62 protein-coding genes and 2 tRNA genes (2 of these 64 cut by a window edge) are annotated in these 57,671 nt (G+C 30.6%); 30 read left to right on the top strand and 34 right to left on the bottom strand.

All coding sequences use genetic code 11. The features are described 5' to 3' along the window. Together OLM55_RS06975 and OLM55_RS06970 are read left to right on the top strand one after the other, a co-directional pair. Positions 1-261, top strand: partial view of a DNA topoisomerase IV gene (locus OLM55_RS06975; protein ID WP_264558194.1) — the 3' portion only. It extends 129 nt beyond the left edge of the window; 261 of the gene's 390 nt are visible here — the last part of the coding sequence; its start codon lies beyond the left edge, outside the window; it ends in the stop codon at positions 259-261. 136 nt (positions 262-397) lie between these two features. Next, positions 398-1,171, top strand: coding sequence for a TerC family protein (locus OLM55_RS06970; RefSeq protein WP_264558193.1), 774 nt, complete (start codon positions 398-400; stop codon positions 1,169-1,171). Between the two features lie 50 nt (positions 1,172-1,221). Here OLM55_RS06970 and OLM55_RS06965 read toward each other — a convergent pair whose 3' ends face one another. After that, entirely contained in the window at positions 1,222-3,918 is a 2,697-nt protein-coding gene (locus tag OLM55_RS06965) for a DNA gyrase/topoisomerase IV subunit A (RefSeq protein ID WP_264558192.1), read from the bottom strand. Between the two features lie 72 nt (positions 3,919-3,990). Further along, positions 3,991-5,847: a DNA topoisomerase IV subunit B gene (locus OLM55_RS06960; protein WP_264558191.1), complete on the bottom strand. Its 1,857-nt coding sequence runs from the start codon at positions 5,845-5,847 to the stop codon at positions 3,991-3,993. Between the two features lie 231 nt (positions 5,848-6,078). Between OLM55_RS06960 and OLM55_RS06955 the strand changes: the two genes are divergently transcribed. After that, on the top strand, positions 6,079-6,846 hold the full coding sequence (locus OLM55_RS06955; RefSeq protein WP_264558190.1) for an HNH endonuclease: 768 nt from the start codon (positions 6,079-6,081) through the stop codon (positions 6,844-6,846). Positions 6,847-6,886: 40 nt separating this feature from the next. On the opposite strand, the gene OLM55_RS06950 is transcribed toward OLM55_RS06955, so the two are convergent. Both OLM55_RS06950 and OLM55_RS06945 read right to left on the bottom strand, forming a co-directional pair. After that, on the bottom strand, positions 6,887-7,570 hold the full coding sequence (locus tag OLM55_RS06950) for a TIGR02117 family protein (protein ID WP_264558189.1): 684 nt from the start codon (positions 7,568-7,570) through the stop codon (positions 6,887-6,889). Positions 7,571-7,618: 48 nt separating this feature from the next. Then, positions 7,619-8,545: a helix-turn-helix domain-containing protein gene (locus tag OLM55_RS06945; RefSeq protein ID WP_264558188.1), complete on the bottom strand. Its 927-nt coding sequence runs from the start codon at positions 8,543-8,545 to the stop codon at positions 7,619-7,621. Between the two features lie 97 nt (positions 8,546-8,642). Here OLM55_RS06945 and OLM55_RS06940 point away from each other — a divergent pair, with 97 nt between their 5' ends. Beyond that, on the top strand, positions 8,643-9,212 hold the full coding sequence (locus OLM55_RS06940) for a hypothetical protein (protein ID WP_264558187.1): 570 nt from the start codon (positions 8,643-8,645) through the stop codon (positions 9,210-9,212). A gap of 152 nt (positions 9,213-9,364) precedes the next feature. Here the strand turns inward: OLM55_RS06940 and ychF are convergent, their stop codons facing one another. Together ychF and OLM55_RS06930 are read right to left on the bottom strand one after the other, a co-directional pair. Beyond that, on the bottom strand, positions 9,365-10,459 hold the full coding sequence (ychF, locus tag OLM55_RS06935) for a redox-regulated ATPase YchF (protein WP_264558186.1): 1,095 nt from the start codon (positions 10,457-10,459) through the stop codon (positions 9,365-9,367). A 115-nt stretch (positions 10,460-10,574) separates the two neighbouring features. Then, complete coding sequence (locus OLM55_RS06930; protein ID WP_264558185.1) at positions 10,575-10,925, bottom strand: 4Fe-4S dicluster domain-containing protein; 351 nt, start codon at positions 10,923-10,925, stop codon at positions 10,575-10,577. A gap of 138 nt (positions 10,926-11,063) precedes the next feature. On the opposite strand from OLM55_RS06930, the gene OLM55_RS06925 reads away from it, so the two are divergent. The 6 genes from OLM55_RS06925 to OLM55_RS06900 all read left to right on the top strand — a co-directional run bounded on the left by OLM55_RS06925 (position 11,064) and on the right by OLM55_RS06900 (position 15,847). Then, on the top strand, positions 11,064-12,122 hold the full coding sequence (locus OLM55_RS06925; protein ID WP_264558184.1) for an acyl-CoA reductase: 1,059 nt from the start codon (positions 11,064-11,066) through the stop codon (positions 12,120-12,122). Between the two features lie 145 nt (positions 12,123-12,267). Next, positions 12,268-13,338, top strand: a complete 1,071-nt coding sequence (serC, locus tag OLM55_RS06920) for a 3-phosphoserine/phosphohydroxythreonine transaminase (protein ID WP_264558183.1) — start codon at positions 12,268-12,270, stop codon at positions 13,336-13,338. 42 nt (positions 13,339-13,380) lie between these two features. Beyond that, the gene (locus OLM55_RS06915) at positions 13,381-14,337 is read left to right on the top strand and encodes a D-2-hydroxyacid dehydrogenase (protein ID WP_264558182.1); all 957 of its coding nucleotides are present in this window, start codon (positions 13,381-13,383) and stop codon (positions 14,335-14,337) included. A gap of 47 nt (positions 14,338-14,384) precedes the next feature. Beyond that, on the top strand, positions 14,385-15,002 hold the full coding sequence (locus OLM55_RS06910; protein ID WP_264558181.1) for a DUF937 domain-containing protein: 618 nt from the start codon (positions 14,385-14,387) through the stop codon (positions 15,000-15,002). Between the two features lie 84 nt (positions 15,003-15,086). Then, positions 15,087-15,518 (top strand): DUF6146 family protein, encoded by a 432-nt coding sequence (locus OLM55_RS06905; protein ID WP_264558180.1) that lies wholly within the window; start codon positions 15,087-15,089, stop codon positions 15,516-15,518. Between the two features lie 2 nt (positions 15,519-15,520). Further along, positions 15,521-15,847, top strand: a complete 327-nt coding sequence (locus OLM55_RS06900; RefSeq protein WP_264558179.1) for a DUF6787 family protein — start codon at positions 15,521-15,523, stop codon at positions 15,845-15,847. A gap of 18 nt (positions 15,848-15,865) precedes the next feature. On the opposite strand, the gene OLM55_RS06895 is transcribed toward OLM55_RS06900, so the two are convergent. Genes OLM55_RS06895 through msrA form a run of 3 tightly spaced genes read right to left on the bottom strand, consistent with a single transcriptional unit; the run spans position 15,866 to position 17,536 of the window. Continuing rightward, a complete protein-coding gene (locus OLM55_RS06895; protein ID WP_264558178.1) occupies positions 15,866-16,162 on the bottom strand; it encodes a hypothetical protein in 297 nt (98 codons plus the stop codon). Between the two features lie 51 nt (positions 16,163-16,213). Continuing rightward, the gene (gene folE, locus OLM55_RS06890) at positions 16,214-16,882 is read right to left on the bottom strand and encodes a GTP cyclohydrolase I FolE (protein WP_264558177.1); all 669 of its coding nucleotides are present in this window, start codon (positions 16,880-16,882) and stop codon (positions 16,214-16,216) included. A gap of 12 nt (positions 16,883-16,894) precedes the next feature. Continuing rightward, entirely contained in the window at positions 16,895-17,536 is a 642-nt protein-coding gene (gene msrA, locus OLM55_RS06885) for a peptide-methionine (S)-S-oxide reductase MsrA (protein ID WP_413614306.1), read from the bottom strand. Between the two features lie 144 nt (positions 17,537-17,680). On the opposite strand from msrA, the gene OLM55_RS06880 reads away from it, so the two are divergent. The 10 genes from OLM55_RS06880 (at position 17,681) to OLM55_RS06835 (ending at position 27,489) form a co-directional block, all read left to right on the top strand. Next, the gene (locus OLM55_RS06880) at positions 17,681-18,340 is read left to right on the top strand and encodes an ABC transporter ATP-binding protein (RefSeq protein ID WP_264558176.1); all 660 of its coding nucleotides are present in this window, start codon (positions 17,681-17,683) and stop codon (positions 18,338-18,340) included. Positions 18,341-18,347: 7 nt separating this feature from the next. Next, the gene (locus tag OLM55_RS06875; RefSeq protein WP_264558175.1) at positions 18,348-19,112 is read left to right on the top strand and encodes a TIGR02757 family protein; all 765 of its coding nucleotides are present in this window, start codon (positions 18,348-18,350) and stop codon (positions 19,110-19,112) included. 73 nt (positions 19,113-19,185) lie between these two features. Further along, entirely contained in the window at positions 19,186-20,556 is a 1,371-nt protein-coding gene (locus OLM55_RS06870) for a hypothetical protein (protein WP_264558174.1), read from the top strand. A gap of 78 nt (positions 20,557-20,634) precedes the next feature. Further along, positions 20,635-21,534 (top strand): ABC transporter ATP-binding protein, encoded by a 900-nt coding sequence (locus OLM55_RS06865; RefSeq protein WP_264558173.1) that lies wholly within the window; start codon positions 20,635-20,637, stop codon positions 21,532-21,534. 10 nt (positions 21,535-21,544) lie between these two features. After that, on the top strand, positions 21,545-22,381 hold the full coding sequence (locus OLM55_RS06860; RefSeq protein WP_264558172.1) for an ABC transporter permease: 837 nt from the start codon (positions 21,545-21,547) through the stop codon (positions 22,379-22,381). Between the two features lie 15 nt (positions 22,382-22,396). Beyond that, the gene (locus OLM55_RS06855) at positions 22,397-24,442 is read left to right on the top strand and encodes a T9SS type B sorting domain-containing protein (protein ID WP_264558171.1); all 2,046 of its coding nucleotides are present in this window, start codon (positions 22,397-22,399) and stop codon (positions 24,440-24,442) included. Position 24,443: 1 nt separating this feature from the next. Next, positions 24,444-24,815, top strand: a complete 372-nt coding sequence (gene crcB, locus OLM55_RS06850) for a fluoride efflux transporter CrcB (RefSeq protein ID WP_264558170.1) — start codon at positions 24,444-24,446, stop codon at positions 24,813-24,815. A gap of 1 nt (position 24,816) precedes the next feature. After that, positions 24,817-25,827 (top strand): DHH family phosphoesterase, encoded by a 1,011-nt coding sequence (locus OLM55_RS06845; RefSeq protein ID WP_264558169.1) that lies wholly within the window; start codon positions 24,817-24,819, stop codon positions 25,825-25,827. Between the two features lie 2 nt (positions 25,828-25,829). Further along, positions 25,830-26,390 carry a gliding motility-associated peptidyl-prolyl isomerase GldI gene (gldI, locus tag OLM55_RS06840; protein WP_264558168.1) on the top strand — a complete coding sequence of 187 codons (561 nt, stop codon included), beginning with the start codon at positions 25,830-25,832 and terminating at the stop codon, positions 26,388-26,390. Between the two features lie 7 nt (positions 26,391-26,397). After that, positions 26,398-27,489: a peptidylprolyl isomerase gene (locus OLM55_RS06835; RefSeq protein WP_264558167.1), complete on the top strand. Its 1,092-nt coding sequence runs from the start codon at positions 26,398-26,400 to the stop codon at positions 27,487-27,489. A 46-nt stretch (positions 27,490-27,535) separates the two neighbouring features. On the opposite strand, the gene OLM55_RS06830 is transcribed toward OLM55_RS06835, so the two are convergent. The 6 genes from OLM55_RS06830 to proS form a co-directional block, all read right to left on the bottom strand. After that, entirely contained in the window at positions 27,536-27,976 is a 441-nt protein-coding gene (locus OLM55_RS06830) for a hypothetical protein (RefSeq protein WP_264558166.1), read from the bottom strand. A 78-nt stretch (positions 27,977-28,054) separates the two neighbouring features. Beyond that, positions 28,055-29,851, bottom strand: a complete 1,797-nt coding sequence (gene typA / locus OLM55_RS06825; RefSeq protein WP_264558165.1) for a translational GTPase TypA — start codon at positions 29,849-29,851, stop codon at positions 28,055-28,057. 136 nt (positions 29,852-29,987) lie between these two features. Next, complete coding sequence (gene rpsT, locus OLM55_RS06820) at positions 29,988-30,239, bottom strand: 30S ribosomal protein S20 (RefSeq protein WP_264558164.1); 252 nt, start codon at positions 30,237-30,239, stop codon at positions 29,988-29,990. Positions 30,240-30,391: 152 nt separating this feature from the next. Then, positions 30,392-30,463, bottom strand: a tRNA-Glu gene (locus OLM55_RS06815). A 12-nt stretch (positions 30,464-30,475) separates the two neighbouring features. Continuing rightward, a tRNA-Glu gene (locus OLM55_RS06810) sits at positions 30,476-30,547 on the bottom strand. Between the two features lie 80 nt (positions 30,548-30,627). Beyond that, positions 30,628-32,106, bottom strand: a complete 1,479-nt coding sequence (gene proS / locus OLM55_RS06805; protein ID WP_264558163.1) for a proline--tRNA ligase — start codon at positions 32,104-32,106, stop codon at positions 30,628-30,630. Positions 32,107-32,207: 101 nt separating this feature from the next. On the opposite strand from proS, the gene OLM55_RS06800 reads away from it, so the two are divergent. From OLM55_RS06800 to OLM55_RS06775, 6 genes are all read left to right on the top strand, one after another. Then, positions 32,208-33,218 carry a hypothetical protein gene (locus OLM55_RS06800; RefSeq protein WP_264558162.1) on the top strand — a complete coding sequence of 337 codons (1,011 nt, stop codon included), beginning with the start codon at positions 32,208-32,210 and terminating at the stop codon, positions 33,216-33,218. A 31-nt stretch (positions 33,219-33,249) separates the two neighbouring features. Further along, positions 33,250-34,788, top strand: coding sequence for an OmpP1/FadL family transporter (locus OLM55_RS06795; RefSeq protein ID WP_264558161.1), 1,539 nt, complete (start codon positions 33,250-33,252; stop codon positions 34,786-34,788). A 242-nt stretch (positions 34,789-35,030) separates the two neighbouring features. Further along, entirely contained in the window at positions 35,031-36,344 is a 1,314-nt protein-coding gene (gene rimO / locus OLM55_RS06790; protein ID WP_264558160.1) for a 30S ribosomal protein S12 methylthiotransferase RimO, read from the top strand. A 132-nt stretch (positions 36,345-36,476) separates the two neighbouring features. Beyond that, on the top strand, positions 36,477-36,713 hold the full coding sequence (locus tag OLM55_RS06785) for a YdcH family protein (RefSeq protein WP_264558159.1): 237 nt from the start codon (positions 36,477-36,479) through the stop codon (positions 36,711-36,713). 106 nt (positions 36,714-36,819) lie between these two features. After that, a complete protein-coding gene (locus tag OLM55_RS06780; RefSeq protein ID WP_264558158.1) occupies positions 36,820-37,314 on the top strand; it encodes a PaaI family thioesterase in 495 nt (164 codons plus the stop codon). Beyond that, positions 37,314-37,799: a GyrI-like domain-containing protein gene (locus tag OLM55_RS06775; RefSeq protein ID WP_264558157.1), complete on the top strand. Its 486-nt coding sequence runs from the start codon at positions 37,314-37,316 to the stop codon at positions 37,797-37,799. Before OLM55_RS06780 ends, OLM55_RS06775 begins: the two co-directional genes overlap by 1 nt. Here OLM55_RS06775 and OLM55_RS06770 read toward each other — a convergent pair. The 5 genes from OLM55_RS06770 to OLM55_RS06750 form a co-directional block, all read right to left on the bottom strand. Beyond that, positions 37,796-38,881, bottom strand: coding sequence for a C40 family peptidase (locus OLM55_RS06770; protein ID WP_264558156.1), 1,086 nt, complete (start codon positions 38,879-38,881; stop codon positions 37,796-37,798). The two genes, OLM55_RS06775 and OLM55_RS06770, sit on opposite strands and share 4 nt — an antisense overlap. A gap of 127 nt (positions 38,882-39,008) precedes the next feature. Next, positions 39,009-40,550 carry an acyl-CoA carboxylase subunit beta gene (locus tag OLM55_RS06765; protein ID WP_264558155.1) on the bottom strand — a complete coding sequence of 514 codons (1,542 nt, stop codon included), beginning with the start codon at positions 40,548-40,550 and terminating at the stop codon, positions 39,009-39,011. Between the two features lie 5 nt (positions 40,551-40,555). Next, positions 40,556-41,998, bottom strand: a complete 1,443-nt coding sequence (gene accC / locus OLM55_RS06760; protein ID WP_264558154.1) for an acetyl-CoA carboxylase biotin carboxylase subunit — start codon at positions 41,996-41,998, stop codon at positions 40,556-40,558. A 1-nt stretch (position 41,999) separates the two neighbouring features. After that, complete coding sequence (locus OLM55_RS06755; RefSeq protein ID WP_264558153.1) at positions 42,000-42,485, bottom strand: acetyl-CoA carboxylase biotin carboxyl carrier protein subunit; 486 nt, start codon at positions 42,483-42,485, stop codon at positions 42,000-42,002. Positions 42,486-42,570: 85 nt separating this feature from the next. Beyond that, on the bottom strand, positions 42,571-44,769 hold the full coding sequence (locus tag OLM55_RS06750) for a B12-binding domain-containing radical SAM protein (protein WP_264558152.1): 2,199 nt from the start codon (positions 44,767-44,769) through the stop codon (positions 42,571-42,573). A 117-nt stretch (positions 44,770-44,886) separates the two neighbouring features. Between OLM55_RS06750 and bshC the strand changes: the two genes are divergently transcribed. The 3 genes from bshC to OLM55_RS06735 all read left to right on the top strand — a co-directional run bounded on the left by bshC (position 44,887) and on the right by OLM55_RS06735 (position 47,945). Then, positions 44,887-46,482 carry a bacillithiol biosynthesis cysteine-adding enzyme BshC gene (bshC, locus tag OLM55_RS06745; protein WP_264558151.1) on the top strand — a complete coding sequence of 532 codons (1,596 nt, stop codon included), beginning with the start codon at positions 44,887-44,889 and terminating at the stop codon, positions 46,480-46,482. A gap of 148 nt (positions 46,483-46,630) precedes the next feature. Beyond that, complete coding sequence (locus OLM55_RS06740; RefSeq protein ID WP_264558150.1) at positions 46,631-47,461, top strand: formylglycine-generating enzyme family protein; 831 nt, start codon at positions 46,631-46,633, stop codon at positions 47,459-47,461. 64 nt (positions 47,462-47,525) lie between these two features. Beyond that, on the top strand, positions 47,526-47,945 hold the full coding sequence (locus tag OLM55_RS06735) for a nucleoside-diphosphate kinase (RefSeq protein ID WP_264558149.1): 420 nt from the start codon (positions 47,526-47,528) through the stop codon (positions 47,943-47,945). A 49-nt stretch (positions 47,946-47,994) separates the two neighbouring features. Here OLM55_RS06735 and OLM55_RS06730 read toward each other — a convergent pair whose 3' ends face one another. After that, positions 47,995-48,291 carry a DUF721 domain-containing protein gene (locus tag OLM55_RS06730; RefSeq protein ID WP_264558148.1) on the bottom strand — a complete coding sequence of 99 codons (297 nt, stop codon included), beginning with the start codon at positions 48,289-48,291 and terminating at the stop codon, positions 47,995-47,997. 1 nt (position 48,292) lies between these two features. Further along, entirely contained in the window at positions 48,293-48,715 is a 423-nt protein-coding gene (locus OLM55_RS06725) for a hypothetical protein (protein ID WP_264558147.1), read from the bottom strand. A gap of 89 nt (positions 48,716-48,804) precedes the next feature. Here OLM55_RS06725 and OLM55_RS06720 point away from each other — a divergent pair, with 89 nt between their 5' ends. Further along, positions 48,805-49,869 carry a serine hydrolase domain-containing protein gene (locus OLM55_RS06720; protein ID WP_264558146.1) on the top strand — a complete coding sequence of 355 codons (1,065 nt, stop codon included), beginning with the start codon at positions 48,805-48,807 and terminating at the stop codon, positions 49,867-49,869. Here the strand turns inward: OLM55_RS06720 and OLM55_RS06715 are convergent. The 12 genes from OLM55_RS06715 to OLM55_RS06660 form a co-directional block, all read right to left on the bottom strand. Continuing rightward, entirely contained in the window at positions 49,859-50,038 is a 180-nt protein-coding gene (locus OLM55_RS06715; RefSeq protein WP_264558145.1) for a hypothetical protein, read from the bottom strand. The two genes, OLM55_RS06720 and OLM55_RS06715, sit on opposite strands and share 11 nt — an antisense overlap. A 3-nt stretch (positions 50,039-50,041) precedes the next feature. Then, positions 50,042-51,022: a signal recognition particle-docking protein FtsY gene (gene ftsY / locus OLM55_RS06710; RefSeq protein WP_264558144.1), complete on the bottom strand. Its 981-nt coding sequence runs from the start codon at positions 51,020-51,022 to the stop codon at positions 50,042-50,044. A gap of 86 nt (positions 51,023-51,108) precedes the next feature. Next, the gene (locus OLM55_RS06705) at positions 51,109-51,261 is read right to left on the bottom strand and encodes a DUF4295 domain-containing protein (protein WP_264558143.1); all 153 of its coding nucleotides are present in this window, start codon (positions 51,259-51,261) and stop codon (positions 51,109-51,111) included. A gap of 7 nt (positions 51,262-51,268) precedes the next feature. Further along, positions 51,269-51,451 (bottom strand): 50S ribosomal protein L33, encoded by a 183-nt coding sequence (gene rpmG, locus OLM55_RS06700; RefSeq protein ID WP_011963553.1) that lies wholly within the window; start codon positions 51,449-51,451, stop codon positions 51,269-51,271. A 26-nt stretch (positions 51,452-51,477) separates the two neighbouring features. Further along, on the bottom strand, positions 51,478-51,714 hold the full coding sequence (gene rpmB, locus OLM55_RS06695) for a 50S ribosomal protein L28 (protein ID WP_264558142.1): 237 nt from the start codon (positions 51,712-51,714) through the stop codon (positions 51,478-51,480). Between the two features lie 80 nt (positions 51,715-51,794). After that, the gene (locus tag OLM55_RS06690) at positions 51,795-53,042 is read right to left on the bottom strand and encodes a CinA family nicotinamide mononucleotide deamidase-related protein (RefSeq protein ID WP_264558141.1); all 1,248 of its coding nucleotides are present in this window, start codon (positions 53,040-53,042) and stop codon (positions 51,795-51,797) included. A gap of 7 nt (positions 53,043-53,049) precedes the next feature. After that, positions 53,050-53,400 (bottom strand): Hpt domain-containing protein, encoded by a 351-nt coding sequence (locus tag OLM55_RS06685; RefSeq protein WP_264558140.1) that lies wholly within the window; start codon positions 53,398-53,400, stop codon positions 53,050-53,052. 1 nt (position 53,401) lies between these two features. Next, complete coding sequence (locus OLM55_RS06680; RefSeq protein WP_264558139.1) at positions 53,402-54,013, bottom strand: fumarylacetoacetate hydrolase family protein; 612 nt, start codon at positions 54,011-54,013, stop codon at positions 53,402-53,404. Between the two features lie 18 nt (positions 54,014-54,031). Continuing rightward, complete coding sequence (locus OLM55_RS06675; RefSeq protein WP_264558138.1) at positions 54,032-54,802, bottom strand: 3'-5' exonuclease; 771 nt, start codon at positions 54,800-54,802, stop codon at positions 54,032-54,034. After that, positions 54,783-55,427 (bottom strand): DUF2306 domain-containing protein, encoded by a 645-nt coding sequence (locus OLM55_RS06670; RefSeq protein ID WP_264558137.1) that lies wholly within the window; start codon positions 55,425-55,427, stop codon positions 54,783-54,785. Before OLM55_RS06670 ends, OLM55_RS06675 begins: the two co-directional genes overlap by 20 nt. Beyond that, positions 55,427-56,368, bottom strand: a complete 942-nt coding sequence (locus tag OLM55_RS06665) for a YARHG domain-containing protein (RefSeq protein ID WP_264558136.1) — start codon at positions 56,366-56,368, stop codon at positions 55,427-55,429. Before OLM55_RS06665 ends, OLM55_RS06670 begins: the two co-directional genes overlap by 1 nt. A 75-nt stretch (positions 56,369-56,443) precedes the next feature. Beyond that, positions 56,444-57,671: the 3' portion of a dihydrolipoamide acetyltransferase family protein gene (locus OLM55_RS06660; protein ID WP_264558135.1), read on the bottom strand. 65 nt of this gene lie beyond the right edge of the window; the window shows 1,228 of its 1,293 coding nt (coding positions 66-1,293); the start codon falls outside the window, past its right edge; the stop codon is at positions 56,444-56,446.

Here is a 57,671-nt window from a genome sequence, read left to right as displayed (position 1 = left end):
ATTGATGGAGTAAAACATACTTCAACTTTTGAGCGTAATGATTCTATTCAAATTGAAACATATGACGGAACAATTGACACATTTGAAATTAGATGGATTAATGATTGTGAGTATGTTATGAAAAATAGCAACCCAAAAAATATGGCCGAACGTAAAGCAGTTTCAATGAAAATCTTAACAACAAAAGAAAACACTTATGTTTTTGAGTATAATTATGTAGGAGATACTAATAAACAAAAAGGAACTGTAACAAAACTTTGATATATTGATAATTGATAATTGATAATTGATAATTGATAATTGATAATTGATAATTGATAATTGATAATTGATAATTGATAATTGATAATTGATAATTGTAAAATAAAAAAATCAAACAAATAACCTAATTTAAAAAATGGAAATTTTCTTAGACCCAAATGCTTGGATTGCACTTTTAACATTAACTTTTTTAGAAATTGTTTTAGGTATTGATAATATCATATTTATTTCAATTGTAACGGGTAAATTACCTGAAGAAAAAAGAAAAAAAGCAACACAAATAGGTTTATTCTTAGCCATGTTTATGCGTATTGCATTATTATTTGGTGTTACTTTATTAATTGCCATGAAAGAACCTTTTTTCTCTGTTGATTGGGGATTTTTTAGTGCTGACTTTACCGGACAAGCTATAATCCTTTTAGTAGGTGGATTATTCTTAATTTATAAGAGCACTAAAGAAATTCATGAAAAAGTAGATCATCCTGATGAGGAAGAAAAAGAAATGGAAACAAGAAGCACTTCAGCTTCTTTTGGAAATGTATTATTTCAAATACTAATGATTGACATAATATTTTCTGTAGATAGTATATTAACTGCTGTTGGTATGACAAATGGTATTGAAGGCGCATTAATTATTATGATTACAGCTGTTGTAATCTCTGTAGGAATTATGATGTTATTTGCAGTTCCAGTTGGAAAATTCGTAAATGCAAACCCTTCTATTCAAATTTTAGGATTGGCTTTCTTAATCTTAATTGGATTTATGTTAATTACTGAAAGTATGCACTTATCTAATTCTCAACTTGCCGGGCAACATGTAGGAGCTGTTCCAAAAGGCTATTTGTACTTTGCTATTGCATTTTCACTTGCTGTAGAATTTTTAAACATGAAAATGAGAAGAAAAAAATAAATAAAATATAATACATAAAAAAATCCCAATCTAATGATTGGGATTTTTTATTACTCAAAACTCAAACCTATTTGACCATCATCTTCTAAGTCCGTTTTTATATCATCTGAGACTGATTCTTCATCCGTAACTTCCATTTTTTCTGGTTCTAGCTCTTTTGGTTCTTCAAACGGTAAAGGCTCTAATAAATTTATTTGTTTTACTTTATCAGTAGTTAATTGGTTACCCAATGCTTTTATTCCTTTTACAGCTATAAAATCTTCCAAATTTACTTGAATAGTTTCTTTTTGCTCTCCTTTTACTTTAGCAAAAACAACCTCAGCCATTGGTAACCAATCTGTAGAAACAATTTCTAATTGCGATTTTTCATGTTCTGATATAAAAATTTCTTCTTTGTTTTCATTTTCAACCAAGAAACGCTTCACGTAATAACGTTCTTTTTCTCCGTCAAAATAAATAGCAGAAATTGGCTTACTAGGTTTCCATTTTTCCAAAACAATCATATCTTCATCGAAATGCGTTGTAAGCTCAGGAATTATAGTTTTCAACTTCCCAGATTGATTTATAATCAACAATCTATCATTTGGTTTAAACTCGCCCAACAATTCACCTCTACCGTCAGTATTCAAACGTTGAACGGTATCATCAAACCAAATTTTTCGTGGTCTCAATGTTGAAATTCCTTTTTCTTTTAAATCAATTTTCTTAATTGGATATTTAGAAACTGTATTTCCTTTTGAACTTCTACCTTTAATTAAAATTTCAGAAAAATCCATATCCCATTTCAACTTCTTCACGCTTCCTACTTGTCGTAATAAAATGGTAACTACCTCAGCTTCTCCATTTGGATTAGAAGAGAAATATAAAATTTGTGAACTAGGTTTCTCTTGTGTTAAATGATATTCTTTATCACGCGTAATACTCGAAACATTGAAACGTTTTACAAACGAAGCACCCGATTTTCCATCGCGATAAATAACATTATAAATGGTACGTTTATCGTTTTTATCGAAAATTGCAACGTGAATAATGTCTTTACCAATGAATTTCTTATCGTCAACTTTAGTAATAACCATTCGCCCATCACGAAGGAAAACAATTACGTCATCAATATCTGAACAATCGGCAACGTATTCATCTTTTTTCAATCCGGTACCTATGAAACCTTCTTCCCTATTCATATACAGTTTTGTATTACGCAACGCTACTTTTGTAGCTTCAATCGTATCAAAACTTCTCAATTCGGTTTGGCGCTCTCTTCCTTTTCCGTACTTTTCTTTTAAAGTGGTAAAAAAGGCAATAGCGAAATCAATAATATGTGCTAAATCGTGTTTAATTCGTTCCATTTCAGCTTCCAACTTCGCAATAGCGTCGTCTGCTTTATCAGAATCGAAACGCGTAATACGAATCATTGGTATTTGCGTCAGTTTTTGTAAATCATCATCATGAATATCACGAACTAATGACTTTCTAAACGGTTCAAATTTCTTGTATAAATATTCATAAAGACTTTCTCTATCTGAATATAATTTGAAGTCGATGTACATTTCTTCTCTAATAAAAATCTTTTCTAAAGTAGAGAAATGCCATTTGTTTTCTAATTCGTCTAACTGAATTTCTAATTCGCGTTTTAGTAAATCAACCGTTCTATTGGTCGAAATTTTCAACATATCAGAAACCCCAATAAACAACGGTTTGTTGTTTTCAATCACACAACCTAAAGGCGCAACCGAAGTTTCACAAGCCGTAAAAGCATATAATGCATCAATTGTTTTATCTGGCGAAACACCAGAAGGCAAATGAATTAAAATTTCAACCTCTGCAGCTGTATTGTCTTCAATTTTTTTGACTTTAATTTTTCCTTTATCATTTGCTTTCAAAATACTATCAATCAAAGTTGATGTATTGGTAGAAAACGGAATTTGAGTTATGACTAAAGTCGATTTGTCTAACTGACTTATTTTAGCACGAACACGCACACGTCCGCCTCGTAAACCATCGTTATAGTTCGAAACATCTGCAATACCAGCCGTTGGAAAATCAGGATATAAAGTAAAAGGCTTTCCTTTTAATATTTTTATAGAACTGTCTATAAGTTCGTTGAAATTGTGTGGCAGTACTTTGGTAGACAAACCTACTGCAATACCTTCCGCTCCTTGTGCTAAAAGCAATGGAAATTTAACTGGTAAATTAATAGGTTCTGCACGACGACCATCGTATGAAGTTCCCCATTCGGTAATTTTAGGAGAATATAAAATATCGTGACCTAACTTAGAAATACGTGCTTCAATATAACGAGAAGCAGCAGCAGAATCTCCCGTAAGGATATTTCCCCAGTTACCTTGCATATCAATCAATAAGTCTTTTTGACCTATTTGCACCATTGCATCACCAATACTCGCATCACCATGAGGATGATACTGCATAGTGTGACCTACGATATTTGCTACTTTGTTGTAACGACCATCGTCTAACTCTTTCATGGAATGCATAATACGACGTTGAACCGGTTTAAAACCATCTTCAATTGCCGGAACTGCTCTTTCTAGGATTACATAAGAAGCATAATCCAAAAACCATTCTTTGTACATACCGGTTACTTTTGTAATGGTATCTTCTGGGTTTTCGTTATTCTCGTAAAAATGATGTCCTGATGTTTTTATATCATCAAAACCTTCATTTGAATTTGATTCAATTGAATTATCGTCTTGCTCTTCAGGGTTTATGTTTTCTTCGTCTTCGTTCATTTATTTTTTTGGTTTACGGTTAACAGTTACAAATTGACAGAAAACTGTACACTTAAAACTGTAAGCTGTGAACTACTCTTTATCAATTACATCTAATTCCACTTTCAAATTATTGATGATGAACTCTTGTCTGTCGGGTGTATTTTTACCCATATAGAATTCCAATAATTTTTCAATCGTTGTTCCTTTATCTAACATTACAGGATCTAATCGAATATCTTCGCCAATGAAAAACTTAAATTCATCGGGTGAAATTTCTCCAAGTCCTTTAAATCGAGTAATTTCTGGTTTTGGTTTTAGTTTTTCAATAGCATTTACTCGCTCTTCATCACTATAACAATAAATGGTTTCCTTTTTATTTCGTACACGGAACAATGGCGTTTGTAAAATATACAAATGTCCGTCTTTGATTAACTCTGGAAAAAATTGCAAGAAAAACGTAATCAATAACAAACGAATGTGCATTCCATCGACATCGGCATCTGTTGCGATAACGATATTATTGTAACGCAAATCGCCCATATCTTCTTCAATGTTAAGCGCCGCTTGCAATAAGTTGAATTCTTCGTTTTCGTACACAATCTTTTTAGACATTCCGTACGAATTTAAAGGCTTACCACGTAAACTAAAAACCGCTTGTGTATTTACATCACGACTTTTAGTAATTGAACCCGAAGCTGAATCTCCCTCGGTAATAAAAAGTGTGCTTTCCAAACTTCTTGGATTTTTGGCATCTGTTAAATGTACACGGCAATCGCGTAATTTTTTGTTATGTAAATTAGCTTTCTTCGCTCTATCTTTAGCCAACTTACGAATGCCAGATAATTCTTTACGTTCGCGCTCTGCTTGTAAAATTTTACGTTGTAAAGCTTCGGCAACTTCAGGATTTTTATGCAAGAAATTGTCGAGTTTTACTTTGATAAAGTCATTTACGAAAGTTCGAACCGTTGGACCATCTGGACCAATATCGGTAGAACCTAATTTGGTTTTGGTTTGCGATTCAAAAACAGGTTCTTCAACCTTAACCGAAACTGCAGAAACTATCGATTTACGAATATCTGAAGCTTCAAAATTCTTATTGTAAAATTCTTTAATTGCTTTTACAATTGCTTCACGAAAAGCACTTAAATGCGTTCCACCTTGAGTAGTGTTTTGTCCGTTTACAAAAGAATGGTATTCTTCTGAGTATTGCGTTTTACTATGCGTAATGGCTACTTCAATATCATCCCCTTCAAGATGAATAATTGGGTAAACCATATCTTCTTCCGAAATGTTTTCGTCTAGTAAATCTTTTAATCCGTTTTCTGAAACATATTTCTCACCGTTATAAACAATCGTTAAACCACGATTTAAGTAACAGTAATTTTTAAGCATTTTAATGATGTACTCATTACGATACTTATAATTTTTAAAAATTAATTCATCGGCAATGAAAGAAACCTTTGTTCCTTTACGTTTTGTAGTTTCTGTAACTTCTTCATCTAAGGTTAAATTACCTGCTGAAAATTCGGCTGCTTTTTGTTGGTTATCACGAACCGATTCTACACGAAAGTAATTAGAAAGTGCGTTTACGGCTTTTGTACCTACTCCATTTAATCCTACCGATTTTTTGAAGGCTTTAGAGTCGTACTTACCACCGGTATTCATTTTAGAAACTACATCGACCACTTTACCTAATGGAATTCCACGACCATAATCGCGAACGGTAACCATTTTTTCTTTTATGGTTACTTCAATAGTTTTACCAGCTCCCATAACGAATTCATCGATACAGTTATCCATAACTTCTTTAAGAAGAATATAAATACCATCATCTGGTGACGAACCGTCTCCTAACTTTCCAATGTACATTCCGGGACGCATACGGATGTGCTCTTTCCAATCGAGCGAACGTATATTGTCTTCGGTATATTGATTTTGCTCTAACATAAACAGTTTTCGGATTTTGTGCTAATATAAAGGAATTACATAAAAAATGAAAGCCTGTTATAAAGAAGTTATTGACAAGTTTTTAAGAGTTTTAAGTTAAGATGAAAGAAAAAAGAAGATAGAGAAAAGACTCTTTATTTTTTAGTTATATTTGTTGTAAATACTTACAAATGATTATAAGCGTTTGTTTGTGAAATATATAAACAAGTTAGCAGTAACCATCAGAAACATATGTCAATAAAAGTCAAAACTCGAAAGATATTATGGTCCAAATCTGGAAACAGATGTGCTATTTGCAAAAAACATTTGGTACAGAAATTTGATATTACTGATGCGAATTTTATTGTAGGTGAAGAATGTCACATTATTTCTTCAAAAGAAAATGGCCCAAGAGGAAAAGTCACAAAATTGAGCGATTATGATGATAACAGTAATCTAATTTTACTTTGCGCAAATGACCATAAATTAATTGATGATTTTCCTGAAACGTTCACATATGAGATATTGGTAAATCTCAAAAAAAATCATGAAAAATGGATTGAAAATGCAATCGAAAAAGATTTACAAGAATATTTAAGAAGTACTAATAATTTAGAAATTCTAGATGAGATAAAAAATCATGTACAATTAGATATAATAATAAAAAATACTCATTTTCACTTCTTTGACTCAAGTTCAATAACTGATACAAATTTGTCTATTGAAGTAAGCGAATTTTTCGATAATCTAAGAGATTTATCAGACATATATTCAGATATAGAGATTGCGGACAAAACAAAATATTTAATTGACCATATAAAGCAGATAAATAAATTTAATGAATCCGGAATACGCTTTTTTGGTAAAGACTTAATTCGAGAATATAAGTTTTTAAATAATCCAAAAGAGAATTACAAGGTAGCAATGATTGTGGCATTTAATCCAGAGATAAAACCTGAATCAATTAAAAACGAAAAATTGACAGTAAAAATTCCTGATGATTTTGTTCCAACATTTTAAATGACTACTACTAACAACCGTTTTCAACAATTTTATCAATTTACTCATAATGCCAAAAAATTCCTTTATCAAAAACAGTCCAAAGTGCTGATTTTTGTTTTGCCGATTTTAAAGCTTGATTTGCCCATGTGTTACAGGTATAAAACAAATTATAACTTCCTTTAGCTTCATAAAAAATATCGTGTTTGCCATAAGAATGCGTACCAATTTGCTGAATTTTCCCTAATTCATTCAACTGAAAACTGCTTTCAAAATAAGCAATAAGGCTTTCATATTGCGTTTTGGAAATCAGTATTTGTTTACAAAACTCATCTTCTTTTAAATGACCATAAAATGTTATGTGCATTGCCGACGAACTTAAACCCGTAATAGCATTTAATGCTGTTGAAACTTTTAAATCTGCCCAAGTGGGTGTGTCTAAATAAAAACCTCTATCGCCCCATCCAAAGGCTAAATTTTGTCGTGTAGAATCTTTTGCCTTAGTGTTTAGATATGAAATGTCTTGAGACCAATCTTTTATTTCGTTTTTTAACGGAACTACAATATCTGTATGTACCCCATTTGAAAGTATGTAAATTGGAATGTTTTTATTGTTTTCAACAACATTGTCATTTACTGTTATTACCGACATTATGACTATTACTAACGCATAAACCAATAAAAAAGCAATAATTCCTAAAACTGATTTTAGTAAAACCTTAAAGGTATTTTTTAGTTTTTTCATTGAAATATGTATTTAATTAGAATGCATCAAATATTGAACCAAAAAAACTTAATTACTAATCTCTAATTTATACCCAACTCCATGAATATTTATAATTTTAACAGATTCATCATATTTTAATTTCAATCTAAGTTTTGAAATATACGTATCGAGGCTTCTTCCTACAAATACACCGTTATCTTCCCAAACTTTTTTAGACAACTCGTCTCTTTTAATAATTTGGTTAGGTTTTGAAATAAAAATGGCCAACAATTCACATTCTTTCTTTGAGAGACTTATTTTAACACCTTCTTTTATCAGTATATTTTGTTCAGGATAAAACTTATATTTCCCAATTGTTGCATAATTTTCTGAATATTCATCTGAAGAAACAATTTTAGCTTTTCGTTTGAAATAAAAAAGCAACATAACTCCTAAAATTCCAAACAATAAAACATATATCAACCAAGAATAAGAATCGGTTTTTTTTACCTTTATACTTTTTGTAAATTGAACATTAATAAAGTAGCAGGCTTTATTTAACGGTCTTCCTTTACAAGGAATTATCCCTTTTTCTGTATTTTGATTCATTTGGTAACTATAAGCTACTTCGTAATCTTTACACTGAATTACTTCAACCAAATAATGTTGTGGCAAATTTGCTTTTTGAAAGCTGTTTTTTACAAGAGTTATTAAACTATCTGGATTAATGATTAATTGTTGTTCAAATGATAATTGATATTTTAATTCGTCTAATTTCTTTACGGGTTTTACAACCGACACAGAATCATGATTAATTAATAATAAATGATGTCCAACATTGCGTAATGCCACTTTTACAAGTCCAGAAGAATCCTCAGTAGATTCCGTAGAACAAGAAAACATACAAGAAAACAGTCCTAAAATGAGTAAAACTTTAAATAGATATTTGATATAGTAATTCATAATTATTTGCAAATAACATACAATTTCATAACATTTTACAAGTATTGACATTTTTTTGACATTTTTTTGACACTTTTTTGACACTTTAACATTGAGCAAATTGTAATTTTACTCTGTTACAAAATTTCAATATCTAAAAAACATAAAAATGAAAAAATTAATCCTTTCTCTTTGTATATTAATCTTTCTAAGTTGTAAAATAGATCGTTTAAAAACTGAATCTAATATTGAAAGTAATTTTGCTCAACTTCCAAAATCAGAAATTAGTACGCAATCTGTTTATGGTCCAAATTTACCAACTCAACCTTATGACATAAAACTCGACATACACAAACTAAGTAATGATTTTTATGATTTAGACATACAAATGCTTCTTTACAACGATGCGTATTATGCTTCTCCAAATGCTAAAAGAGATCTTAAAGGTAAATTCACTTTTTTTATAAACAACAATGAGTCATTTATCTTAAATAAGAACCTCGTTGAAACACCTCTATCTAATAAAAAGTTTAATTCTAGTACAAATGACAAAGGTTTGACGAATTGGGTAGGAGTTGACATGTCTTATAAACAAAGAATTCAAATTACAACTACTGAAGATTTTGAAGTTAGAGGTTATATTCAATTTACCATTGAACCTCGCTGTACTTTAGAAAAAATACCTGTTTTTATTCAATACAAAAATGGTGTAATGAAATTTGAAATTGACAAGTGTTAATAAAGTTCAAGTTTAAAAATAAATTATGAGATTTCTCCTGTGTCGAAATGACAATCGTTACTTTGAATACACAAAAAAACCTGTAAATTTCTTTACAGGTTTTTTTTTAATTTTACCTCACTTCGACAAGCTCAGTGTGACAGCTATAGTATCTATACGTTAAAACGGAAATGCATTACATCTCCATCTTTTACGATGTATTCTTTCCCTTCTACTCTTAATTTACCTGCTTCTTTTACTTTAGCTTCAGTTCCGTAGTTTGAATAATCTTCAAACGCAATAACTTCTGCACGAATAAATCCTTTTTCAAAGTCGGTATGAATAACTCCTGCTGCTTGTGGCGCAGTATCTCCAACATTAATAGTCCAAGCTCTTACTTCTTTTACTCCAGCTGTAAAATACGTTTGTAAGTTTAATAATTTATAGGCTGCACGAATTAACACTGCCGAACCTGGTTCAGTTAATCCCATGTCTTCTAAAAACACTTGTCTTTCTTCGTAACTTTCCAATTCAGTAATATCAGCCTCTGCTCCTACTGATAAAATGATTACCTCAGCATTTTCGTCTTTTACCAATTCTTTTACTTGCTCAACATACTTATTCCCTGAAACTGCAGAGTTTTCATCAACATTACATACATACAAAACCGGTTTATTTGTAATTAATTGAAAACCAGTCATTAACTCTTCTTCGTCGTTGTTTTGTGGCGTAACCGTTCTTGCAGATTTTGCTTCTAAAAGTGCAGTTCTTATTCTTTCTAATAAAGCAGTTTCAACTTGCGCTTCTTTATTACCGGTTTTAGCTGCTTTTTTTGTTTTTTCTAAACGTTTTTCAACTGTTTCTAAGTCTTTTAATTGCAATTCGATGTCGATTGTTTCTTTATCGCGAATAGGATTTACATTTCCATCTACATGCACAATATTGTCGTTATCAAAACAACGTAAAACGTGAATAATTGCATTACATTCTCTAATGTTTCCTAAGAATTGATTTCCTAATCCTTCCCCTTTACTTGCTCCTTTTACTAAACCTGCAATATCAACAATATCAACAGTTGCCATTTGAACTCTTTCTGGTTTTACCAATTCTTCCAAACGATTAATTCTTGGGTCTGGTACGTTTACTACACCTATATTTGGTTCAATTGTACAAAAAGGGAAGTTTGCGCTTTGTGCTTTAGCATTTGACAAACAATTAAATAAAGTTGATTTTCCAACATTTGGTAATCCTACAATTCCTGCTTTCATTGTGAATGTATTTTTTAAAAGTGTGCAAATATAGCTTAAAAGTTATTGAGTAACAAAGTGCTAAGATGCAAAGTTTATTAGACTAAAAAACTCCTCTAATTTGAGGAGCTTATTATTATTCGTTATGTAAAAATGCCTGTCTGTTTAAAAGCGTTTCTTCGCTTTCTACATGATTATCATCAGGAATACAACAATCAACAGGACAAACTGCTGCACATTGTGGTTCTTCATGAAAACCTTTACATTCTGTACATTTTCCAGGAACAATATAATACACATCATCAGAAATAGGCGTTTGGGCAGCATCTGAATCAACTTCAGTACCATCTGGTAAAATAATTTTACCACTTAATTTTGTACCATCTTTATACCTCCAATCGTCTGCACCTTCGTATATTGCAGTGTTCGGACATTCTGGCTCACAAGCGCCACAATTTATACATTCATCTGTTATAATTATTGCCATTTCTTTAAAAGTTTAATTGTTTAAAAGTTTAATTGTTTAAAAGTTATACACCTTACAACATAAACTTTTGGCTAATGCTTTTTCACTCACTATATTTGTGCAAAATTACAATGTAAACCACATATATACAAATAACAAATGTTACAAATTGAAATTAAAAATTGTTTTATTGAATTAGGGAAGTTTTTAAGTCAGTTTTCTTTAGAAAAAAATGAAGCAAAACCCAATGTAAAAAACAATACTCTATATTTTGATGAATTTGTAAAACTAATTGAACTATCTCAGTCTCATAACGGTTGGTTTACACCAGAACAAGTTTATTTCTCTATTCATTCTTGGTCGGAAGCCTTAAAAGAAGAGAATTTAAACAAATGGTTAAGCAATTATACTTTTAAAGAAAATTCAAATAAAAATGTTGGATTAATATTAGCTGGAAATATACCTTTAGTTGGTTTTCATGATTTTTTGTCGGTTTTAATAACTGGACATAATGTTTTAGTAAAAACATCTTCAAACGATCAACATTTAATACAATTTTTAGCCCAATATTTAATTTCTATTGACGAAAGATTAAAAGGAAAAATAACTTTTATTGAAGGTAAACTAGAAGATTTTGACGCTGTTATTGCTACCGGAAGTAATAATACTTCCCGTTATTTTGAATATTATTTTAAAAGTAAGCCCAATATTATAAGAAAAAACAGAAATTCAGTAGCTGTTTTAAATGGTAATGAAACTTCTGAAGATTTAGAAAATCTAGGAGAAGACATTTTTAGGTATTTTGGTTTAGGTTGTAGAAATGTATCAAAATTATTTGTTCCAAAAGGATATGATTTTAAACATTTTTTTGAATCTATTTTTAAATATAAAGATGTTATTTTTTATGAAAAATACGCTAATAACTACGACTACAATAAAGCCGTTTTCTTAATGAGTTTATACAAACTTTTAGATAATGAATTCTTAACTTTAAAAGAGGACACAAGTTATTCATCTCCTATTTCAAGTGTTTTTTATGAATTTTACGATAACATTGAAGATGTAAAAAGTCGTTTAGAAAAAGAATCAGAACAAATTCAATGCATAGTTTCTAATAACTTAATTGAAAATAGTATTTCATTTGGACAAACACAAAAACCTCAACTTTGGGATTATGCTGATAATATCGATACTTTGAATTTTTTAATCAATCTTTAAATTAAAGATTATTGAAATAAAAGTGTTAAAAAAAACACTTTTATTAATAAAATCAAATTATTATTACAATATTATCACACGTTTTTTACACATTTTTTACGAAATTTACACCTTTAAACAACCCACTACAATTTATTTAAAAAAAATGAAAAAACACAACTATAGCGCAGGTCCTTGCATTTTACCACAAGAAGTATTTGAAAAAGCTGCACAAGCAGTTTTAAATTTCAACAATTCTGGGTTATCTATTTTAGAAATTTCTCACAGAAGCGCTGATTTCGTTGCCGTTATGGAAGAAGCTAGAAATTTAGCTTTAGAACTTTTAGGTCTAGAAGGAAAAGGATACCAAGCTTTATTCTTACAAGGGGGAGCAAGTTTAGAATTCTTAAGAGTTCCACAAAACTTAATGCAAGAAAATGGAAAAGCGGCTTATTTAGATTCTGGAACATGGGCAAATAGCGCTATTAAAGAAGCTAAAGCGTTTGGAGAAACTATTGTCGTAGGCTCTTCTAAAGAGGCAAATTATACTTTTATTCCAAAAGAATACACTATTCCATCTGATGCAAATTATTTTCACTGTACCTCAAACAATACTATTTTTGGTACACAAATGAAATCATTCCCACAAACTTCAGTTCCTGTTGTTTGCGATATGAGTTCTGATATTTTTTCACGTAGTTTAGATTTTTCAAAATTTGATATCATTTATGCTGGAGCTCAAAAAAATATGGGACCAGCAGGAGTTACTTTAGTAGTAATCAAAGAAGAAGTTCTTGGAAAAACAGGAAGAAATATTCCAAATATTTTAAATTACCAACAACATATTGCTAAAGAAAGCATGTATAATACGCCACCTGTATTCGCAGTTTATACATCATTACTAACTTTACAATGGTTAAAATCTAAAGGTGGAATTGCGGTAATTGAAAAAGAAAATGAAGCAAAAGCAGCTTTACTTTATACGGAAATTGATAGAAATCCACTATTTAAAGGAGCTGCTAATAAAGAAGATCGTTCTATAATGAATGCTACTTTTTTACTTGCGGATGAAAATCATAAAGAAACATTTGATAAAATGTGGAAAGCAGCTGGAATATCTGGTATAAACGGACATCGTTCTGTAGGTGGCTATAGAGCTTCAATGTACAATGCTTTGCCTATTGAAAGTGTTCAGGTTTTAGTAAATGTAATGAAAGAATTAGAAAATGAAATATAGTAATTAGTTACTGGTAAATGGTAACTAGCAAAAAATATAAAAATGAAAGTTTTAGCAAACGATGGTATTTCTAAAAGCGGAATTAAAGCTTTAGAAAAAGGAGGATTTGAAGTTATTACCTCTAAAGTAGCACAAGAACAAGTTGCAAATTATATAAATACACATTCAATCAGTGTATTATTAGTTAGAAGCGCTACTAAAGTAAGACAAGACATTATAGATAATTGCCCAGGATTAAAAATTATTGGTCGTGGTGGTGTAGGAATGGATAATATTGATGTAGATTATGCTCGTAGTAAAGGGATACATGTAATCAACACACCAGCTTCTTCTTCTGAATCAGTTGCAGAATTGGTTTTCGCTCATTTATTTTCTGGAGTTCGTTTTTTACATGATTCTAACAGGAACATGCCTCTTGAAGGTGATACCAATTTTAATGGTTTAAAGAAAGCTTATGCAAATGGCTTAGAATTAAGAGGAAAAACATTGGGGATTATTGGTTTTGGAAGAATTGGTCAAGCTGTAGCAAAAATTGCTCTTGGTTTAGGAATGAAAGTAATTGCTTCTGATAAATATGTTGGACAAGCAGTAATTAGAGTTGACTTTTATAATGGCCAATTCATTAATGTAGATATTATAACTGAACCGTTAGAAGATTTATTTAGACATTCTGATTTTATTACTTTGCATGTACCAGCTCAAGACGGCTATGTTATTGGAAGAGATGAATTAAAACTCATGAAAGAAGATGTTGGAATAGTTAATGCAGCTCGCGGTGGTGTTATAGATGAAGTAGCTCTTGTAGAAGCTCTAGACGAAGGAAAAGTTTTATTTGCTGGTTTAGATGTTTTTGAAAACGAACCAACTCCTGAAATTAAAATATTAATGAATCCAAAAATATCATTAACTCCACATATTGGTGCTGCCACTATTGAGGCTCAAGACAGAATTGGCACAGAACTTGCAGAGCAAATTATAAGTTTACTTAAAAATAGTTAATATTTTTTTGTAACTTTATGATTTAACTTAAATTTTAAAACAAAATTATGTCAGGAATTACAGATTTATTAAACAGCGATATGGGTAAGGAACTTGTAAGTTCAATTTCTCAAAAAACAGGAATTGATGCTTCACAAGCGTCTAAAGTTGTTTCATCCGGATTACCTGCTCTTATGGGGGCTATGCAAAATAACCTAAGCTCTGCTGAAGGTGCTTCAGGATTATTAAGTGCATTAACAAGCGGAAAACACGATGGAAGCATTTTAGACAACCTTGGCGGATTTTTAAATGGTGGAGATTTCTCTGATGGTTCAAAAATATTAGGACATGTTTTAGGAGGAAATCAAGACACAATGGTTCAAGGATTGAGTTCTAAAACTGGTGTAGACTCTAGTATTATTTCTAAAATATTACCTATGCTTGCTCCTATTGTCATGGGATATTTAGGTAAACAAACAAAAAGTAAAGGAGTTTCTAATGGTTCTGACTTAAGCGGAATGTTAGGAGGACTATTAGGAGGTGCTGGTGGAAATTCAATGTTAACATCTGTATTAGATCAAAATGGAGATGGTAAACTTGATGTTAGTGACGCAATGTCTGCATTAAGCGGAAAGAAAAAAGGTGGTCTTGGAGGTTTACTAGGCGGACTTTTTGGAAAAAAATAGTTTATATAATTCGTAATAAAATATTAAAAGCACTGACTATGTCGGTGCTTTTTAATATCTTTATAATTCTATTTTTATTATATAATGAAAACATATATAATCATCCTCTTAAGTTTATTTGGTCTTTTATTTTCTTGTAAAAGCCAGCAAAATGATGTGGAATTAAAAAAAGATTCTAATCTGATAGAATCCGACACTATTAGAATTGCAAATGAAGAATTAGAATACGAAATAATAATTATAGATGCAGGGTTTTCTTCTTGGATTAATACTTCTGCTAAACCAAGAAATTTTTACACGCAGTCTTACTTAGAAGCAAGAAATAGAGTTTGGGTGCAAGAATGGAATCAAAGAGCAAACTTTCCTTCGCAGTATTCAAACTTATATGAATTACCTATTAACTATGAAAGCAGTGTTAATTATGGATATGAAGTAAATTATATGTTATATAATTATTTGGTTTACTTTCAATTAAAAAACAATCAAAAATTAGGATTTTTTCCTGCAAGAAGATAATAATGAATAAATTAAAAGAACGCTGGAACATAACAAGCAACTGGCAATTAACAAAAATATTAATAGTATTTGCAATTACTGGATTTAGTTCATTACAATTAGCTAAACCATTTTTAAACTTAATAGGTATTCCAGAAACATTTGAACCACATTGGTTGTATCGTGTTTTAAGATTATTATTGATTTTTCCAATTTATCAAGTTTTATTAGTCTTTGTTGGTTTTGTATTTGGAGAATTTAAATTCTTTTGGGAATTTGAAAAGAAAATGCTTTATAGAATGAAACTTGGCTTTATTGCAGATTTTTTCGACAATAAACTAAAAAAATAAAGCTCCAACTGGAGCTTTTTATTTTTTATAAACATAAGTATACAACCAAGTCAAGGTAAACGTAGGAATAATATCTATAAATGGAAATACTTCTTCAATAAAACCAATTATACCCGCAACTTTACCTGTTGTACCTTGATACATTTTCATTAATAATATTCCTGAAATTGGCGCCCAAATTAAATCAATAGTCTCTGCGTATAAAGGAATTGCATAAGAAATCATTCCTATTAAATCGAAAAGAATACCTAAATATAATTTTGTAAATTTATTTGATTGTTTCTTATGTTCACTTTTTTGTAAAATGGTTTTCATAGTAATGCATAACTTTTATTACTACTTAATAATCAAAATGAGTGCCAATCCTTATTCTTTACCAATTAATTTATAGAAATCTTCTCTAAATGCCTTATCAGTAAAAGCACCGCCATACTGCAAGGTTGAAGTAAAACTAGATTCATCTTTAATTCCTCTACTAGAAACGCACAAATGTTTTGCTTCAATTACAACCATTACATCTTCCGTTTCAAGAACTGTTTTTAATTCATTGAAAATTTGCATAATCATTCTTTCTTGAACTTGTGGTCTCTTAGCGTAATAATCAACAATTCTATTCAGTTTTGACAATCCAATTACTTTACCCGATGATATGTAACCCACATGAGCTTTACCAACTATAGGTAAGAAATGATGTTCACAAGTTGAATTAAAACTTATATTAGCTTCAACAAGCATTTTATTGTATTGATATGAATTATCAAATACTGATATTTTAGGTTTATTCATTGGGTTTAAACCCGAAAATATTTCTTGAACAAACATTTTAGCAACTCTATGTGGAGTTCCACGCAAACTATCATCTGTTAAATCAAGCCCTAATTCGTTCATAATTACTTCAAAGTGTTTTGAAATAACTTTCATTTTCTCTTCATCGGATTTAACAAAGGCATCAGCTCTCATTGGAGTTTCAGCAGATGTCATTTGGTGATTGTCGCCTATAATTTCAAATATTTCGTTTTCAATAGTAGTTTTCATAGCAATTTTCCTCTATTTAAGTTTCGATTTGTAATATTTTCTTAATTTTTCCAATTTTGGCACAATCACCATCTGACAATAACCTTGCTGACTATTTTCAGCATAATAATCTTGGTGATATTCTTCCGCTTCATAAAACACAACTGCCGATGAAACTTTAGTAACAATAGGCTTATTATATAATTTTTCGTTTTCAATGAATTTTATATAATCTTCTGCTTTATCTTTTTGTTCCTGTGAATGATAAAAAATTTCACTTCTGTATTGCGTTCCTACATCTGCGCCTTGACGGTTTAATGTCGTTGGATCATGAGTTCCAAAAAATACTTCTAACAAATCTTCAAAAGCAATTTCTTTTGGGTCAAAAATAATTTGTATAGCTTCGGCATGACCAGTTGTTCCTGTACAAATCTCTTTATATGAAGGGTTTTTAATCATTCCTCCAGTATAGCCTGAAATCACTTTTTCAACACCTTTTAATTCTGTAAAAACAGCTTCTGTACACCAAAAACATCCGCCAGCAAAAGTGGCAACTTCCATATTATTCTCTACATTCATTTTAACTGGTTCTTTAAATTCTTTAATTTCAGTTTTCTTTTCTTGCGATTGACACGATTGAAAAACGAACAAAAATGCAACTAATAAATTTTTCATAATATTATTTTGTTTAACAAATGTATGTATTTAATTAAACAAAACAACATGTTTAACTAAAATTTATAATTTATATACGTAAATAAATATCAGAATAGATTTAGAATAGAAAAAAAAAATAGTTTCTTTGTACAAAGCTAGATTATGATTATTGCAAATAATTTACATAAAAAATACGACGAACTTCATGTTTTAAAAGGAGTTAGTTTACATATTAAAAAAGGAGAAATTGTTTCTATTGTTGGTGCTTCAGGTGCTGGAAAAACAACTCTTTTGCAAATATTAGGAACATTAGATTTGCCTTCAAAAGAAGCTTCAACTTCACTTATAATTAATGGAGAAGATATTTTGAAGATGAAAGATAAAGCAATGTCTCAATTTAGAAACTTAAATTTAGGATTCATTTTTCAATTTCATCAATTATTACCGGAATTTACAGCTTTAGAGAATGTTTGTATTCCAGGATTTATTGCTAAAAGAAATAAAAATGAAGTTGAGGAAGAAGCTAAAAAACTATTAGACTTCCTTGGTCTTTCTCATAGAATAAACCATAAACCAAATGAACTTTCAGGTGGTGAACAACAACGAGTAGCAGTTGCAAGAGCTTTAATTAACAAACCTGCTGTAATTTTTGCCGATGAACCTTCTGGAAACTTAGACACCAATACTGCCGAAAATTTACATCAATTATTTTTTAAACTTCGTGATGAATTTGGTCAAACTTTTGTAATCGTTACGCATAATGAAGAATTAGCCAACATGGCTGACAGAAAATTAGTTATGGTAGACGGAAATATTGTTTAAAATAAGCATGACACAAGCAGAACTCAAAGAATTTTTAGACGAAAAAGTAATTTTATACAATAATCCAAAATTTATTGAGAGCGATCCTATTCAAATTCCACATTCATTTACTTTAAAAGAAGACATTGAAATTGCTGGGTTCTTAAGTGCAACCATAGCTTGGGGAAATCGTAAAATGATTATTAACAATGCGAAGCGATTAATGGAAATAATGGGCAATTCGCCTTACGATTTCATAGTGAACCATAAAGAAAATGACTTAGAAAAGTTATCCGGTTTTGTTCACCGAACTTTTAATTCAATTGATGCCGTTTATTTTATAAAAAGTCTTCAAAATATTTACCAAAACCATAATGGCTTAGAATCAGTTTTTGCAAAACATCAAGAAAAAAGTAGTCTTCAAAAAAGTATTTCAGAAGCCAAAAAAGTTTTTTTTGAATTAGAACATCCGCAAAGAACAACCAAACATTTTTCGGATCCAATGAACGGTTCTGCCGCAAAAAGAATTAACATGTTTTTGCGATGGATGATAAGGCAAGACAACTGTGGAGTTGACTTTGGAATTTGGAAAACTATTTTACCAAGTGCAGTTTCTTGTCCGTTAGATGTTCATTCTGGAAATGTTGCACGAAAATTAGGATTACTTACAAGAAAACAAAACGATGCAAAAGCATTACTTGAATTAGATACCAATTTAAGAAAACTAGATCCTATTGACCCTTCAAAATACGATTTTGCGTTATTTGGATTAGGGATTTTTGAAAAGTTTTAATTTAAAAAAACAACCAACAATATAAAATCATTAAAATGCGTTTATAAGTTTTTAACTTCTAAATCATTTGCTGATGAAAATTTTCAAAAACTTTCTTGGGTTATTCGTTTTAACATTATTATTTATTTCTTGTAAAAATGAAAATACTAATTCTAAAAATGAAGATGTAATACCTATAATAAATCCACCACTTCCAAAAGCAAATATAAAATATGATAATTATAGACTTAACCCAAATAAAGACACTATAATACATCATAAATCTGGAGCTATTTTAGAAATTCCAAAAAATGCTTTTTTAAATTCTAAAGGAGAAATTGTTACAGATTCAGTTGATATTCAATTTAGAACTTTTTCAAACCCTTTAGAGATTTATTTAGGTGGAATTCCAATGAATTTTAACGTCAATAATCAAGAGATGGTTTTTGAGTCTGCAGGAATGTTTGAAATAAATGCAAATTTACCTGAAGAGAACTTAAAAGTAAATCCAGAAAACAAAATAAATGTTTCGCTAAATAGCTTTAGTAATGATAGTAATTTCAACACATATGATTTTAACACTGAATCAAATGTTTGGATTGAAACTGGAAAGGATAAAAAAAATGAAATTTCAAAAGAAGAAGCTTTAAAAAAATTACCAGAATTACCAGCTCCTCCAAAATTAACAACAAAAGCAGCTTTTAAAATACTAGACGAAAGAGATGAATCTAATACATTAGCAGAATATAACAATGTTTGGTTTGAACCTATAAACGGAGAAAAAGTAGGATATAGTGGTAAGGATATTAAAGTAAAAGATTTGAAGAACGGAACATATGAAGTAACTTTTGAATCTTGGTATGATTTAAAAAAGGATGACGATAAAAAAGTTATTTGTTATTTAGCTTTTGACAATAATGCAAGTTATTCAAAAGCGCTTAAAAGATATCAAAACAAATATGCAAAAAGAATTAAAGAAGATAAACAAAAAAGAGAGAAAATTGAGAGAGAATGGGCAATTTATGATAAACAATTAGAAGAATATAAGCTTTTCTTTGCTAAAAATGAAATTGAAAAAACAAACGGAAGTCAAAAAATAATTAGAAGTTTAGAAGTAAATAATTTTGGTTTTGTAAATGTAGATCGACCTATAGACTTTCCTCAAGGTGGAGTAATAAACCCTATTTATGTAGATGCAAACAACAACAAAATACAATTAAAAGAAGTTGTTCTTATTGAAACCGGTAGGAATTCTTTATATAGATATAAAAATGAAATAAAATTTAATCCAAATAATGAAAATCTGCTTTGGGGACTAACTGAAGAGGGAAAATTAGCTTATTTTACAAAACAAGATTTTAAAAAAATTACTCAAATTAATGGAAATGTAACTTTAAAGATGAACATACATCCAGAAGAATTAAAAAGTTATGATGAAATTATAGCTGTATTATTTCCTCAATAATTGTAATTTAATTATCTAATTCAAAAATATAATGTAACATAACATGTTTATTATCGTCTTGTTATAAAACAAACTACTTTGGAAACGATACTTACCATTCAGAATTTAAATAAAATTTACGGTCGAAAAGTACACGCTGTAAAAAACCTTTCTTTCGAAATTAAAAAAGGAAATGTTTATGGAATTTTAGGACCAAATGGCTCTGGAAAATCTACTACATTAGGAATTACACTAAATGTTGTTAATAAAACTTCAGGCGATTATAAATGGTTTGATGGTTCAATGAAAACTCATGAAGCATTAAAAAAAGTAGGTGCAATTATTGAACGTCCGAACTTTTATCCTTATATGACAGCTGAAGAAAACTTAAAGCTGGTTTGTAAAATTAAAAGCATTCCGTTTGAAAAAGTAGCAGAAAAATTAGAATTAGTTGGATTATTAGATCGGAAAGATGATAAATTCAGCACATTTTCATTAGGTATGAAACAGCGTTTAGCGATTGCTTCTGCCCTATTAAATGATCCTGAAATTTTGATTCTAGACGAACCTACAAATGGTTTAGACCCGCAAGGAATTAGACAAATTAGAGATTTAATTCGTATTATCGCTTCTCAAGGAACTACTATTTTATTGGCTTCGCATTTATTAGACGAAGTTGAAAAAGTATGCAGTCACGTTGTCGTTTTACGAAAAGGAGAAATGTTATATCAAGGTACAGTTGAAGGAATGCTTTCTAGTGAAGGTTTCTTCGAATTGCAAGCCGATGACATGGATTTACTTGAATCAATACTTAAAAATCATCCATCTGTAGAAAAAATAATTACCGAAGAAGGAAAATTGTTAGTTTACTTAAACAGTGTTTTAGAACCTAAAGATTTAAACACTTACTTATTTCAAAACAATATTGTTTTAAATCATTTAGTAAAAAGAAAAAACAGTTTAGAAGAGCAGTTTTTACAATTAACAAACAACAACTAATTCCTACACGATGAAAAGATTACTTTCTATAGAACTTCAAAAATTATTTAAAAACAGATCAAGTAAGATTTTAATTCTAGCTTACTTTATTTTACTTTCTCTAATTGCTTTAATTGCGTCTTTAAAATTTAACATTGGAAGTTTTGAAATAAATATTGCCGAACAAGGTATTTTTAACTTTCCATACATTTGGCATTTTAACACATATATTGCTTCTATTTTAAAATTATTTTTAGCTATTGTTATTGTTTCCATGATGGCTAATGAATACAGTTATGGAACTTTAAAACAAAATTTAATAGACGGAATGAGTAAAAAAGAATTCATTTTATCTAAATTTTACACCATACTTTTGTTTGCTTTTACGTCTACGATTTTCATTTTTGTATTGTCCTTAATTTTAGGCTATACATTTTCTTCATATGATGAATTTTCTATTGTTGTAACTGAAATGGAGTACCTATTCGCTTACTTTGTAAAACTAGTTGGTTTCTTTTCTTTTTGTTTATTTCTGGGGGTTTTAATCAAAAGAAGTGCTTTTGCACTTGGATTCTTAATGATTCAATATATTGGCGAAAGAGTTACATTTGGCATCTTAAAGAAACACTTTTTATCAGATAAATTGGCAAATGATTTATTCGATTTATTTCCGCTTGAGGCAATGAGTAACTTAATCAAAGAACCATTTACAAGACTATCGGCAATTAGTAATATTGAGACAGCAATTGGTGGCGAAAAAGTATGGCGTTTTTATGGCGTTCATTTTGGAGAAGTGAGCATTGTGTTAGTTTGGACTTTTATATTTATTTTAACATCTTTTTATATTCTTAAAAAACGAGATTTGTAGTATCTTTGCCGAGCTATGAAAAAAACGATTCTTATTTTTTTTTTAACATTACTTTCTCACATACAACTAACTGAGGCTCAAGTAATAACTGTTAACGAAAATTATACACCCACTCAATTAATAGAAAACATTCTTTTACAAAGTTCATGTGCCTCTGTTAGTAATGTTACTGTTTCTGGAGGAAACTTTTCTAGTGGAGAATTATCTTATGGCTCTTTTGATGCAAATGGAAGTAATTTTCCTTTTCAAAATGGAATCATTTTAAGTACAGGAAAAATAAATAATGCTCCGGGGCCTAACACTAGTATTCTTGATGATGGAGGGAATATGGGATGGGATGGAGATTTAGATCTACAAAATGCACTAGGTTTGTCAAATTCTTACAATGCAACCATTTTAGAATTTGATTTTATTCCCTTAGGCAATCAGATTAGTTTTGATTACATGTTATCATCTGAACAATATTTAACAAATCCCTCTTCTAATCAATGTAACTATACTGACGGATTCGCCTTTTTATTAAAAGAAGTAGGAACTTCAACCTATCAAAATTTAGCAGTAATACCCGGCACTTCAATACCTGTTAAAATAAATACTGTTAGAGGCTCAGGTACAATTTGCCCACCTGCTAACGAACAATATTTTGATGCTTTTAACAGTACAAATCATCCAACTAATTTTAATGGTCAAACTAAAATTTTAACAGCACAAGCAAGTGTTACACCAGGAGCAACTTATCATATTAAATTAGTTATTGCTGATGAAGGAAATTATCGATATGATTCGGCAATTTTTTTAGGTGGAGGTAGTTTCAATTTTGGAGTAGATATTGGTTTAGATAGATTAATTTCAACTGGAAATCCTGTTTGTCAAAATGAAGCAACCACAACAAATCCATACATTTTAGATGCAACTTATCCTGGAGCAACTTATCAATGGAAATATAATGGAATGGATATTATAGGAGCTAATAATGCTACTTTAGAAATCCCTTCTACTTTAGTGCCAATACTTCAAGATGGAATTTATTCTGTAGATGTTACAATTGGCTCTTGTACTGTAAACTCTTTTATAAATTTAGAATTTTCTGAAGATTTAATCTTAAATGAATCTGATTTTACAAAATGTGATGAAGATACTGATCAAGATGGATTAACATCCTTTTCTCAAGTAGATTTTAATGTCATTAAAAACCAATTATTCTCTAATTTACCTACGAATTATCAAATTGGTTTGTTTGCAACAACTACATCAACAACTGAAATTATTTTACCTTATACTAATACAGTTCCATACACTCAAACTATATACGCAAGAATAACAAATATTCAAGGTTGCTATAATGATTACCCAATAAATCTAATTGTAAATACTTTTAATGAAGTGATAACAAATGAAACTATAGGTTTATGCGATGGGAATTCAATAATTTTAGATGCCGGAAATGGATTTACATCTTATAATTGGAATACAAATCCTACTCAGAATTCACAAACGATTTCAATAGATACTCCAGGTATTTATACTGTAACTCTTGAAAACAATTTAGGTTGTTTTAAAAACAAAACATTTACGGTTGTTGGCTCTCAAATTGCTACAATAACTGAAGTAAAAATAAGTGAATTTGGTTCAAATAATTTGGCAACTATTATAACCTCATCCGGAGATTATGAATTTTCATTAGACGGAATTAATTATCAAGATTCAAATACATTTACAAATTTAGAACCTGGAGAATATTTAGTATATGTTCAAGACAAAAATGGTTGTGGAGTGACTACAATGCAATTTTACATATTAGATTATCCAAAATATTTTACTCCAAATAATGATGGTCATAACGATACTTGGCAAATAAAAAATTTAGAAAAAAGAGGTTTAGAAGCAAGTAAAATTTATATCTTTGATAGATATGGGAAACTTCTAAAACAAATTACGCCATTAGGAAATGGCTGGGATGGTTTATTTAATGGAGTAGAACTACCATCAACAGATTATTGGTTTACTTTAGAACAACCAAATGGTAAAACAATTAGAGGCCATTTTTCTCTAAATAGATAAAATGATTAAAAACTTATTACTTGTTGCTTTAGGTGGTGCTTTAGGTAGTGCTTTACGTTATTTAGCAAATGTAAATATTGGCAAAATTTGGCCATTTAAGTTGTATTATGCTACATTTTTAGTAAACATAATTGGTTGTTTATTAATAGGACTTTTTATTGGTTACCTACAAAAAAACGAATCAGCAAACGAACCTTTAAAATTAATTTTAATCACTGGTTTTTGTGGTGGATTTACTACTTTTTCAACTTTTGGGTCAGAAAATTTCAACTTATTACAATCTCAAAATTACATCACATCACTTTTATATATTGCTGCTTCAATAATAATTGGAATAGCTTTTGTAGGTGTTGGAATATACTTATCAAAATAACATGCTAAACGAAAACGAATTAAAAGCCATAAAATTAGAATTACAAACTCCTAAAAAAATTACTATTGTTTCTCATCGAAACCCCGATGGTGATGCCGTTGGTTCTTCTTTAGGATTACTTCATTTTTTGAAAGAATTAAAACACGAAGTCTATTTCATATCTCCAAATGATTATCCTGATTTTTTAGCTTGGATTCCAGATGTAAAAAACACTGTTATTTTTGAAAAAGAAATAGAAAAAGCTGTTGAAATTTTAAAAGCAAGCGATTATATTTTTACGTTAGACTTTAATGCCTTTCATAGAACCGGAGAACAAATGGAAAAAGCTTTACAAAGCTTAACTGTCCCAATGATAATGATAGATCATCATCAAGCACCAGACAGCTATCCACTTTATACTTTTTCTGACACCAATTATGGTTCAACTTGTGAAATGATTTATGATTTTATAAATGCATTAGGATATAACAATCTTATAAATAAAGAAATTGCAACTTGCTTATATGTTGGAATTACAACTGATTCTGGTAGTTTTCGTTTTCCAAAAACAACAGCAAAAACGCATACTTGTGTTGCCGATTTAATTACCAAAGGAATCAACAATAGTGAAATTCATAATTTATTATTTGATAATGCTTCTTACAGTAGATTACAATTACTTGGAAGAGCATTACAAAACCTAACTTTATTAAAAGAATATCACGCTTCATACATTACACTCAGTCAAGAAGAATTAGATACTTTTAATTACAAAAAAGGTGATACAGAAGGAATTGTAAACTATGGACTCAGTTTAGAAGGAATTAACATGACAGCCATTTTTATTGAAAATAAAGAAGAAGGAATTATTAAAATTTCTTTCCGTTCACAAGGCAATGTCGATGTAAATCAGTTTGCTAGAAAATATTTCAACGGTGGCGGTCACATAAATGCAGCTGGAGGTAAATCTTTTTTAAGTTTAGAAGAAACTGTAAAACAATTTATTGCTATTTTAGCAAAAGAAAAACAATAAAAATGAACATACGCTCCATATTAACTATTTTATTTATTGGGATTATTTTTACTAGTTGTTCTAAACAACAAGCAAGAAAGCCTGTTTCTCAAACTTCTGGAACTTTCATGAAAGAATCTATTGAGAGAAATAAAAAATTAATCGCAATTGAAGAACAATTAATTGAAAATATTATTGCTAATGACACTTTAAAAGAATACATCGCTTCTTCTAAAGGGTATTGGTATAAATATGATGTGAAAACTGAAAATGATACTATTCTCCCAAAAAGAGGAGATATTGCTTATTTTAATTATGAAATAAGAGATTTAAAAAATAAAATAATTTATACCGAAGAAGAACTTAAGCCACAAGAATACTTTGTTGATAAACAAAATATAATGATGGGATTAAGAGACGGTATTAAATTAATGAAAAAAGGGGAAACTATAACTTTTCTTTTTCCATCACACATGGCATATGGATACCATGGCGATAATGAAAAAATTCAATCAAACGAACCTTTAATATGTACAGTTAGACTTAATGATATTAAACCCGAAGAAATCACAAAAACTAATTAATTTAAAAATGAAACCAATGACAAGTTTATTCTTAAGCTTATTTGCTTTATTTACATCTTGCACAAATCCAACAGATAAATTAGAAGATGGAATGTATGCCGATGTAAAAACATCCAAAGGAACAATTATATTAAAACTTGAGTTTGAAAAAACTCCAATTACAGTTGCAAATTTTGTTTCATTAGCAGAAGGTAAAAATCCTTTTGTAGAAGAAAAATATAAGGGAAAACCATTTTATGATGGTTTAAAGTTTCATAGAGTCATTGCTGACTTTATGATTCAAGGTGGCGATCCACTTGGTGATGGTTCAGGCGGACCTGGTTATAAATTTAAAGATGAATTTCATAACGATTTAAAACACACTAAAGCAGGAATTTTATCAATGGCTAATGCTGGTCCTGGAACAAATGGAAGTCAGTTTTTTATTACTCATAAAGAAACTCCATGGTTAGATGGTAAGCATTCAGTATTTGGAGAAGTAGTTGAAGGAATTGAAGTTGTAAATGCAATTGCTCAAGATGATGTAATTGAAAGTATAACAATTGTAAGAAAAGGAAAAGACGCTAAGAAGTTTGACGCTGTAAAGGTATTTAAAGACTATTATTCTGTTGAAGCTGTAAATCAAAAAAAGGCTGCTGAAAAAGCGGTAAAAATGAAAACCGAAAAACTTGCCCAATTTGCAAAAGTTAAAGCTACTGGAACAAAAACTCCTTCAGGTTTAATTTACCAAATTATATCAAAAGGTGAAGGCAAAAAACCAGCTAATGGAACAGAAGTATATATCCATTATGCAGGATTTTTAGAAAATGGAGATTTATTTGATACAAGTTATGAAGATGTTGCTGAAATGAATGGAAAACTTGACCCAAATAGAGCAGCAGCAAAACAATACCTACCTTTCCCATTTAAATATGGTGAAAAAAAAGGACTAATAGCTGGTTTTATTGAAGGATTAGAAAATATGAACTATGGAGACAAAGCTTTATTGATTATTCCAGCAAAATTAGGATATGGAGCACAAGGAGCAGGTCATGTAATTCCACCAAACGCAACTATCATATTTGAAGTTGAAATGTTAGAAAAAATGCCTCAACAATAAAAAGCACTTTATTTAAAAAAAGCTCCACAAATTGTGGAGCTTTTTTTTATGAATTAAATTTCCAATCGAAATCATCTTCATTATCTGTAAAGATAGCACCTATTTCAATTTTAAAAACCCTACCATAATCTACATTTACAAATAACCAATTAGTTTCAAAAAAATAATTCTCGGTTCCATCTGAAATTTCTGTTTCAAATTGTGTTAGTTTATTTTCAGCCAATACAGTTTTTACATCTGTCCAATACTGACCAACTATTTTTTTTCCAAACAATTCTAAATTCTCATTTGTTGAAGTAATATAACCTAAACGAAGGTCTTCCTCATCATAAAAAGTCAAACGCATTTTTAGCTCATTATAAATATATACAACATTTTCTTCCTCATCTTCATATCGAGAACTTGGCTTACCGTAAAGAGCTTCTACATCTTTTTGTTTCATTCCAAAAAGCAGTTTGTCTATCCCAAATTTTAATTTAATTTCCATATTATAATTATTTAAATAAAAAATCCCGACTTTCATCGGGATTCAAAAATACTATTTTTTATAAAACATTAAAGATTATTAAATCTTGAAACGTTTTCTATCATTCTCTGTTAAATATATTTTTCTTAAACGAATAGACTTTGGAGTTACCTCAACATATTCATCTTTTTGAATATATTCCAAAGCTTCTTCTAATGAGAAAATAATTGGAGGAATAATTCTTGCTTTTTCATCATTTCCAGAAGAACGTACGTTAGATTGTTTCTTAGCTTTTGTTACGTTAATACACATATCATCACTACGAGAGTTTTCCCCAATTACCTGACCTTCATAGATTTCAGCATTTGGTTCAACAAAGAATTTACCTCTATCTTGTAATTTATCAATAGAATAAGGAATTGCTTTTCCATTTTCCATAGAAATTAAAGAACCATTATTACGTCCAGGAATAATTCCTTTAAATGGCTCATAACCAATGTAACGATGACTCATAATTGCTTCACCAGCAGTAGCAGTTAACAATTGATTACGTAATCCAATAATTCCACGAGATGGAATGTTGAATTTAATAATCATACGCTCACCTTTACCTTCCATAGAAAGCATTTCACCTTTACGAAGAGTTACAAATTCTACAGCTCTACCAGAAAGATTTTCAGGTAAATCAATTGTTAATTCTTCAATTGGCTCACATTTAACACCATCAATTTCTTTAATAATAACTTGTGGTTGACCAATTTGTAATTCATATCCTTCTCTTCTCATTGTTTCAATAAGTACAGATAAATGAAGTACTCCACGACCAAAAACCATAAATTTATCAGCAGAATCAGTTTCACCTAACTTCATAGCTAAGTTTTTCTCCAATTCTTTTGTTAATCTTTCTCTAATATGACGAGAAGTAACAAATTTCCCTTCTTTACCAAAGAAAGGGGAATCATTAATTGTAAACAACATACTCATTGTTGGCTCATCAATAGCAATTGAGGCTAAAGCTTCAGGATTTTCAAAATCAGCAATAGTATCACCAATTTCAAAACCTTCAACTCCAATAATTGCACAAATATCTCCAGCAACAACTTCTTCTACTTTTTTACGTCCTAAACCTTCAAAAGTATGTAATTCTTTTATTCTAGACTTTATTACTTTACCATCTCGCTTTACTAAAGAAATAGGCATTCCTTCGCGTAAAACACCTCTTTCTAAACGACCAATTGCAATACGACCAGTAAAACTTGAGAAGTCTAAAGATGTAATTAACATTTGCGGTGTTCCTTCAAAAACTTTAGGAGCAGGTACATTTTCAATAACCATATCTAATAATGCTTCAACATTATCAGTAACGTTTTCCCAGTGATCAGACATCCAGTTATTTTTAGCTGACCCATAAACTGCTGGGAAATCTAATTGCTCTTCTGTAGCACCAAGTTCAAACATTAAGTCAAAAACTTTTTCATGAACTTCTTCAGGAGTACAGTTTTCTTTATCAACTTTATTGATTACTACACATGGTTTTAATCCTAAATCAATTGCTTTTTGCAATACGAAACGTGTTTGAGGCATAGGTCCTTCAAAAGCATCTACTAACAAACAAACACCATCTGCCATGTTCAATACACGTTCAACTTCACCACCAAAATCGGCGTGGCCTGGAGTATCAATAATGTTAATTTTTGTTCCTTTATATTGAACAGAAACGTTTTTAGAAGTAATAGTAATACCTCTTTCACGCTCTAAATCATTATTATCAAGGATCAAATCACCTGTATTTTCGTTATCACGAAATAACTGACAGTGATACATAATTTTATCAACCAAAGTAGTTTTACCGTGGTCAACGTGGGCAATAATTGCAATGTTTCTAATAGATGTCATTTAACTCTTTTTTTGAAGGTGCAAAGGTACGTTTTATTTTTTTATAAAATTCAACTTTTTAACGCTGAATTAATTATAAAATAAAAAAGCCCAGCAAAATGCTAGGCTTCTTTTAAATATATTATATTAAAACTAATTAAAGTTTTGCTACATGTTTAGTTAACTTTGATTTTAAGTTAGCTGCTTTATTCGAATGAATAATGTTCTTCTTAGCTAATCTATCTATCATTGAAAATACTGAAGGTAATTTAGCCAATGCTTCAGTTTTTTCAGTCGCTATACGAATTGCTTTAATAGCATTACGTGTAGTTTTATGTTGGTACTTATTTAATACTCTTTTTTTCTCTGTGCTTCTAATTCTCTTTAAAGCTGACTTATGATTTGCCATTTTCTACTTTTTTTAATTGTAATAATTATTATAAACTACTAGCCTAAAAAGAAAAACCTCCCACAATTATAAAATCACTTTGGTTTTAACTAATAAAATAAAAATCAGAGACACTAACTTTTATTTTATAAAACTAATCTACAACTAATTTGTAGCCCGTAGGGGAATCGAACCCCTCTTACATGGATGAAAACCATGCGTCCTAACCGATAGACGAACGGGCCTGAGATTTTTTGTAGTCCGTACGGGAATCGAACCCGTGTTACATGGATGAAAACCATGCGTCCTAACCCCTAGACGAACGGACCATTTTATTTCTCTAATGCGGATGCAAAAATACAACTATTTTTTATTCCTGCAAGCGACTGCTTATTTTTTTTTATTTTTTTTAATATGCTTTAGCGAATAAAACTCTTCCAGTCGACGGAGCACCAGTAAAAACGCACCTTCCAGCCTCTTCTACCCTATCTAAAGCAACACATCTAATTGTTGCTTTTGTTAGCTCTTTAATCTTTTCTTCTGTTTCAGCAGTACCGTCCCAATGAGCAGAAACAAAACCACCTTTTGTATCTAAAACAGACTTAAATTCTTCAAAATCATTAACTTCCGTTGTATGTTTAGCTCTATAATCAACAGCTTTAGCAAATAATTCTTCCTGAATTTGATTTAATTTATTTTTAATAAAAATTTCAATTCCATCTTTAGAAACTATTTCTTTTGTTAATGTATCTCTTCTAGCTACTTCATAAGTTCCGTTTTCTAAATCCTTTGGTCCAATAGCAATTCTTAAAGGAACACCTTTTAATTCCCATTCAGCAAATTTAAATCCTGGTTTATGAGTTGTTCTATCATCAAACTTAACAGAAATACCTATTCTTCTCAAAGAGACAACTAATTCATTTACTTGGTTTGAAATTTCTTCTAATTGTTCGTCTGTTTTATGAATTGGTACAATTACCACTTGAATTGGAGCTAAATTTGGAGGCAATACTAATCCATTATCATCTGAGTGTGTCATTACCAATGCCCCCATTAAACGTGTAGAAACTCCCCAAGAAGTTCCCCAAACATATTCTTGCTTACCCTCTTTATTAGCGAACTTAACATCAAATGCTTTTGCGAAATTTTGTCCTAAGAAATGAGAAGTCCCAGCTTGAAGTGCTTTCCCATCTTGCATTAAGGCTTCAATACAATATGTCTCTTCAGCTCCAGCAAAACGCTCTGTTTCTGTTTTCAGCCCTTTTATAACAGGAATTGCCATAAAATTTTCAGCAAAATCAGCATATACATTCATCATTTTTTCAGACTCCGCAATTGCTTCTGCTTTTGTAGCATGAGCAGTATGTCCTTCTTGCCATAAAAATTCTGCCGTTCTTAAAAACAAACGTGTACGCATTTCCCATCTTACAACATTTGCCCATTGATTAATTAATAATGGTAAATCTCTATAAGATTGTACCCAACCTTTATATGTAGACCAAATAATTGCCTCACTTGTAGGACGAACAATAAGCTCTTCTTCTAATTTAGCTTTTGGATCAACGATTAATTTCCCTTTATTATCAGGATCATTTGTTAATCTATAATGAGTAACAATTGCACATTCTTTTGCGAAACCCTCTGCATTTTTTTCTTCAGCCTCAAACATACTTTTAGGTACAAAAAGAGGAAAATAAGCGTTTTGATGACCTGTTTCTTTAAACATTCTATCTAATTCTGCTTGCATTTTCTCCCAAATTGCATAACCATATGGTTTAATCACCATACAACCTCTAACTCCAGAATTTTCTGCTAAGTCAGCTTTTACTACTAGTTCATTATACCATTTAGAATAATCTTCTTCTCTTTTTGTTAGGTTCTTGCTCATTTTTAATATTTTGGCACAAATTTTGTTTATATTTATACTATATAAAATAGTTCTGCAAAACTAACTATTTTTGTGATGTACAACAATAAAAAAAAAAAGATATGAAAGCTATTCTACTTAATTTTAGAAAAATTAACTCATTTTCCTTAATTGGACTGTTGAGTATATTTGTTGTTTCTTGTGGTTCGTACCAAAACTCATCTTATTATGACAATGATGGAATTTATGGGACAAACGATAGGTCTCAAGAAAACTATGACAATAGATATTCAGAACAAAATATTGAGCAATCAAATAAATATGCTGCACAATTTAAAGATATGCAAAATGAATATGAATATTTTACCGACGTAGAAAACTACACATCAACAGATCAAGACACTGTAGTAGTTTACGAAAACGATGAATATTCTAAAAATTATTCAGGTTGGGGAAATAATTCTAGCGAAGTAACTATCAATTATTACAATAATAATTCTGCTTGGGGATGGAACAATTGGTATTCACCTTATTGGGGATATAATTCATTTTATGGTTCACCATACGGATATGCAGGTTGGAATTGGGGATGGAATTCATGGTATGGAGCTAGCTGGGGTTGGAACTCATGGTATGGAAATGGATGGTATGGTTATGGAAACCCTTATTATGGTGGATATTATGGAAATTATTACGGAAACGGATACTATTACAATAATCACTATGCGCACAATGGAGGAAGAAGAGGAGGAATTGGATATTATGGAAATAGTGGACGAAATAGTTACAACGCAGGTAGAACTAACACTATAAATGCGAATTCGCCTAGAAACACTATTTCTACTCCTAGAAATAATAACGTTCAACCGAGAAGCAATCAATCGAACACTACGACTCAGCCGAGAAGTACTTCACAACCGAGAAGTACACAACCTAGAACCAATTCACAGCCTAGAAGTTCACAAAATAGTGAAAGTACTAGTAGCCCAAGAAGTACAAGTTCTCCAAGATCAAATAACAACAGTTATTCATCACCAAGAAGCAGCTCTTCATCTGGAGGAAGTTTTGGAGGAGGTCGTTCTTCTGGAGGAAGTTCAGGTGGTGGTTCTAGAGGAGGAAGAGGTGGATTTTAATTCTTAATTTAAAAATTGCTATTAAAAAATTATGAAAAAGATATTATATACATTACTAATAGGAAGTAGTTTACTAGGTTTTGCCCAAGAGACTACCACACAAGACGCATTAAGATATGCCGTTGATGATTTAAACGGAACTGCACGATTTAGAGGAATGAGTGGTGCATTTGGAGCTGTAGGTGGAGATTTATCTGCTTTGAATATAAATCCCGCTGGTTCGGTTATATTTGCTAATAATTATGCAAGTGTTTCAGCTACTAATTACAATAAATACAATAAGTCAAATTACTTTGGAACCAAAACAAGCGAAACAAATAGCACATTAGATTTGAACCAAATTGGTGCTGTTTTAGTTTTTAATGGAGATAACAATTGGAATAAAATTGCAGTTGCCTTAAATTATGAAAAAACGAATAACTTTGACAATGATATTTTTTCTGCAGGGACAAATCCAACAAACTCTATAGGTAATTATTTTACAAACTTTGCCCAAGGATTACCTTTAGAATATTTACAATTACAAACTGGTGAAAGCATTTCAAGTTTATATAATTATTTAGGAGAAACTGGCGGATTGGGATTTCCCGCGCAACAAGCATTATTAGGCTATCACGGATATCTTTTTGAAGCTTTTGATGATGCCGACCCAAATAATGTTGATTATTATACTAACATTCCTACTGGCGGAAATTATTACCAAGAAAACTACATTCAATCTACTGGGTACAATGGTAAAGTAACTGCCAATTTTGCAACCGCTTATAAAGACAAATTGTTTCTAGGAATGAACTTAAACGTACATTTTACCGATTATGTAAAGACTACTTCTTTGTATGAAAGAAATAATAATCCACTATATTCAAGCGGGAGAACTGTTGAACAAATTCGTTTTGATAACGAACTTTATACATATGGTGGCGGATTTTCATTTAATTTAGGAGCAATTGCTAAAGTAACTGAAGATTTAAGATTAGGTTTAGCTTATGAATCTCCAACATGGTACAATTTAAATGACGAACTAAGTCAAGCATTATATACTAGAACAACAGATGGATCTTTTGATTATAATAGCTCAATAGTTCCAAATGTAATTAACATTTATCCTTCATACAAAGTTCAAACACCAAGTAAATGGACGGGTAGTATGGCTTATATTGTAAATAAAAAAGGATTAATTAGTGTTGACATTATATCAAAAGATTATAGCAACACTAAGTTCAGACCAACAAATGACTCCTTTTTTAGAAATTTAAATACACAAATGAGTAACGATTTAAAGAATACTATTGAATATAGAATTGGTGGTGAATATAAAATAGACCAATTTAGTTTAAGAGCCGGATATCGATTTGAAGAAAGTCCGTACAAAGTAGATTATGCAATGGGAGATTTAACTGGTTATTCTGGTGGAATTGGGTATAATTTTGGAAAAAGCAAATTAGATTTATCCTATTCAAATGACCATAGAAATTACAACCAAAGCTTAATTTCATCAGGAATGAATGACACTGCTAGAATGCGTCAAATAAATAACAATGTTACGATAACTTATTCTATAAATTTTTAAATAGATAGAATTTACAAATCATAAAAAGAGCTGCTTTATTGCGGCTCTTTTTATTCCTAAAGTTTATTAAATAGCCCCGATAGTAGCGAAAATCGTTTGCTGATAAACAAACATTGTAGTGAATAGCGGGAAATACCATTAAAAAACTGGCAAACGTTAGCGCTCATAATGAATAATTTATTGTAGTTTTGCACCTCACTCGAGACCTCTAGTCAAACAGGGCGGAGCTAATTTATAAAAGCATGAGAACCAAATCGTTAAAGAAAAATAAAATCAACGTAATTACACTAGGATGTTCTAAAAATGTCTATGATAGTGAAGTTTTAATGGGCCAACTGAAAGCCAACGGCAAAGAAGTTACACATGAAGCCGCTAATGATGAAGGAAACATTATTGTAATTAACACTTGTGGTTTTATTGACAATGCAAAGGAAGAATCGGTGAATATGATTGTTGAATATGCTGAAAAGAAAGAACAAGGCTTAGTAGACAAGGTTTTCGTTACCGGATGTTTATCTGAAAGATACAGACCTGATTTAGAAAAAGAAATTCCAAATGTTGATCAGTTTTTTGGTACAACTGAATTACCTTTATTATTAAAAGCATTAGGTGCTGATTATAAGCACGAATTAATAGGAGAACGTTTAACTACTACTCCAAAAAATTATGCCTATTTAAAAATTGCTGAAGGTTGTGATAGACCTTGTAGTTTTTGTGCAATTCCTTTAATGCGTGGAAAACACGTCTCTACTCCTATTGAAAACTTAGTTATCGAAGCTGAGAAATTAGCAAAAAATGGAGTTAAAGAATTAATCTTAATTGCACAAGATTTAACGTATTACGGTTTAGACATTTACAAAAAAAGAAACCTAGCTGAATTACTTGAAAACTTAGTAAAAGTTGAAGGAATTGAATGGATACGCTTGCATTATGCTTTCCCTACTGGTTTCCCAATGGAAGTTTTAGATTTAATGAAAAAAGAACCTAAAATTTGTAATTATATTGATATTCCTTTACAACATATTTCAGATAATATTTTGAAATCGATGCGCAGAGGAACAACTCAAGAAAAAACCACCAATCTTTTAAAAGATTTTAGAAAAGCGGTTCCAGAAATGGCAATTCGTACTACTTTAATCGTAGGTTATCCTGGAGAGACTGAAGAAGACTTTCAAGTTTTAAAAAATTGGGTGGAAGAAATGCGTTTTGAACGTTTAGGTTGTTTTGCTTATTCTCACGAAGAAAACACACACGCTTACAATTTAGTTGATGATGTTCCAAACGAAGTAAAACAACAACGCGCAATGGAAATCATGGATATTCAAGCGCAAATTTCTTGGGAATTAAATCAGGAAAAAATTGGAAAAGTATTTAAATGTGTAATTGATAGAAAAGAAGGTGAACATTTTATTGGAAGAACTGAATTTGATAGTCCAGATGTAGATAATGAAGTTTTAATCGATGCTTCTAAACATTATTTAAAAACAGGTGATTTTGTACTGCTTAAAGTTACAGAAGCTACCGAATTTGATTTATATGCAGAACCAATTAATTAGTTGATAAAACATACAATTAGAAAAACCTTTTAATTAATTACAAGGTTTTTTTTTGCTCTCATATGACAAATATCATTCCGAATACCTTAACTAAATAGTAAATTTGAGTATACTAATTAAAACAAAAGAAGGATGATTAAAAAACACCAATTAGCAGTAGATTTCCCAGAATTTGAAGCAAAAATTCACGATTTAAAAGTAAATGACAATCATTTTAAAAATTTATTTGATCAATACGATGAATTAGATCATGAAATTTACAGAATTGAAACAGATGCAGAACCGGCTTCAGATGATGTTTTAAATAACCTAAGAGTAGAAAGAGTTCGCATAAAAGATGAAATTTACGCTTACTTAAACAAAGACTAATTTAACAAACTAGACCAAACTTTAAATCCTTTTCATTCATTTGGAAAGGATTTTTTTATCTTTGAATAAAATAAAAACAGTAATGTACAAAGCTATTTTCGCTTTTATGTCTAAGTATTTCAAAAAGAATACTTTATTTAAAATTTTATTCAATATTTCTCCAATGTATCGCAGAACAAACGCTCGATTAATTGAAGTTTCGGAAGATGTACACAAAGTAAAGATTAAAATTTCTTTAAATTATAAAAACAGAAATTATATGGGAACCATGTTTGGAGGAAGTATGCTTTCAGCTACCGATCCTATTTATATGATTCAGTTATTACAAATTTTAGGTGATGATTATGTAGTTTGGGATAAAGCTACAAACATTCGATTTAAAAAACCTGCCAATCAACATAGTTATGCTATTTTTGAATTTTCTGAACAAGAAATCGTTCAAATTAAAGAAGATGTTGCTCAAAATAACGAAATAGATTTAGTTAAAAACCTATACATTCAAAGCTCAACAAATCAAATTTTTGCAGTGGTAGACAAAACAATTTACATCAGCACAAAAAGCCATTACAAAGCCAAAAAGAAAAAATTAAACAGACAATAATGCAACCAACCATAAAAACAATACACGCAAAGAAAACCATTGGATTTTCAACAAAAACAACAATGGCAAATGACCAAACTGTTAAAATTTGGCAACAATTAATGCCTCGTTTAAAAGAAGTAAAAAATGCAGTAAGCGCCGATTTATTTTCGCTACAAGTATATAATGGTGAAAGTTTTGAAGAATTTACACCAAACACAGAATTCACAAAATACGCTTTAGTTGAAGTAAAAAACTATGACTTTGTTCCTGAAGGATTTGAAAAATTTGAAATTCCTGCCGGAGAGTATGGTGTATTTATACACAAAGGTACAAGCGCTGACTTTTACCAAACTTCTCAATATATTTATGCAGAGTGGCTTCCAAAATCTAAATACAAATTAGACGAAAAACCACATTTTGCGGTCATGGGCGACAAATATCTTGGTCATGAAAATCCAGAATCAGAAGAAGAAGTTTGGGTTCCAATAATTGCAAAAAATTAATTCAAAACACGATTAATTTGCACAAATCTTCTTGAATAATAATCTTCATTACTAGACGAAATTATTACCCCTGATGAAGTTGAGGAATGAATGAATTTAATTTCATTATCAGAAACCTCAGTAATCATTCCAACATGACTTATTGTTCCTCGTCTATTTGTTGCAAAGAAAATTAAATCGCCTTTTTGTGCTTTATGCTTAGGAACTTCAAACCCATATTTTGCCATTTGATGAGATGATCTAGGCAACGTGATATCTAATTCCTTAAAAGTACAAAACATTAAACCAGAACAATCAAAACCACTTGATGTAGTTCCACCACTTCTATAACGAGTCCCTAAATTATTAGACGCTTTTCCAATTAAAAAATCGGCTTTTGCAAGTACGTCAGCATCTATTAGCTTCTCAGTTGAATTGTCGTTTTTTTCATCAGCGACTACATTTACAACTGCTTCTTTCTTTTTAATTACCAATTCAGTTCCTATAGGCAAACCATCAACAATTGTAGGATTTAAACGTTCTAATTCGGCAATGGTAATTTTATATTTTTTAGAAATACCATATTTGGTTTCTTTAGCAGCAACAATATGTACAATTTCATTTTCGAAAGAAACTTCTTCTGTAGGTTGCACTGAAACCATTGGCTCTTCTTTTTTAGTAGAATTAACTTCTGAAACGGAAACGATTTTATCTTTCGATAAATTTAACTCATCACCAATTTTTAAATTTGCGGAAGAAACTGTAGGATTTAAAGCTTCTAACTGAGTTATATTCATTTTGTATTTTTTAGAAATACTATAAAACGATTCGCCTTTGGTTACTTTATGATTTTCAGGAATTTCAGTTGTAGTTACAACTTGTTGTTTTCCTTTAGCAGGAATTATTAAAACCGTTTTTAACTGTAATGGTTTTCCTTTTACATTTGGGTTCAGTTCGTAAATAGCAGTTTCTTTAACTTGATATTTTTTAGCAATAGAATATATCGATTCACCTTGTACCACTTTATGCTTCACACTATTTTGTGCAAAAACTCCAGTCGAAACAAAAATTAAAACGATTATCCAATTACTAAAAAACCTCATTCTGTGATAGTTAAATTTAAAAACACTCTTTTTAGAAAGCCCTGCAAGATAATGAAACTTTAAATTGAAATTTAAGTTTTAACTTTATTTTAAATTATAAAAAAACCACCTTTCGGTGGTTTTTGTTTTATAAAGGAATATTTCCGTGTTTACGTTTTGGTGTGTCTACTGTTTTATGCTCTAAAACACTAAACGCTTTTAATAATTTTCTACGTGTATCTTGTGGCAAGATAACCTCATCGATAAAGCCTCGTTGTGCTGCACTGTATGGATTTGCAAATTTGTCTGCATACTCTGCTTCTTTTTCTAAAAGTTTAGCTGCAGGATCGTTTGCTTCGCTAATTTCTTTCTTAAAGATAATTTCTGAAGCTCCTTTTGCTCCCATTACTGCAATTTCGGCACTTGGCCAAGCAAAATTAAAGTCGGCACCAATGTGTTTTGAATTCATTACGTCATACGCTCCACCATAGGCTTTACGTGTAATAACTGTCACTTTTGGCACAGTTGCTTCACTCAATGCATATAATAATTTTGCTCCGTGAACGATAATTCCATTCCATTCTTGGTCCGTTCCTGGCAAGAAACCTGGTACATCTACCAATACTAATAAGGGAATATTAAATGCGTCACAAAAACGGGTAAAACGAGCTGCTTTTATAGACGAGTTTACATCTAAACAGCCTGCTAAAAACATCGGTTGGTTGGCTACTACTCCAACACTTCTACCGCCAATTCTTGCAAAACCAACAATGATATTTTCGGCATAATTTTTATGAATTTCGTAAAACGATTCTTCATCAATAATACCTTTAATAACCTCATGCATATCATAAGGTTTATTCGCATTATCTGGAATAAGAGTTGCCAATTGTTCACGCACCTCATCGTTTAATTCGTAAGGTAATTTTGTTGGTAATTCTTTATTACTTTGAGGCAAATAGCTCAATAATCGTTTTAAATCTTCCAAACATTCAATATCGTTTGTAGACGTAATGTGCGCCACACCTGATTTTGTTGAATGTGTACTTGCTCCTCCTAATTCTTCCGAAGTTACTTCTTCATTGGTAACTGTTTTTACAACACTTGGTCCTGTAACAAACATATAACTACTTCCTTCCACCATCATGGTAAAATCGGTCATCGCCGGAGAATAAACTGCTCCACCTGCACATGGTCCCATAATTGCTGAAATTTGAGGAATTACTCCAGAAGCTTGTACGTTTTTATAGAAAATATCGGCATAACCACCTAATGAACGAACACCTTCTTGAATACGTGCTCCACCAGAATCATTTAAACCAATCATAGGAACATTCGCTTTTAAAGCCATGTCCATTACTTTACAAATTTTCTCTGCATGTGTTTCTGAAAGTGCTCCACCAAAAACGGTAAAATCTTGCGCAAAAACATACACTGGTCGCCCGTTAATGGTTCCGTAACCTGTAATTACACCATCACCATAATAGATTTCGTTTTGCATTCCAAAATCGGTAGTTCTATGAGTTACCAAAGCCCCAATTTCTTCAAACGAACCTTCGTCCATTAAATAATTAACACGCTCACGAGCCGTTAATTTTTTCTTTTCGTGTTGCTTTGCTATTCTTTTTTCACCTCCACCTAAATAGGCTTGGGCTAATTTATCTTCTAATGTTTTTATTTTGTCTTGCATGTCTTTTAGTTGATTGGTAAGCGTAAAACTTTTTGGTCTTCTAAATATTTTTTCAAAGCTACTAAAGCGGCAATTTCTGCTTCTTTTTCAGCTTGTGCCTTTAGTACTTCTGCATCATAATATTTCTTTACGAAATGTGTGTCAAAATCTCCTGAACGGAAGGCTTCATGTTCCATTACAAAAGTTCCAAAAGGTAGTGTTGTACTAATTCCTTCTACTTTGTATTTGGCAATTGCTTCAATCATTAATTCAATTGATTCTTCACGTGTTTTTCCGTACGTAATTAGCTTTGCCAACATTGGATCGTAATAAATAGGCACATCCATGCCTTGTTCGAAACCGTTATCTACACGGATTCCTTTTCCAACCGGAAGTTCATATACTTCCAAATTTCCAACACTTGGTAAAAAATCGTTCAAAGGATCTTCAGCATAAACACGTAATTCCATTGCATGACCTGTAATTTGTAAGTCTTCTTGTTTTACAGTCAATTCTTCACCACGAGCCACACGAATTTGCATTTCAACTAAATCCATTCCTGTGATTAATTCCGTTACCGGATGCTCTACTTGCAAACGTGTATTCATTTCTAAAAAATAGAAATTTTTATTTTCGTCTAATAAGAATTCAACTGTTCCTGCACCAATATAATCACACGCTTTTGCAACTTTAACCGCAGCTTCTCCCATTGCTTTACGAATTTCTGGAGTTAAAACTGATGAAGGTGCTTCTTCCACTACTTTTTGATGACGACGTTGCACCGAACATTCTCTTTCGAAAAGATAAAGGATATTTCCAAAACCATCGGCTATAACTTGAATTTCGATATGACGTGGAGAACCCACATATTTTTCGATAAAAACAGAACCATCTCCAAAAGCAGAAACTGCTTCTGAAACGGCACGATTCATTTGCGATTCAAATTCGGCTTCATTATTTACCACACGCATTCCTTTTCCACCACCACCAGCAGCTGCTTTAATTAAAATAGGAAAACCTATGTTAACAGCAACTTCTTTTGCTTTTGGAATATCGGTAATTGCTTCATCAACACCAGGAACCATAGGAATATCATAATCTTTAACCGCATCTTTAGCGGCTAATTTATTCCCCATCATGTGCATAGCTTTTGACTTAGGACCAATGAAAGTGATGTTATTTTTTTCTACTAAATCTGCAAAGTCTGCATTTTCACTTAGAAATCCGTATCCAGGATGTATTCCGTCTACATTAAGTTGTTTACAAACTTCGATTATTTTATCGCCTCTTAAATAGGATTGACTTGAAGGCGCTTCTCCAATACAAACCGCTTCATCGGCAAATTTTACGTGAGGTGCATTTCTATCGGCAACCGAATAAACAGCAACGGTTTTGATTCCCATTTTCTTTGCTGTTTGCATTACTCTTATGGCAATTTCACCACGATTTGCTACTAATATCTTTTTCATTTTATTCGAATTCAATTAATAAAGCTCCTTTTTCTACCGCTGCTCCTTTTGTCATGGTAACCGATTTGATTACTCCATCACGAGGCGATAAAATACTATTTTCCATTTTCATGGCTTCTAGTATTAATAAAGGATCGTTTTCTTTCACTTCCTGACCAACTTCAACAGAAATTTCTAAAATTAACCCTGGCATAGGAGCTTTTATTGCATTTACTTGTTTAGCTGCTCCTACTTCAAATCCCATTTCTTTAATTAACATATCTAAAGTATTTGCAATTGCAACTGTATAGGTTGAATTGTTAACTTTAACTGTATATGTTTTATTAATAAAATCGGTAGCGATTATTTCTGCTTGATAAGGCGTGTTGTTTTTTAAAATGTGAAATTTATTTTTTTCAACACTTACAGCATCTAATTGAGAAATAACATCATTTTCAACATCATATTGAAAAGTGTTATTTACGTTTAGTTTATAATGATTACTCATATTTTTACTTTTAAGTGGCGTAAAAATAAGGAAAAGAAATTGTTTAAGTTAAAAAACCATGTATAAAATTGGTAATTTAATATCGTTACAAAGTTAGCAAACCAAACTCTTTTAATGTATTAATAGGTTTTGAATACCAAAACAATTCGAAGTCTTCAAATTGGGATTCAAAATCGCTTTTTAATTGTTGGAATGTAGTTCTTTTTTCATCGAAAACAGTTAGTATCTCTAATTTTTCAAGCAGCCAACGTCCTTTATCTTCTTCAATTGAAATTTCAAATGAATGTGTTTTTTGATGAAAAGTGAGCTTTATCATTACCCAAGAATTACCCTTTTTAGATTTGGTAAATGTTTCTACCAAAGGAATTCCTCCTGTCCAAATAATTTTAGCATTGGGTTTTGTAGTGAAATTTATATCTTTTTGAAGAGCATTTTGAATAAAATCAGGTTCTATTTTAGTATGAGGAATTTTAAAATCAAACCAATCTTGCAAATCGTAGTCAAAACAAATTCCGTGCATGTAATTAAATAATGATTTTTTTAAACCAAAACTAAATTTTTCATGATCTATTCCTGTTTTATCTGTAAAAGCAACATCATTATTAGCAAAAGTAATTTCATTGGTAACTGGAATTACACCATAAGCTTCTGGATTAATTCCAACTGGACTATGTGCCGTCATAGCAAATTGATGCCAAAACCCCGATTGTAAAACGCCAATTTCAAATAACTGACGAACCATTTCTAGACTATCTACAGTTTCTTGAACTGTTTGCGTTGGGTAACCATACATTAAATAGGAATGCACCATTATTCCAGATTCGGTAAAATTGCGTGTTACTTGTGCCACTTGTTCCACCGTAACTCCTTTTTTGATTAATTCTAATAATCTATTAGAAGCCACTTCTAATCCGCCAGAAACGGCAATACAACCCGATAGTTTTAGCAATAAACATAAATCTTGAGTAAAACTTTTCTCAAAACGAATATTGGTCCACCAAGTAACAGAAAGGTTTCTTCGCAAAATTTCTAAAGCTACTTCACGCATTAAAGCTGGCGGTGCTGCTTCATCTACAAAATGGAATCCATTTTCACCTGTTTGAGCAATTAACTCCTCCATTCTATCTACTAAAATTTTAGCAGCAATGGGTTCGTAAATTTTAATATAATCTAATGAAATATCACAAAAAGTACATTTTCCCCAATAGCAACCATGCGCCATTGTTAGTTTATTCCAACGACCGTCTGACCATAAACTGTGCATTGGGTTTGCAATTTCGATAACCGAAATGTATTGATCTAAAAGTAAATCGGAATAATCAGGAGTTCCCACTTCACTTTGTTTATAGTCGTGTTTTAATGTGTTGTTCTTATAAACGACTTCGTTGTTTTCGAGAAGAAATGTTCTTTTAAACTGGTTCTCAACTGCACTCGAACTGACAAAATTATGAAGCAATTCTACAGGTAATTCGCCATCATCTAAAGTAATGAAATCAAAAAATTCAAAAACACGTTTGTCTTTTAATTGGCGTAATTCGGTATTTGGAAAACCGCCACCCATTGAAATTTTAATTTCAGTATAATTTGCTTTTATAAATTGCGCGCAACGAAAAGCACTGTATAAATTACCTGGAAAAGGAACTGAAATTAAAACCAATTTTGGTTGAACTGCTTCTACTCTATCTTTTAGGATTCGTAAAGTAATTTCGTCAATAAAAGTTGTTGTTTTTTGCAATTCACTATACAATTCATCAAAAGAATTGGCACTTCTTCCTAAACGTTCCGCATAACGACTGAATCCGAAATTTTCATCGATACATTCTACAATAAAATCAGATAAATCTTCTAAATATAAAGTAGCTAAATGTTTTGCTTTATCTTGCATTCCCATAGAACCAAAAGCATATTCCATGTCGTCTAATTGTTCAAAACGAGACGCTTCTGGTAAAAAATTTCCACTGCAAATTTGACGTGCTAATGTGGGTTGCTTTCCTTGCAAAAATGCAATAACTGAATCAATAGTTTTGATGTATTCGTTTTGTAAAGAATAAATTCTACTAGAGTTTGGAGACATTTCACTTCTCGACTCCACTCTAAGTGACACAAATTGAAAAACATCTTGTAAACCCTCTTTTGAAAACAACTCCAAAATCACTTCAATCCCTAAATCTATTTGGTATGCCGAAATGTTTTTAGTATTTAGAAAACCTTTTAAATAAGCCGTTGCTGGATATGGTGTATTCAGTTGAGTAAAAGGCGGAGTAATTAGTAGAATGTCTTTCAATGAATTCAATTTAAGACACAAAAATACATGATATATTTCAAAACTAAACTTTAAAGCTATGTTAAACGAAGTTTTAGAATATAATTTTTCACTATTTTTGAATAAATTTATTTAAAAATGCCAAACGACTGTATTACGTACCAAAATTCATCTTACTTTTCAAATCTAATTGTTGATTATTTAAATCAGAAAGAAGAGCTAAAACCTTTATACAATCGATTTCCAACTTTAGAGAATTTTAAACTTCAAATTGAAGAAAAACAACAAAATTATTCTTTAGAGAAAAGAATAATTTTAGTTGAATCAATTAAAAATCAATATAAAAATATTGAAACTTCAGAAAAAACAGCATTTCATATTGAACAATTAAAATCTGAAAAAACATTTACCATTACAACGGGTCACCAACTAAATTTGTTTACTGGTCCTTTGTATTTCTTATACAAGATTGTTTCGGTAATCAATTTAACGAAAGAGCTAAAAGAAAAATATCCTAACTATAATTTTGTGCCTATTTATTGGATGGCAACAGAAGACCACGATTTTGAAGAAATTAATTATTTTAATTTTAACGGTAAAAAAATTAAATGGAATAAAGAAAGTAATGGTCCGGTAGGAAGACTTTCAACCAAAGGTTTAGATACTGTTTTTAAAGAATTTTCGGCAGCATTAGGAAAAGGAAAAAATGCAGACTATTTAAGAGAATTATTTAAATCTTCCTATTTAAATCATAATACATTAACCGAAGCAACACGGTTTCTAACTAATGAATTGTTTAAAAATGAAGGTTTAATTATTATTGATGGAGACGATAAAAATTTAAAACAAATATTTGTTCCGAGCACTAAAAACGAACTTATAAATCAAACTTCTTTTAATGAAGTAACTAAAACAAATTTACTATTAAAAGATTATAAAATTCAGGTAAATCCCAGAGAAATAAATCTATTTTACATTCTGGATGATCTAAGAGAGCGAATTATTTTTGAAAACAATATCTATTCTATTTACAACACAAACCTGAAATTTTCAGAATCTGAAATTTTAACTGAATTAGAAAATCATCCAGAACGTTTTAGTCCAAATGTAATTCTTCGACCTTTATATCAAGAAATAATTTTACCAAACTTATGTTATATTGGCGGCGGTGGAGAATTAGCATATTGGTTCGAATTAAAATCTAATTTTGAAGCGAATTCAGTTACATTTCCAATTCTATTACTTCGAAATTCTGTTTTAGTTGCAACAGAAAAACAAATTAAAAAAACTGACAAGTTAAATTTAAGTTGGGCTGATTTATTTTTAAATCAAGAAAAATTAATTCAGAAAAAAACAAAAGAGTTATCACAATTTGAAATTGATTTTTCAGAACAAAAAAACCATTTATCAAAACAATTTGAAAAATTAAATGAAATTGCTTTAAAAACTGACAAATCATTTATTGGTGCAGTTAAAGCTCAAGAGGCAAAACAAATAAAAGGATTAGAAAAACTTGAGAAAAGATTATTGAAAGCAGAAAAGAAAAAACATATTGAAAAAATTTCTCAAATAATTCAACTTCAAAATGAATTATTTCCAAACAATAGCCTTCAAGAACGACAAACTAATCTTTCAAGTATAATTGAACTTGAAAATTTTCTTACATTTTCTGAAAAATTATTAAAAAAATTAAAACCTCTAGAGCAAAATTTTTCAATAATTGAAATACAATAATCGACAAACTGCTTGATAAATCCGACAAAAAACAATTATGATTACATATTTATCAATAAAAACGTATTTAAATTACATTTTTCACAAAAAAAAGAGCTAATGTTAAATTTTTAATATCTTTGCGTTAAATTTTTAACATATAAGAATAATGAAGAAAACTACTCTTTTAACCTACTTATTACTAATCCCTGCATTCACTTTTTTATCTTTTACAGATAACAACCCTATTAACTATATGATTAAAGTAGAAGGTGGAACATTTAAAATGGGATCAAAGGATTCTGATAAATCAGCTGATAACGATGAACAAACAGAACATGAAGTCACCGTTAATGATTTTGAAATTTGTAAATTTGAAGTAACTGTTTGGCAATGGAAACAATATGTAAAAGCTAACAAATTAAAAATGCCCGTTAAACCAACTTGGGGTTTTATAGATAATTATCCTATAAATAATATTACTTGGGAAGAAGCAGTACAATATTGTAATTGGTTAAGTAAAAAAGAAAAATTAACTCCAGTTTATTCTCAACATGGACCAAACGTATTTTGCAATTTTAAAGCAAACGGCTATAGATTACCAACTGAAGCAGAATGGGAATATGCTGCAAAAGGAGGAAATAAAGCAAAAGACACAAAGTTTAGTGGTAGTAAAAATGTAAATGAAATTGCTTGGCATAAAGCAAATAGTAAAGGCTCTCCACATACAATTGGAACAAAATTACCAAATGAACTTGGAATTTACGACATGAGTGGAAATGTTTGGGAATGGTGTTGGGATTGGTACAATAAAGATTACTACAAAGTTGAAGATGGAAATAACCCAAAAGGACCAACAATGGGAGAAAGAAAAAGTGTAAGAGGTGGTTCTTGGGACAGTTATGTAAATTATTTACGTCCAGCGAATAGAATTTCTACAATTCCAAGCAAAACACATGAGTTCTACGGATTTAGAGTTGCACGTTCAATTGTAGAATAAATAAAATAAATATTGTTTTTAGCTACTAAAATAGTACTTTTGCACAAAATTTAAAATAAACGTTATGGCAACGAATAGAACTTTTACAATGATTAAACCAGATGGTGTTGAAAATGGACACATTGGTGGAATTTTAAATATGATTACTGAAGGTGGTTTCAGAATTGTAGCAATGAAATTAACACAACTTACTGTAGCTGATGCTAAAGAATTTTATGCAGTACATGCTGAAAGACCTTTTTATGGTGAGTTAGTTGAATTTATGACAAGAGGTCCAATTGTGGCTGCTATCTTAGAAAAAGAAAATGCAGTTGCAGATTTTAGAACTTTAATTGGTGCTACAAACCCTGCTGAAGCCGCTGAAGGAACTATTCGTCAAAAATATGCAACTTCTATGGGAGAAAATGCAGTTCATGGTTCAGATTCTGACGAAAATGCAGCTATTGAAAGTGCATTTCATTTTGCTGGAAGAGAAATGTTCTAATAAAATATATTTCTATAAAAAAGCCATTCATAACTGAATGGCTTTTTCATTATCTTAAAACTAAAGTTTTAACAACTTCTTTTCCAATTTCTTGATTAATCATTTTAATTATTTTATCTCTACCAAACATTAACTCTTCTCTTAATACAGCCGAAGTTAATTTTACATAAAGAGTCTCCTTTCTTAACTCTACTTCTTCAGTATAATTAGCAACACCATTTCCCATTAAGTTAAACCAGACTTCTTTAACTTCAACTTTATCAATTCCTCCTTGAAGTTTATTATGTGAAATGAAATTTTTTAAAACATCTTGAATAGATTGCTCCTCATTAAATCGTTTTGCCATTTTATTCAGTTTTTAAATCGGTTCTTTTTTTATAAAAATAAATCAAATCATTACTGTTTTTTACAACCAGTTCTTCTTTTGTAATTTTAATTAATTCTTCTTCCCATGTTGTATGCTCTGTTTTATAATTGAACCAAAAAACACCTTGTTTATCGACAACCGTAAATTTTTCAGAAAGATTATTAGATAATAAAGTACCATCTAATTGAGGAATCACTTTATTTCTTGAACCACTCATTTTTTCAAATTTAATAAAATCGATGGTTTCATTAACTTTAAATTCTTTTGAAGAACCGTCCGGCATTTCAACTTTTATGATTTCCCAAAACCCATTCAATTCAACCAAGTTCTCAGGTTTAACATCAGATTTACAAGACACCAAAGTTAAAAAAAACAAACCTAAAATGATTTTTATATGCTTCATAACACTTTCTTTTTGAAAAAATAAAATTACAATATTAATTACAGAATTAAACTATTTCTTATTTTTAATATCTAATAAAAAAGTAGAAGATGAAAAAATGGAAATACATAAAACTGATTACGTTAGCAATATTATTTTATAGTTGTTCAAATCCAGAAGAAAATTCTTCAGTTGAAGCAATGTATTTTCCACCCAATAATAGTTCTACTTGGGAAACTAAAACAATCACAGAACTTGGATGGAATGAAAGTCAAGTTCAACCATTACTAGATTATTTGGAATTAAAGAACACAAAAAGTTTTATGGTTCTATACAATGGAAGGATTGTTATGGAAAATTATTTTAACGGACACACTTCAAGTACTCCCTGGTATTGGGCTAGTGCAGGAAAAACGCTAACAACAACAATTACTGGTATAGCCGAAGAAGAAGGATTTATAAATATAAACAATAAAGTTTCTGATTATATTGGAACGGGATGGACAAGCGCAACTTTAGCTAAAGAAAATCTTATTACCTGCAAAAATCTATTAACCATGACTTCTGGACTAGACGACACAAATGATGCAATTGATCCGGCAAGTTTAACTTATGTTGCCGATGCGGGTACAAGATGGGCTTATCATAGCGTGTTTTTTAAACTTCAAGATGTAATTGCTCAAACTACAGGCCAAACTTGGGATAACTATTTTAATTTAAAATTAAAAACACCTATTGGAATGACAGGTTTATGGCTACAAACTATAACTGAAAATGTATATTGGAGCAATACACGAAGTATGGCACGTTTTGGACTGCTTTCTTTAAATAAAGGAAACTGGAATGGAACACAAATTGTAAATCAAGATTTTTTTACAAATTCAACTACTACTTCACAAAATATTAATCTGAGTTATGGTTATTTATGGTGGCTTAATGGAAAAACAAGTTACCACCTACCAAGTTCTCAATTTCAATTTAATGGAAGTATTATTCCATCTGGGCCAAATGATATGTTTATGGCATTAGGTTTAGACGATCAAAAAATATATGTTGTACCAAGTAAAAAACTAGTAATTATACGAATGGGAAATGCCGCTGATACCCAAACTGCTGCATTATCAGATTTTGACGAAGTACTATGGCAAAAAATAAATGCTGTCATTAACCCTTAAAGAGAAGTTTAACAACTATGTACATTAATAATGCAAAAGAACACAATCTAAGCATTATAAAAATTGTTGGAAAAGATTCTTCTATAAAAGTTGCTGGTAAGGCTAAAACTACTGCTAAACCAACTAATTTTAGTGGAGAAGCATTTCTAAAGAAAGAAATTATTTTCATAAATTATTTAAAGAAAGAATCAACAAACTCATGTTTATTAAATACTTGAAGATCATTTATTCCTTCACCTACTCCAATATATCTAACGGGTATTTTAAATTGATCAGAAATTCCTATAACAACACCACCTTTTGCAGTACCGTCTAATTTTGTAACAGCTAAACTTGTTACTTCTGTAGCTGCAGTAAATTGCTTTGCTTGTTCAAATGCATTTTGACCTGTTGAACCGTCTAAAACTAACATTACATCATGAGGTGCATTTGGTACAACTTTTTGCATAACACGTTTAACCTTTGTTAATTCATTCATTAAATTAACTTTATTGTGCAAACGACCAGCTGTATCAATAATTACAATATCGGCATTTTGAGAAACAGCAGATTGTAAAGTATCAAAAGCAACAGAAGCAGGGTCACTTCCCATTTGTTGTCTTACAATTGGCACACCTACTCTATCTGCCCAAATTTGCAGTTGATCAATCGCAGCAGCTCTAAAAGTATCTGCAGCACCTAATACAACACTATATCCTGCCTTTTTAAATTGACTTGCCAGTTTACCAATAGTAGTAGTTTTACCAACACCATTTACACCAACGACCATTATTACATAAGGTTTAACATCCTTAACTATTGAATAATCAACGGCGGCATCTGTATTATTTTCAGACAAAAGACCAGCTATTTCCTCTCTTAAAATTTGATTGAGCTCACTAGTTCCTAAATACTTATCTACAGCAACTCGTTTTTCAATTCTTTCAATAATTTTTAGTGTGGTAGTAACACCAACATCTGAAGAAACTAATATTTCCTCAAGGTTGTCTAATACATCATCATCAACTTTTGTTTTTCCAGCAACTGCTTTAGACAGTTTAGAAAAAAATGTTGTTTTAGATTTCTCTAATCCTTTATCAAGAGTTTTTTTCTCTTGCTCGCTTAGATTAGGGTCTTTTTTATCTGAAGAAAATATTTTTTTAAAGAAGCTCATGTTATTATCGAAATTATAAAACAAATGTAAAAATAAAAAAGCTACTTTCAAACGAAAGCAGCTCTTCTATATATTGTATTTACAAATTATTTCTTGCTTAAGAAATCATCAACTAATTCTGGAGCCATAACTGCTTCAACAAATGTATAAGCACCAGTTTTTGGAGACTTAACCATTTTTATAGCTTTTGTTAATCTTTTAGAAGATGTTTGTAAAGATGCTACGGTTTTCTTTGCCATGACTTAATTATTTAATTTCTTTATGAACTGTTACTCTTTTTAAAACAGGATTAAACTTTTTAATCTCAAGTCTGTCTGGAGTATTCTTTTTGTTTTTTGTAGTGATATAACGAGATGTTCCAGCAACGCCAGAAGCTTTGTGCTCAGTACATTCTAATATAACCTGAATTCTATTACCTTTCTTTGCCATTTTATATATTATTTTCGGTTATCGAATTATTTTACAAATCCGTCTGCTTTTGCTTTTTTCAAAACAGCAGAAATACCAAGTTTATTAATTGTTTTTAATGCAGCAGTAGATATTTTCAAAGTAACCCATTTATCTTCCTCTGGAATGTAAAAACGTTTCTTAACTAAATTAACTGAGAATTTTCTCTTAGTTTTATTCATAGCGTGAGAAACATTGTTTCCTACCATTGCTCTTTTTCCTGTAAGTTCACAAACTCTTGACATTATTCTATAATCTTTATATCGTTATTCAAAATCAGGGTGCAAAGAAACAAAAATTTATAATATCAAACAACATTCTTTAATTAATTTTTTAAAATTTCTTTATATAAAATTTCTAAAGCTTTGTTTACACTTCTGTCAATCACTTTTTCTCTAGGCTGTCCAAAGTTAAATTCTTCCACAATAACTTGATTTGGAGTACTAATCGAAATAAAAACCGTCCCCATTTCAACATCAGAATCTCCCTTTAAAGGACCTGCATTTCCAGTGGTAGCAATTGCAAAATCAGTTTTTAAAATTCGTTGAACAGACTGTGCCATTTCTTGAACTACTTCTTTACTTACTACCGAATATTTTTCAATTAAATTAGAGTCAATTCCTAATAAACTAATTTTAGTTTCAGTAGCATAAGTAACCAAACCACCTTTAAAATAGCTTGAAGCACCCGGAATTGAAGTAATTAATTGCGCTATTTTTCCCCCAGTACAACTTTCAGCCGTAGCTAAAGTCATTTTTTTATCTTTAAGTAAATTTCCAACTATTTTTTCAATTGGCTCATCATCATCAAAACCAACAATATCATTCGGAATTATTTTTTGAAGTTTTTCAACCTCAACTTCAATTGCAATTTTTAATATTTGCTCATCTTTACCTCTTGCTGTTAATCGCAATCTAACCCTTCCTGGACTTGGCAAATAGGCTAATTTAATAAAGGAAGGAAGATTATTTTCCCAATCTTCAATTTCTTCTGCAAGCAAACTTTCACCTTTCCCATAAGTCATTATGGTTTTATGAATAATATATGGGCGCTCAAACTTTTTGACCAAGGCTGGAATTATTTCTTCATCAATTAAGTATTTCATTTCATAAGGAACACCGGGCAAGGAAATAAAAACAGTATTTTCTTTTTCCATCCACATTCCTGGAGCAGTTCCTACTTTATTAAATAACACTTTTGCCTTTGAAGGCACCAATGCCTGATCTTTATTGATTTGGGAAATTGGTCTTTTATAAAAACCTTCAATTAATTCGGTTACATGATTTAAAACTTCATCATTATTTATCAACGTATCTTCAAAATAAGCACAAAAAGTTTTCTTAGTAACATCATCTTTAGTCGGGCCTAACCCTCCTGTAATAATTACTATATCAACATTGTTTTGCAGTTTATTAAATGTAGAAACAATGTGGTTTTCATCATCAGAAATAGAAAACATTTCAGTTGTTTCAATTCCAATTTTATCAAGAGCTTTTGCTATATAGGAAGAATTTGTATCAATAATTTGGCCGATGAGAATTTCATCGCCAATGGTTACAATTGAGGCAGTCATAATTTTTTTAAGTGTGAATTTTGAAGTCTTTTTTTATCTCTTTTACTGATAAATCAACCCTATCTTTTAAAGATTTATAAACTTCAATAATTTCTTTTCGTTTACCTTGTGATTTAGCCCAAGACATAATTTGAATATTTTCTTCATAAGCAATATCCATTCCTAATAAATCTAAAGAAGGCTTTATCTTATGAGAAGCTGTATAAACTCTGGTATAATCTTTTTCTTCAATTCCCATTTTAATAGAAGCTATTTCCTCTGGTACTTCAGCAAGAAAAAGTGTCACAATTTGATGTGCAAAATCAGTGTCATTTTCTGAAATTTCATATACTTTAGATAAATTATACTGTAATGCCATTTTACTTTATGTTAATTTTAAACATTTGTTTATTTTCTAAAAAACCCTCAAGTAAATCGCCTGGAGAAACTTTTGCAACACCTTTTGGAGTTCCTGTAAAGATAATATCTCCTTTTTTAAGCGTAAAAAATTGCGAAACATAAGCTATTAACTCATCAATTTTCCACAACATTAAATTAGAGTTTCCTTTTTGAACGACTTCATTATTATTCCTTAACTCAAAGTTAATATTTTCTAGTGAAGAAAAATTATTTTTCGGCAAAAAGTCACTTATAACCGCTGAGCCGTCAAATGCCTTTGCTTTTTCCCAAGGCAAACCTTTTTCTTTTAACTTACTTTGCAAATCTCTTGCTGTGAAGTCGATTCCTAAACCTATTTCATCATAATATTTATGAGCAAATTTTTTATCGATATATTTTCCAACTTTATTAATCTTTACCAATAATTCTACTTCATGATGAACATCATTCGTAAATTCAGGAATTACAAACGGAAATTTTTTTAACAAAACAGAAGAATCTGCTTTCATAAAAATTACTGGTTCATCTGGTTTTTCGTTATTAAGTTCCGAAATATGATCTGCATAATTTCGACCAATACAAATTATTTTCATCTTGTACGTATAAAATCCTTATTTAGTATTCAATTTTCTTAACTTAATTGCAGTCAACACTTTTTTAGTATACAAAGGAAAATCAGCATTTTGCAACCAATTAAAATACCCAGGTTCATTTTCCAAAACTTCATCAACTAAAACCCCTTTATGTTTTCCAAAAGAAAAAACCTCTTTCCCTTCTTTATTCATAGCTATAAATCCAGCAAAATCAACTGATTTTTTACGTGTTGTGAATTCAGAAAGTGTCTTCATATCATTTTCCAAGTCGGGATAACGATCTAATTGAGCTTTTAATATTTCGTAAGTTGCTTCTGTATCTGCATTAGCACTATGAGCATTTTCTAATGTTTCGCCGCAATAAAATTTATACGCAGCACTTAGGGTACGCTCTTCTTTTTTATGAAAAATAGTTTGCACATCTACCGAAACTCGATTTTTCATGTCAAAATCGACACCAGCACGAAGCATTTCTTCTGCCAACAATGGAATATCAAAGCGATCGGAATTAAAACCAGCCAAGTCACTATCTTTTATCATGTTATACACATGCGGAGCTAGTTCATTAAACGTTGGTTCATTTGCAACTTTTTCGTCAGTAATTCCATGAACCGCTGTAGTTTGCGGCGGAATTGGAATCGTAGGATTCACCAACCATGTTTTGCTTTCTTTATTTCCGTTTGGGTATATTTTAACCACTGCTATTTCAACTATTCTGTCTTTTGCAACATCTATTCCTGTAGTTTCTAAGTCAAAAAAGCAAATTGGTCTATTTAATTTTAATTCCATTTTTAATTTTATTTCGAAATATGTAAATTATAATTATTTCGGCGATTATTAGATTGAAAACCCAACCTAACCATGAAACTATTCGATAAGTATCCATTGGAAGCGGGTGAAACAAAAATACAATAATGTATTTGAAAAGGCGTAATGAAATAGCAGATAATGTTAATGCAAAACTTCTTATTGCAAATTTTTGATGTTCTCTGAAGTTTTGATTTTTAGCATATGAATATGACATATAAGTAAATAAAAGCCACAAAATTGATAGTATGATGAATGAAATTTTAGAGTAAATTCCTCCATTTGCAAAGCAACCCATTATTAAAGCTGAAGGCCCTGAAAACATAAGAATTATGAGAATATAAAATTTTCCAATTAACCTATGTAAGTTGGTGTATTTTTTTCTAAAAAAAGTCCAAAATTGAATCCAACCTATCAATACGAGAAATATACTCGTATAAACATGTGTAAAAAAAGCAATATTATAATAGGATAATTTAACTTCTTCTTGTTTTAATTTCAAGAATGTAACTTCAAAATTTAAAGGGATGTATTGAAGTGTAATTAAAAGTAGTAAAAACGTAAAGTAAAAATAACCTACAACGATTAAAATTTTAATTAATTTCATTACCTTCCAAATCTATCATAATATTCTTCTGCATTTTCTTCATACAAAAGCAACAAATCTATATTCGCAAGTTCTATTTTTGTAAATGATTTTTTAACATCTGTAAAAACAGGCATATACCAATTATAATTTTCAAAATACAAACGTAATTGACGATTTTTAAATGAATAACCATGACGAGCATAAATAGAATTTCTTAAAATAAAAATATCTGCTTTAGACAAATTCTCAGCAAATTCTTTAGTTATTTTATCTTTAGAAGCATTTACCTTTAAAACAGCTTCAGTTGTAGTAAAATACTCTTCATCTTCCCATTCATACTCTTTTTCATTATCAACTTCTTTATACTTTACTTTTTTTGACTTATCCCAATCAACAAACTCATGACTTAGTTCATTATCAGCACTGTACACAAATACTTTTTTGTATAATTTTAAACTTCTTCTATCTATTTTTAAAATTTCATTTGCTTGCCATTTTCCATTAATTATGCTATCGTTTTTTAAAATTGAAAATTCAAATTTCCCATCGTATTTATCATCTCCTGGCTCTGAAACTTTAAAATAGAAGCCTTTTTCATCTTCAAACAAACTTCCATGAAAGGGTCTTATATTACCACTCACTATTGAATGTCCATTAACAAGAGTGTCTTTAATTTTATCAATTGAAATAGAAATCTGTTTATTATAATTATACTCGTAATAATCTTCAGAATCGGCAAATTCTCTTTCTTCTTCAACGGTTAAATCGCTTTTAAAATCCCCAACCCAATAACCTAATAAATCTTCTTTAGTAGTCATTACAAAATTTTCGGTTACTACAGGTTCATCGAATTCATACAAAACCTCGTCTACTTTTAGCTTTTGAGCAACTTCGTTTTTAATTACTTCTTTACAACCAAAAAACGCAAATACAACTGATACAATAAAAACTTTTTTCATCGATTTCTTTTTTTCAAATATAAAAAAACCCGACAGGTTTTAGAAACTTGTCGGGCTTAAATATTCATTATATTTTTAAATATCTCTATTTACATCAAAAGCTTCTAAATAATCAGCCACTCTTTTAACGAAACTTCCACCAAGCGCTCCATCAACTACTCTATGATCGTAAGAGTGTGATAAGAACATTTTCTGACGAATTCCAATAAAATCGCCTTCTGGAGTTTCAATAACCGCAGGAACTTTTCTAATTGCTCCAAGAGCTAAAATCCCTACTTGTGGTTGGTTGATAATTGGTGTTCCAAAAACAGATCCAAAAGTACCTACATTAGTAACCGTGTAAGTTCCACCTTGTGTATCGTCTGGTTTTAATTTACCTGCTTTTGCACGGCTACCTAAATCGTTTACCGCTTTTGCCATACCTACCAAGTTTAACTGGTCTGCATTTTTAATAACCGGAACAATTAAGTTTCCATTTGGTAAAGCAGCAGCCATACCTAAGTTTATATTTTTACGCTTGATGATATAATCCCCATCAACCGAAATGTTCATTCCTGGGAAATCTTTCAACGCTTTTGCAACCGCTTCCATCATGATAGGCGTAAAAGTCAACTTCTCACCTTCTCTCTTTTCGAAAGCTGCTTTGTTTTTATCTCTCCATTTTACAATATTAGTAACATCTACTTCAATAAATGACTGAACGTGTGCAGAAGTTTGTACTGAAGCTACCATGTAACCCGAAATTAACTTACGCATTCTGTCCATTTCAACAATTTCATCTCCACCATTTACAGAAACAGGAGCCGCTTTAGCTTGAACTGGAGCCGCTGGTTGAGTAGCAACTGGTTGCGCAACAACATCTGGTTGATTTCCTCTATTTTTAATATAATTTAATATATCTTCTTTGTTTACTCTACCATCTTTTCCTGAACCAGCAATTGATTCTAGTTCCGCTAACGAAATTCCTTCTTCTTTAGCTATGTTTTTAACCAATGGAGAAAAGAATTTATCAGAATCTGAAAAATCAGCACTTGAAACTGTTTCTTTAGCAACTTCTACAGCTTTTTCAACAGCCGCAACAGGAGCTGAAGGAACATCTGCAGTTGGAGTTGCCGCTACGGCACCACCTTCTGTTTCAATAATAGCAATAGTTTGACCTACTTGAACAACATCATCTACATTAAAAAGAATTTCAGTTAAAGTTCCTGAAACCTCAGAAGGCACTTCGCTATCTACTTTGTCTGTTGCTATTTCTAAAACAGCCTCATCCATTTCTATAGTTTCACCTACATTTTTTAACCAA

The sequence above is a fragment of the Flavobacterium sp. N2270 genome, from assembly GCF_025947225.1.
Taxonomy (GTDB): Bacteria; Bacteroidota; Bacteroidia; order Flavobacteriales; family Flavobacteriaceae; genus Flavobacterium.
The sequence above is the reverse complement of the archived record's forward strand: the minus strand, read 5'-3'. Positions and strand labels throughout refer to the sequence as shown.

Excerpts from the sequence above, each read along its gene's own strand:
- proS (WP_264558163.1), bottom strand. The coding sequence starts at position 32,106 with ATGAGCAAGAACCTAACAAAAAGAGAAGAAGATTATTCTAAATGGTAT.
- OLM55_RS06860 (WP_264558172.1), top strand. The coding sequence starts at position 21,545 with ATGAAAAGATTACTTTCTATAGAACTTCAAAAATTATTTAAAAACAGA.
- OLM55_RS06720 (WP_264558146.1), top strand. The coding sequence starts at position 48,805 with ATGAAAAAATGGAAATACATAAAACTGATTACGTTAGCAATATTATTT.
- OLM55_RS06795 (WP_264558161.1), top strand. The coding sequence starts at position 33,250 with ATGAAAAAGATATTATATACATTACTAATAGGAAGTAGTTTACTAGGT.
- OLM55_RS06905 (WP_264558180.1), top strand. The coding sequence starts at position 15,087 with ATGAAAACATATATAATCATCCTCTTAAGTTTATTTGGTCTTTTATTT.
- OLM55_RS06910 (WP_264558181.1), top strand. The coding sequence starts at position 14,385 with ATGTCAGGAATTACAGATTTATTAAACAGCGATATGGGTAAGGAACTT.
- OLM55_RS06685 (WP_264558140.1), bottom strand. The coding sequence starts at position 53,400 with ATGGCATTACAGTATAATTTATCTAAAGTATATGAAATTTCAGAAAAT.
- OLM55_RS06915 (WP_264558182.1), top strand. The coding sequence starts at position 13,381 with ATGAAAGTTTTAGCAAACGATGGTATTTCTAAAAGCGGAATTAAAGCT.
- OLM55_RS06970 (WP_264558193.1), top strand. The coding sequence starts at position 398 with ATGGAAATTTTCTTAGACCCAAATGCTTGGATTGCACTTTTAACATTA.
- OLM55_RS06715 (WP_264558145.1), bottom strand. The coding sequence starts at position 50,038 with ATGAAAATAATTTCTTTCTTTAGAAATGCTTCTCCACTAAAATTAGTT.
- OLM55_RS06895 (WP_264558178.1), bottom strand. The coding sequence starts at position 16,162 with ATGAAAACCATTTTACAAAAAAGTGAACATAAGAAACAATCAAATAAA.
- OLM55_RS06855 (WP_264558171.1), top strand. The coding sequence starts at position 22,397 with ATGAAAAAAACGATTCTTATTTTTTTTTTAACATTACTTTCTCACATA.
- OLM55_RS06870 (WP_264558174.1), top strand. The coding sequence starts at position 19,186 with ATGAAAATTTTCAAAAACTTTCTTGGGTTATTCGTTTTAACATTATTA.
- OLM55_RS06780 (WP_264558158.1), top strand. The coding sequence starts at position 36,820 with ATGTCTAAGTATTTCAAAAAGAATACTTTATTTAAAATTTTATTCAAT.
- msrA (WP_413614306.1), bottom strand. The coding sequence starts at position 17,536 with ATGAAAAATTTATTAGTTGCATTTTTGTTCGTTTTTCAATCGTGTCAA.
- OLM55_RS06735 (WP_264558149.1), top strand. The coding sequence starts at position 47,526 with ATGGCAACGAATAGAACTTTTACAATGATTAAACCAGATGGTGTTGAA.
- OLM55_RS06960 (WP_264558191.1), bottom strand. The coding sequence starts at position 5,847 with ATGTTAGAGCAAAATCAATATACCGAAGACAATATACGTTCGCTCGAT.
- OLM55_RS06770 (WP_264558156.1), bottom strand. The coding sequence starts at position 38,881 with ATGAGGTTTTTTAGTAATTGGATAATCGTTTTAATTTTTGTTTCGACT.
- rpmG (WP_011963553.1), bottom strand. The coding sequence starts at position 51,451 with ATGGCAAAGAAAGGTAATAGAATTCAGGTTATATTAGAATGTACTGAG.
- OLM55_RS06680 (WP_264558139.1), bottom strand. The coding sequence starts at position 54,013 with ATGAAAATAATTTGTATTGGTCGAAATTATGCAGATCATATTTCGGAA.
- crcB (WP_264558170.1), top strand. The coding sequence starts at position 24,444 with ATGATTAAAAACTTATTACTTGTTGCTTTAGGTGGTGCTTTAGGTAGT.
- bshC (WP_264558151.1), top strand. The coding sequence starts at position 44,887 with ATGCCAAACGACTGTATTACGTACCAAAATTCATCTTACTTTTCAAAT.
- serC (WP_264558183.1), top strand. The coding sequence starts at position 12,268 with ATGAAAAAACACAACTATAGCGCAGGTCCTTGCATTTTACCACAAGAA.
- OLM55_RS06705 (WP_264558143.1), bottom strand. The coding sequence starts at position 51,261 with ATGGCAAAGAAAACCGTAGCATCTTTACAAACATCTTCTAAAAGATTA.
- typA (WP_264558165.1), bottom strand. The coding sequence starts at position 29,851 with ATGACATCTATTAGAAACATTGCAATTATTGCCCACGTTGACCACGGT.
- OLM55_RS06740 (WP_264558150.1), top strand. The coding sequence starts at position 46,631 with ATGAAGAAAACTACTCTTTTAACCTACTTATTACTAATCCCTGCATTC.
- rimO (WP_264558160.1), top strand. The coding sequence starts at position 35,031 with ATGAGAACCAAATCGTTAAAGAAAAATAAAATCAACGTAATTACACTA.
- OLM55_RS06830 (WP_264558166.1), bottom strand. The coding sequence starts at position 27,976 with ATGGAAATTAAATTAAAATTTGGGATAGACAAACTGCTTTTTGGAATG.
- OLM55_RS06665 (WP_264558136.1), bottom strand. The coding sequence starts at position 56,368 with ATGAAAAAAGTTTTTATTGTATCAGTTGTATTTGCGTTTTTTGGTTGT.
- ychF (WP_264558186.1), bottom strand. The coding sequence starts at position 10,459 with ATGAAAGCAGGAATTGTAGGATTACCAAATGTTGGAAAATCAACTTTA.
- OLM55_RS06670 (WP_264558137.1), bottom strand. The coding sequence starts at position 55,427 with ATGAAATTAATTAAAATTTTAATCGTTGTAGGTTATTTTTACTTTACG.
- folE (WP_264558177.1), bottom strand. The coding sequence starts at position 16,882 with ATGAAAACTACTATTGAAAACGAAATATTTGAAATTATAGGCGACAAT.
- OLM55_RS06925 (WP_264558184.1), top strand. The coding sequence starts at position 11,064 with ATGTTACAAATTGAAATTAAAAATTGTTTTATTGAATTAGGGAAGTTT.
- OLM55_RS06690 (WP_264558141.1), bottom strand. The coding sequence starts at position 53,042 with ATGACTGCCTCAATTGTAACCATTGGCGATGAAATTCTCATCGGCCAA.
- OLM55_RS06955 (WP_264558190.1), top strand. The coding sequence starts at position 6,079 with ATGTCAATAAAAGTCAAAACTCGAAAGATATTATGGTCCAAATCTGGA.
- accC (WP_264558154.1), bottom strand. The coding sequence starts at position 41,998 with ATGAAAAAGATATTAGTAGCAAATCGTGGTGAAATTGCCATAAGAGTA.
- OLM55_RS06880 (WP_264558176.1), top strand. The coding sequence starts at position 17,681 with ATGATTATTGCAAATAATTTACATAAAAAATACGACGAACTTCATGTT.
- OLM55_RS06930 (WP_264558185.1), bottom strand. The coding sequence starts at position 10,925 with ATGGCAATAATTATAACAGATGAATGTATAAATTGTGGCGCTTGTGAG.
- OLM55_RS06950 (WP_264558189.1), bottom strand. The coding sequence starts at position 7,570 with ATGAAAAAACTAAAAAATACCTTTAAGGTTTTACTAAAATCAGTTTTA.
- OLM55_RS06945 (WP_264558188.1), bottom strand. The coding sequence starts at position 8,545 with ATGTCAATACTTGTAAAATGTTATGAAATTGTATGTTATTTGCAAATA.
- OLM55_RS06765 (WP_264558155.1), bottom strand. The coding sequence starts at position 40,550 with ATGCAAGACAAAATAAAAACATTAGAAGATAAATTAGCCCAAGCCTAT.
- OLM55_RS06800 (WP_264558162.1), top strand. The coding sequence starts at position 32,208 with ATGAAAGCTATTCTACTTAATTTTAGAAAAATTAACTCATTTTCCTTA.
- OLM55_RS06965 (WP_264558192.1), bottom strand. The coding sequence starts at position 3,918 with ATGAACGAAGACGAAGAAAACATAAACCCTGAAGAGCAAGACGATAAT.
- gldI (WP_264558168.1), top strand. The coding sequence starts at position 25,830 with ATGAACATACGCTCCATATTAACTATTTTATTTATTGGGATTATTTTT.
- OLM55_RS06730 (WP_264558148.1), bottom strand. The coding sequence starts at position 48,291 with ATGGCAAAACGATTTAATGAGGAGCAATCTATTCAAGATGTTTTAAAA.
- OLM55_RS06755 (WP_264558153.1), bottom strand. The coding sequence starts at position 42,485 with ATGAGTAATCATTATAAACTAAACGTAAATAACACTTTTCAATATGAT.
- OLM55_RS06845 (WP_264558169.1), top strand. The coding sequence starts at position 24,817 with ATGCTAAACGAAAACGAATTAAAAGCCATAAAATTAGAATTACAAACT.
- OLM55_RS06900 (WP_264558179.1), top strand. The coding sequence starts at position 15,521 with ATGAATAAATTAAAAGAACGCTGGAACATAACAAGCAACTGGCAATTA.
- OLM55_RS06875 (WP_264558175.1), top strand. The coding sequence starts at position 18,348 with ATGACACAAGCAGAACTCAAAGAATTTTTAGACGAAAAAGTAATTTTA.
- OLM55_RS06785 (WP_264558159.1), top strand. The coding sequence starts at position 36,477 with ATGATTAAAAAACACCAATTAGCAGTAGATTTCCCAGAATTTGAAGCA.
- OLM55_RS06775 (WP_264558157.1), top strand. The coding sequence starts at position 37,314 with ATGCAACCAACCATAAAAACAATACACGCAAAGAAAACCATTGGATTT.
- rpsT (WP_264558164.1), bottom strand. The coding sequence starts at position 30,239 with ATGGCAAATCATAAGTCAGCTTTAAAGAGAATTAGAAGCACAGAGAAA.
- rpmB (WP_264558142.1), bottom strand. The coding sequence starts at position 51,714 with ATGTCAAGAGTTTGTGAACTTACAGGAAAAAGAGCAATGGTAGGAAAC.
- OLM55_RS06940 (WP_264558187.1), top strand. The coding sequence starts at position 8,643 with ATGAAAAAATTAATCCTTTCTCTTTGTATATTAATCTTTCTAAGTTGT.
- ftsY (WP_264558144.1), bottom strand. The coding sequence starts at position 51,022 with ATGAGCTTCTTTAAAAAAATATTTTCTTCAGATAAAAAAGACCCTAAT.
- OLM55_RS06725 (WP_264558147.1), bottom strand. The coding sequence starts at position 48,715 with ATGAAGCATATAAAAATCATTTTAGGTTTGTTTTTTTTAACTTTGGTG.
- OLM55_RS06675 (WP_264558138.1), bottom strand. The coding sequence starts at position 54,802 with ATGGAATTAAAATTAAATAGACCAATTTGCTTTTTTGACTTAGAAACT.
- OLM55_RS06835 (WP_264558167.1), top strand. The coding sequence starts at position 26,398 with ATGAAACCAATGACAAGTTTATTCTTAAGCTTATTTGCTTTATTTACA.